Annotated in this window: 52 protein-coding genes and 3 pseudogenes (2 of these 55 only partly in view); 24 read left to right on the forward strand and 31 right to left on the reverse strand. The window is 63.6% G+C overall.

Annotated elements, in window-relative coordinates:
- Window positions 1-536, reverse strand: the 5' portion of a protein-coding gene (locus AC51GR_RS15700; RefSeq protein WP_496325566.1) for a TetR/AcrR family transcriptional regulator. Its footprint begins 91 nt before the window's first position; 536 of the gene's 627 nt are visible here — the first part of the coding sequence; it begins with the start codon at window positions 534-536; its stop codon lies off the left edge, out of view.
- Between the two features lie 181 nt (window positions 537-717).
- Here AC51GR_RS15700 and AC51GR_RS15705 point away from each other — a divergent pair, with 181 nt between their 5' ends.
- The 7 genes from AC51GR_RS15705 to malQ all read left to right on the forward strand — a co-directional run bounded on the left by AC51GR_RS15705 (window position 718) and on the right by malQ (window position 9,266).
- Window positions 718-1,137, forward strand: a complete 420-nt coding sequence (locus AC51GR_RS15705; protein ID WP_496325876.1) for a PaaI family thioesterase — start codon at window positions 718-720, stop codon at window positions 1,135-1,137.
- Window positions 1,138-1,186: 49 nt separating this feature from the next.
- Window positions 1,187-2,569 (forward strand): bifunctional phosphatase PAP2/diacylglycerol kinase family protein, encoded by a 1,383-nt coding sequence (locus tag AC51GR_RS15710; protein WP_496325567.1) that lies wholly within the window; start codon window positions 1,187-1,189, stop codon window positions 2,567-2,569.
- 76 nt (window positions 2,570-2,645) lie between these two features.
- Complete coding sequence (locus AC51GR_RS15715) at window positions 2,646-3,221, forward strand: (2Fe-2S)-binding protein (RefSeq protein WP_496325568.1); 576 nt, start codon at window positions 2,646-2,648, stop codon at window positions 3,219-3,221.
- Entirely contained in the window at window positions 3,218-4,216 is a 999-nt protein-coding gene (locus AC51GR_RS15720) for an FAD binding domain-containing protein (protein ID WP_496325569.1), read from the forward strand. The genes AC51GR_RS15715 and AC51GR_RS15720 overlap by 4 nt, the downstream gene beginning before the upstream one ends.
- Window positions 4,213-6,330 carry a xanthine dehydrogenase family protein molybdopterin-binding subunit gene (locus AC51GR_RS15725; protein ID WP_496325570.1) on the forward strand — a complete coding sequence of 706 codons (2,118 nt, stop codon included), beginning with the start codon at window positions 4,213-4,215 and terminating at the stop codon, window positions 6,328-6,330. Before AC51GR_RS15720 ends, AC51GR_RS15725 begins: the two co-directional genes overlap by 4 nt.
- A 367-nt stretch (window positions 6,331-6,697) precedes the next feature.
- Window positions 6,698-7,093: a VOC family protein gene (locus AC51GR_RS15730; protein ID WP_496325571.1), complete on the forward strand. Its 396-nt coding sequence runs from the start codon at window positions 6,698-6,700 to the stop codon at window positions 7,091-7,093.
- A 46-nt stretch (window positions 7,094-7,139) separates the two neighbouring features.
- A complete protein-coding gene (gene malQ, locus AC51GR_RS15735) occupies window positions 7,140-9,266 on the forward strand; it encodes a 4-alpha-glucanotransferase (protein WP_496325877.1) in 2,127 nt (708 codons plus the stop codon).
- Between the two features lie 8 nt (window positions 9,267-9,274).
- Here the strand turns inward: malQ and AC51GR_RS15740 are convergent, their stop codons facing one another.
- From AC51GR_RS15740 to AC51GR_RS15755, 4 genes are all read right to left on the reverse strand, one after another.
- Complete coding sequence (locus tag AC51GR_RS15740; RefSeq protein WP_496325572.1) at window positions 9,275-10,111, reverse strand: alpha/beta hydrolase; 837 nt, start codon at window positions 10,109-10,111, stop codon at window positions 9,275-9,277.
- A gap of 168 nt (window positions 10,112-10,279) precedes the next feature.
- Window positions 10,280-11,296, reverse strand: coding sequence for a magnesium and cobalt transport protein CorA (locus tag AC51GR_RS15745; protein WP_496325573.1), 1,017 nt, complete (start codon window positions 11,294-11,296; stop codon window positions 10,280-10,282).
- 41 nt (window positions 11,297-11,337) lie between these two features.
- Window positions 11,338-11,946 (reverse strand): DUF6611 family protein, encoded by a 609-nt coding sequence (locus AC51GR_RS15750; protein WP_496325574.1) that lies wholly within the window; start codon window positions 11,944-11,946, stop codon window positions 11,338-11,340.
- Window positions 11,947-12,131: 185 nt separating this feature from the next.
- Window positions 12,132-12,623, reverse strand: coding sequence for a hypothetical protein (locus tag AC51GR_RS15755; protein WP_496325575.1), 492 nt, complete (start codon window positions 12,621-12,623; stop codon window positions 12,132-12,134).
- Window positions 12,624-12,806: 183 nt separating this feature from the next.
- Between AC51GR_RS15755 and AC51GR_RS15760 the strand changes: the two genes are divergently transcribed.
- The 3 genes from AC51GR_RS15760 to AC51GR_RS15770 all read left to right on the forward strand — a co-directional run bounded on the left by AC51GR_RS15760 (window position 12,807) and on the right by AC51GR_RS15770 (window position 16,519).
- Entirely contained in the window at window positions 12,807-14,159 is a 1,353-nt protein-coding gene (locus AC51GR_RS15760; protein WP_496325576.1) for a hydroxysqualene dehydroxylase, read from the forward strand.
- A gap of 63 nt (window positions 14,160-14,222) precedes the next feature.
- Window positions 14,223-15,314, forward strand: coding sequence for a homogentisate 1,2-dioxygenase (locus AC51GR_RS15765; RefSeq protein ID WP_496325577.1), 1,092 nt, complete (start codon window positions 14,223-14,225; stop codon window positions 15,312-15,314).
- Window positions 15,311-16,519: an alpha/beta hydrolase family protein gene (locus tag AC51GR_RS15770; RefSeq protein ID WP_496325578.1), complete on the forward strand. Its 1,209-nt coding sequence runs from the start codon at window positions 15,311-15,313 to the stop codon at window positions 16,517-16,519. The genes AC51GR_RS15765 and AC51GR_RS15770 overlap by 4 nt, the downstream gene beginning before the upstream one ends.
- 34 nt (window positions 16,520-16,553) lie before the next feature.
- Here the strand turns inward: AC51GR_RS15770 and AC51GR_RS15775 are convergent, their stop codons facing one another.
- The 5 genes from AC51GR_RS15775 to AC51GR_RS15795 all read right to left on the reverse strand — a co-directional run bounded on the left by AC51GR_RS15775 (window position 16,554) and on the right by AC51GR_RS15795 (window position 21,335).
- Window positions 16,554-17,582: an oxygenase MpaB family protein gene (locus AC51GR_RS15775; protein WP_496325579.1), complete on the reverse strand. Its 1,029-nt coding sequence runs from the start codon at window positions 17,580-17,582 to the stop codon at window positions 16,554-16,556.
- A 33-nt stretch (window positions 17,583-17,615) separates the two neighbouring features.
- On the reverse strand, window positions 17,616-18,596 hold the full coding sequence (locus tag AC51GR_RS15780) for a helix-turn-helix transcriptional regulator (RefSeq protein ID WP_496325580.1): 981 nt from the start codon (window positions 18,594-18,596) through the stop codon (window positions 17,616-17,618).
- Complete coding sequence (locus AC51GR_RS15785) at window positions 18,593-19,555, reverse strand: helix-turn-helix domain-containing protein (RefSeq protein WP_496325581.1); 963 nt, start codon at window positions 19,553-19,555, stop codon at window positions 18,593-18,595. The genes AC51GR_RS15780 and AC51GR_RS15785 overlap by 4 nt, the downstream gene beginning before the upstream one ends.
- A 165-nt stretch (window positions 19,556-19,720) precedes the next feature.
- Window positions 19,721-20,524: an alpha/beta hydrolase gene (locus tag AC51GR_RS15790; RefSeq protein WP_496325582.1), complete on the reverse strand. Its 804-nt coding sequence runs from the start codon at window positions 20,522-20,524 to the stop codon at window positions 19,721-19,723.
- Window positions 20,525-20,549: 25 nt separating this feature from the next.
- The gene (locus AC51GR_RS15795) at window positions 20,550-21,335 is read right to left on the reverse strand and encodes an SDR family NAD(P)-dependent oxidoreductase (RefSeq protein ID WP_496325878.1); all 786 of its coding nucleotides are present in this window, start codon (window positions 21,333-21,335) and stop codon (window positions 20,550-20,552) included.
- Window positions 21,336-21,593: 258 nt separating this feature from the next.
- On the opposite strand from AC51GR_RS15795, the gene AC51GR_RS15800 reads away from it, so the two are divergent.
- Window positions 21,594-22,001, forward strand: a complete 408-nt coding sequence (locus AC51GR_RS15800; RefSeq protein WP_496325583.1) for a YciI family protein — start codon at window positions 21,594-21,596, stop codon at window positions 21,999-22,001.
- Window positions 21,998-23,143, forward strand: a complete 1,146-nt coding sequence (locus tag AC51GR_RS15805) for an RNA polymerase sigma factor (RefSeq protein WP_496325584.1) — start codon at window positions 21,998-22,000, stop codon at window positions 23,141-23,143. The genes AC51GR_RS15800 and AC51GR_RS15805 overlap by 4 nt, the downstream gene beginning before the upstream one ends.
- A gap of 51 nt (window positions 23,144-23,194) precedes the next feature.
- Here AC51GR_RS15805 and AC51GR_RS15810 read toward each other — a convergent pair whose 3' ends face one another.
- Both AC51GR_RS15810 and AC51GR_RS15815 read right to left on the reverse strand, forming a co-directional pair.
- Complete coding sequence (locus tag AC51GR_RS15810; protein WP_496325585.1) at window positions 23,195-23,782, reverse strand: phosphoribosyltransferase family protein; 588 nt, start codon at window positions 23,780-23,782, stop codon at window positions 23,195-23,197.
- Between the two features lie 37 nt (window positions 23,783-23,819).
- Entirely contained in the window at window positions 23,820-25,235 is a 1,416-nt protein-coding gene (locus AC51GR_RS15815) for a uracil-xanthine permease family protein (protein WP_496325586.1), read from the reverse strand.
- A gap of 93 nt (window positions 25,236-25,328) precedes the next feature.
- Here AC51GR_RS15815 and AC51GR_RS15820 point away from each other — a divergent pair, with 93 nt between their 5' ends.
- Window positions 25,329-26,336, forward strand: a complete 1,008-nt coding sequence (locus AC51GR_RS15820) for a LacI family DNA-binding transcriptional regulator (RefSeq protein WP_496325587.1) — start codon at window positions 25,329-25,331, stop codon at window positions 26,334-26,336.
- A gap of 34 nt (window positions 26,337-26,370) precedes the next feature.
- Here the strand turns inward: AC51GR_RS15820 and AC51GR_RS15825 are convergent, their stop codons facing one another.
- On the reverse strand, window positions 26,371-26,973 hold the full coding sequence (locus AC51GR_RS15825; protein ID WP_496325588.1) for a TetR/AcrR family transcriptional regulator: 603 nt from the start codon (window positions 26,971-26,973) through the stop codon (window positions 26,371-26,373).
- Window positions 26,974-27,086: 113 nt separating this feature from the next.
- Here AC51GR_RS15825 and AC51GR_RS15830 point away from each other — a divergent pair, with 113 nt between their 5' ends.
- Both AC51GR_RS15830 and AC51GR_RS15835 read left to right on the forward strand, forming a co-directional pair.
- A complete protein-coding gene (locus AC51GR_RS15830) occupies window positions 27,087-27,626 on the forward strand; it encodes a hypothetical protein (RefSeq protein WP_496325589.1) in 540 nt (179 codons plus the stop codon).
- Between the two features lie 241 nt (window positions 27,627-27,867).
- Window positions 27,868-29,211, forward strand: a complete 1,344-nt coding sequence (locus tag AC51GR_RS15835) for an ABC transporter substrate-binding protein (protein WP_496325879.1) — start codon at window positions 27,868-27,870, stop codon at window positions 29,209-29,211.
- A 52-nt stretch (window positions 29,212-29,263) separates the two neighbouring features.
- On the opposite strand, the gene AC51GR_RS15840 is transcribed toward AC51GR_RS15835, so the two are convergent.
- From AC51GR_RS15840 to AC51GR_RS15865, 6 genes and pseudogenes are all read right to left on the reverse strand, one after another.
- Window positions 29,264-29,725, reverse strand: coding sequence for a Fur family transcriptional regulator (locus AC51GR_RS15840; protein ID WP_496325590.1), 462 nt, complete (start codon window positions 29,723-29,725; stop codon window positions 29,264-29,266).
- Between the two features lie 91 nt (window positions 29,726-29,816).
- A complete protein-coding gene (locus tag AC51GR_RS15845; protein WP_496325591.1) occupies window positions 29,817-30,545 on the reverse strand; it encodes an energy-coupling factor ABC transporter ATP-binding protein in 729 nt (242 codons plus the stop codon).
- Window positions 30,542-31,300 (reverse strand): cobalt ECF transporter T component CbiQ, encoded by a 759-nt coding sequence (gene cbiQ / locus AC51GR_RS15850; RefSeq protein ID WP_496325592.1) that lies wholly within the window; start codon window positions 31,298-31,300, stop codon window positions 30,542-30,544. Before cbiQ ends, AC51GR_RS15845 begins: the two co-directional genes overlap by 4 nt.
- 2 nt (window positions 31,301-31,302) lie before the next feature.
- Entirely contained in the window at window positions 31,303-31,680 is a 378-nt protein-coding gene (locus AC51GR_RS15855) for a PDGLE domain-containing protein (RefSeq protein WP_496325880.1), read from the reverse strand.
- Window positions 31,681-31,710: 30 nt separating this feature from the next.
- Window positions 31,711-32,397 (reverse strand): annotated as a pseudogene (locus AC51GR_RS15860) (energy-coupling factor ABC transporter permease); the annotation flags it as partial.
- Between the two features lie 169 nt (window positions 32,398-32,566).
- A complete protein-coding gene (locus tag AC51GR_RS15865; RefSeq protein ID WP_496325593.1) occupies window positions 32,567-32,911 on the reverse strand; it encodes a hypothetical protein in 345 nt (114 codons plus the stop codon).
- Between the two features lie 153 nt (window positions 32,912-33,064).
- On the opposite strand from AC51GR_RS15865, the gene AC51GR_RS15870 reads away from it, so the two are divergent.
- The 3 genes and pseudogenes from AC51GR_RS15870 to AC51GR_RS15880 all read left to right on the forward strand — a co-directional run bounded on the left by AC51GR_RS15870 (window position 33,065) and on the right by AC51GR_RS15880 (window position 35,559).
- Window positions 33,065-34,639, forward strand: a complete 1,575-nt coding sequence (locus AC51GR_RS15870) for an FMN-binding glutamate synthase family protein (RefSeq protein ID WP_496325594.1) — start codon at window positions 33,065-33,067, stop codon at window positions 34,637-34,639.
- Between the two features lie 52 nt (window positions 34,640-34,691).
- A pseudogene (locus AC51GR_RS15875) lies at window positions 34,692-34,808 on the forward strand (TetR/AcrR family transcriptional regulator); the annotation flags it as partial.
- A 43-nt stretch (window positions 34,809-34,851) separates the two neighbouring features.
- Complete coding sequence (locus tag AC51GR_RS15880) at window positions 34,852-35,559, forward strand: DUF6319 family protein (RefSeq protein WP_496325595.1); 708 nt, start codon at window positions 34,852-34,854, stop codon at window positions 35,557-35,559.
- Window positions 35,560-36,324: 765 nt separating this feature from the next.
- Here AC51GR_RS15880 and AC51GR_RS15885 read toward each other — a convergent pair.
- Both AC51GR_RS15885 and AC51GR_RS15890 read right to left on the reverse strand, forming a co-directional pair.
- A complete protein-coding gene (locus AC51GR_RS15885; protein ID WP_496325596.1) occupies window positions 36,325-37,380 on the reverse strand; it encodes a tyrosine-type recombinase/integrase in 1,056 nt (351 codons plus the stop codon).
- 863 nt (window positions 37,381-38,243) lie between these two features.
- Window positions 38,244-38,846 (reverse strand): hypothetical protein, encoded by a 603-nt coding sequence (locus AC51GR_RS15890; RefSeq protein WP_496325597.1) that lies wholly within the window; start codon window positions 38,844-38,846, stop codon window positions 38,244-38,246.
- 409 nt (window positions 38,847-39,255) lie between these two features.
- Between AC51GR_RS15890 and AC51GR_RS15895 the strand changes: the two genes are divergently transcribed.
- Window positions 39,256-39,579: a VapC50 family PIN domain-containing toxin gene (locus AC51GR_RS15895; protein WP_496325881.1), complete on the forward strand. Its 324-nt coding sequence runs from the start codon at window positions 39,256-39,258 to the stop codon at window positions 39,577-39,579.
- Between the two features lie 536 nt (window positions 39,580-40,115).
- Window positions 40,116-40,907: a TolB family protein gene (locus AC51GR_RS15900; RefSeq protein WP_496325598.1), complete on the forward strand. Its 792-nt coding sequence runs from the start codon at window positions 40,116-40,118 to the stop codon at window positions 40,905-40,907.
- Between the two features lie 133 nt (window positions 40,908-41,040).
- Here AC51GR_RS15900 and AC51GR_RS15905 read toward each other — a convergent pair whose 3' ends face one another.
- Window positions 41,041-43,536, reverse strand: a complete 2,496-nt coding sequence (locus AC51GR_RS15905) for a polynucleotide kinase-phosphatase (protein ID WP_496325599.1) — start codon at window positions 43,534-43,536, stop codon at window positions 41,041-41,043.
- Window positions 43,533-44,945: a 3' terminal RNA ribose 2'-O-methyltransferase Hen1 gene (locus AC51GR_RS15910; RefSeq protein WP_496325600.1), complete on the reverse strand. Its 1,413-nt coding sequence runs from the start codon at window positions 44,943-44,945 to the stop codon at window positions 43,533-43,535. Before AC51GR_RS15910 ends, AC51GR_RS15905 begins: the two co-directional genes overlap by 4 nt.
- Before the next feature lie 310 nt (window positions 44,946-45,255).
- On the opposite strand from AC51GR_RS15910, the pseudogene AC51GR_RS15915 reads away from it, so the two are divergent.
- A pseudogene (locus AC51GR_RS15915) lies at window positions 45,256-46,049 on the forward strand (NRDE family protein).
- Between the two features lie 516 nt (window positions 46,050-46,565).
- On the opposite strand, the gene AC51GR_RS15920 reads toward AC51GR_RS15915, so the two are convergent.
- The 4 genes from AC51GR_RS15920 to AC51GR_RS15935 all read right to left on the reverse strand — a co-directional run bounded on the left by AC51GR_RS15920 (window position 46,566) and on the right by AC51GR_RS15935 (window position 49,489).
- Window positions 46,566-47,024, reverse strand: coding sequence for a cupin domain-containing protein (locus tag AC51GR_RS15920; RefSeq protein ID WP_496325601.1), 459 nt, complete (start codon window positions 47,022-47,024; stop codon window positions 46,566-46,568).
- 463 nt (window positions 47,025-47,487) lie between these two features.
- Window positions 47,488-48,141, reverse strand: coding sequence for a phosphatase PAP2 family protein (locus tag AC51GR_RS15925; RefSeq protein ID WP_496325602.1), 654 nt, complete (start codon window positions 48,139-48,141; stop codon window positions 47,488-47,490).
- A gap of 158 nt (window positions 48,142-48,299) precedes the next feature.
- Window positions 48,300-49,187 carry a DUF5996 family protein gene (locus AC51GR_RS15930; protein ID WP_496325882.1) on the reverse strand — a complete coding sequence of 296 codons (888 nt, stop codon included), beginning with the start codon at window positions 49,185-49,187 and terminating at the stop codon, window positions 48,300-48,302.
- 140 nt (window positions 49,188-49,327) lie between these two features.
- Window positions 49,328-49,489: a hypothetical protein gene (locus AC51GR_RS15935; protein ID WP_496325603.1), complete on the reverse strand. Its 162-nt coding sequence runs from the start codon at window positions 49,487-49,489 to the stop codon at window positions 49,328-49,330.
- 84 nt (window positions 49,490-49,573) lie between these two features.
- Between AC51GR_RS15935 and AC51GR_RS15940 the strand changes: the two genes are divergently transcribed.
- Together AC51GR_RS15940 and AC51GR_RS15945 are read left to right on the forward strand one after the other, a co-directional pair.
- A complete protein-coding gene (locus AC51GR_RS15940) occupies window positions 49,574-49,864 on the forward strand; it encodes a DUF1330 domain-containing protein (protein ID WP_496325604.1) in 291 nt (96 codons plus the stop codon).
- 101 nt (window positions 49,865-49,965) lie between these two features.
- Entirely contained in the window at window positions 49,966-50,829 is an 864-nt protein-coding gene (locus AC51GR_RS15945; RefSeq protein WP_496325605.1) for an alpha/beta fold hydrolase, read from the forward strand.
- A gap of 82 nt (window positions 50,830-50,911) precedes the next feature.
- On the opposite strand, the gene AC51GR_RS15950 is transcribed toward AC51GR_RS15945, so the two are convergent.
- From AC51GR_RS15950 to AC51GR_RS15960, 3 genes are read right to left on the reverse strand one after another with little or no spacing between them, the layout of a single operon-like run.
- Window positions 50,912-53,290: a PEP/pyruvate-binding domain-containing protein gene (locus tag AC51GR_RS15950; protein ID WP_496325606.1), complete on the reverse strand. Its 2,379-nt coding sequence runs from the start codon at window positions 53,288-53,290 to the stop codon at window positions 50,912-50,914.
- Entirely contained in the window at window positions 53,281-54,285 is a 1,005-nt protein-coding gene (locus tag AC51GR_RS15955) for a TIGR03617 family F420-dependent LLM class oxidoreductase (protein WP_496325607.1), read from the reverse strand. Before AC51GR_RS15955 ends, AC51GR_RS15950 begins: the two co-directional genes overlap by 10 nt.
- Window positions 54,286-54,295: 10 nt before the next feature.
- On the reverse strand, window positions 54,296-55,411 hold the full coding sequence (locus tag AC51GR_RS15960) for an Rv3169 family protein (protein ID WP_496325608.1): 1,116 nt from the start codon (window positions 55,409-55,411) through the stop codon (window positions 54,296-54,298).
- 49 nt (window positions 55,412-55,460) lie between these two features.
- Here AC51GR_RS15960 and AC51GR_RS15965 point away from each other — a divergent pair, with 49 nt between their 5' ends.
- Complete coding sequence (locus AC51GR_RS15965; protein ID WP_496325609.1) at window positions 55,461-56,060, forward strand: TetR/AcrR family transcriptional regulator; 600 nt, start codon at window positions 55,461-55,463, stop codon at window positions 56,058-56,060.
- 17 nt (window positions 56,061-56,077) lie between these two features.
- Here AC51GR_RS15965 and fadD5 read toward each other — a convergent pair whose 3' ends face one another.
- Window positions 56,078-57,183, reverse strand: the 3' portion of a protein-coding gene (fadD5, locus tag AC51GR_RS15970) for a fatty-acid--CoA ligase FadD5 (RefSeq protein WP_496325610.1). The gene runs 499 nt beyond the window's last position; 1,106 of the gene's 1,605 nt are visible here — the last part of the coding sequence; its start codon lies off the right edge, out of view — the gene reads right to left on this strand; its stop codon occupies window positions 56,078-56,080.

The following is a 57,183-nucleotide window of genomic DNA, read 5'->3' on the forward strand; positions in this document are numbered from 1 at the left end:
ACATCGCGCTGGCTGCGGCATTGCACAATCGATCCCTCGATCGCGTTCACCACAAAGAGTCCATAGTCCCGGGCAGCATTCGCGTCCACGCCGTCGGCGATCGCCGCCTGTGCCACCAGATCTCGCCACCTGTCGAACGCCACGTTGGCCGTGGCTGCGACCTGCGGCTCGTCGGGTGCAGACATGGCCGCGGCCAACACCGGACATCCGAGTGCGAACTCTGATCGGACCAATTCCCGCTTCCACCACTTGATCAAACCGTCGACGGCGTCGGTCGGCGTCCGGGTGGCGGCCAGATGTGCGATGAACGATGTCATCTCCTCGCCGGCCGAGGCGGTGGCGTTGGCGATGAGCTCCGACTTTCCTTCAGGGAAGTGCTGGTAGATGGAGTTGCGGGCGGAACCGCTGCGCTTGAGTAGGTCGGCGACACTCGTCGCGAAGACGCCTCGGCGGCGAACGAGATCGATCGCGGTATTCACCAGTCGCTCCCGTGGCCCGGCCGTGTCGTCGAAGTGCTGCATCGGATCGCCGCTCACGGGTTGCCTCGTACTTTCCTGTCAGAGTCGATGGACCGATCGGTCCACTACGGTGTTAGGCTCACACCCACGTGGACCGACTGGTCCACAATCTACAGGAGGATCGCCCATGACCGCCCAGACAGACAACCCGTCGTCAGTCCCTGCTTCTTCGGAGCCGGCGGCGCCGCGCATCGAGGAGATGAACGGACTCGAGGTCCTTCGCTTCCTGACCTCACTCCCGGACCAGCCACCGAACATCTCGCAACTGGTGGGCATGGAGATCGACAGCCTCGAAGAAGGTGTTGTGCAGTTCAGCCTGCGGGCCCGCCCGGATATGACCAACCCGATCGGATCGCTGCACGGAGGTATTTGTGCCACCCTCCTCGACTCCGTGATGGCGTGCGCGGTCCACACCACACTCGCACCGGGCATCGGATACGGAACCCTGGAACTCAAGGTCAACTACATCCGATCGGTTCCCACCGACGGTCGCCGAATCATCGGTCATGGCAAGGTGATCCACGCCGGGCGTCGCACCGCCACCGCGGAGGGACAGATCTTCGACGAAGCGGGCAAGCTGATCGCCCACGGCACGACCACCTGCATCATCCACAGCTGATCGGGGCGTGTTGCCGCCCCGGCCCGACCGCTGTCCCTAGACTGCACGGGTGAGCAGAAGCAGCAGATCCACCGCCCGGTTCGACGCCGGCCTGGTCGAACCGGCCATGCGACATCTGACGTTGTCGGCCAATCACGGCAAGCTGTGGTTCGGCGTCGCGGGCGTTCTGTCCTGTAGCGGAAAGCGTTATCGGCGTGCGGGTTTGCGAGGGATCGGGTCGTTGGCCGGAGCGAGCCTGCTCTCCAACGCGGTGCTCAAGCCGCTGTTCAGCCGAGGCCGACCACCAGTTGATCCACTGCTACCGCCTGCGCTTCGCAAAATGCCATGGACCTCTTCGTTCCCGAGTGGACACAGCGCCTCCGCGGCCGCCTTCGCCGTGGGTGCCGCACTGGAGCGTCCACGGACGTTGATCGTCGTGGCGCCCCTGGCCACCGCTGTTGCGTACTCGCGGGTCTATCTCGGTGTCCATTACCGCAGTGACGTTTTCGCGGGGGCCGCGGTCGGGGCGGGCGTGGCCCTGGCCGGGCATCGCCTGTGGCCGGCGGCACCGGCAGGTCCGGCCCGGACCGCTCCGGGTACGGCAGCGGCCCTACCCGGTGGAGAAGGCCTGACCGTGGTGATCAACTCCAGAGCCGGCAGTTCCGATGGTGCCGAGAACCGCATCCTCGGCGTACTCCCATCGGCTCACATCGTCCACTGGGATCCCGACAGCCCGTTGTCCGAACAGGTCCCGGCAGACGCCCGGGCACTGGGGGTGGCCGGGGGTGACGGCACGGCCGCGGCGGTTGCGCAGCTCGCCCTCGACCGTGGCCTGCCATTGGCCGTCTTCCCGGCCGGGACGCTCAACCACTTTGCTCGCACACTGGACCTGGAAACCTACGCCGAGACTGCGGCGGCTGTCGCCTCCGGATCTGCCGGAACAGTCGATGTCGGACGGGTCAACGGGGCGATCTTCCTCAACACCGCCGGTCTTGGCGGCTACCCCGGCATGGTCCGGCTCAGGGAGCGCCTGGAGCACAAGATCGGAAAGTGGCCGGCCGCGGCCTATTCGCTGTTCCGCGCGCTGAAGGGCACAAAACCGATCGTTCTCGAGATCAACGGTGCAGAACATCCGGTCTGGGCCGTGTTCGTAGGCAACGGCACCTACTGGCCTCGGGGACTGAATCCGGGGACGCGTTCCGATCTCGCCGACGGGATTCTCGATCTGCAGTACCTCCGCGCCGACAAGCGCTGGGGCCGAACCACCGCCGTGATCGCATCTCTCTTCGGCACCGTCGAGCGGAGTCGGGTGTTGGGATCGGTGCAGTCGGACCGGATCGAGATCCGATCGCGGTCAGGCCCCATCCTCATTGCCCATGACGGGGAGGTCGAGGATCCTGTGGACGACATCAGGATGGACGTCGAACCACGCGCGCTCACCGTCTACCACTGAGATATCGGCTCCATCTGGATGTGCGGGTGCCGGCAGCTGGGGTTTGCGCCGGTCCGGGCGCGGGTATGCCGGACACATGGCCGAGCAGCCCCCATCGAATCTCGTCTCCTCCGACCCGCCTGGTGTGAGCATCACCCTGACGATCAACGGAGCGGAAACCTCGATCGAGTGTGACCCGCGGACGACGCTGCTGGATGCGTTGCGCGATCGTGTCTGGTCACCCGGCACGAAGAAGGGTTGCGACCGCGGGCAGTGCGGTGCGTGCACCGTTTTGCTCGATGATCGTCGGGTGGTCAGTTGCCTGGTCTTCGCCGTCGCGGCGCAGGGCCACCGGGTCACCACGATCGAGGGCATGTCCGATTCCTCTGTCGGCGGTGAACTGCAGAAGGCGTTCGTCGATTGCGATGCCCTCCAGTGCGGATACTGCACGCCGGGCCAGATCTGCTCGGCAGTGGGTATGTTGGACGAGGTCAAGAAGGGCTGGCCCAGTGCGGCGACCGACGATCTCACCGCCAAGGATCTCGAACTCGAGGACAACGAGATACGAGAACGGCTCAGTGGCAATATCTGTCGCTGCGGCGCCTATGTGAACATCCTGGCCGCGGTACGCAGTGTTGCCGACGGGGTCCGCGAGCCGGGAACGGCGTCATGAGGACGTTCGAGTATGTGGTGCCCGACAGCGTGGATTCGGCGGTAGAACAACTCGGCGCCGATCCCGATGCGCGCCTGCTGGCCGGTGGCACCAATCTGGTCGATCTGATGAAGCTCGGGGTGAGCACGCCGGCGACGCTCATCGACGTGACAGCGTTACCGCTCGACGGTGTGGAACTCGACGATTCCGGCTTCTTACGGATCGGTGCCACATCCCGGAACAGTGAACTCGCCGCCCATCCGGTTGTTCGCGAGCGCTATCCGGTGTTGTCCAGGGCACTGCTCGCCGGCGCGTCGGGTCAGCTCCGGAATATGGCGACCACCGGCGGAAACCTGTTCCAGCGCACGCGATGTCCCTACTTCATGGATGCGCACAAAGCCTGCAACAAACGCGAACCCGGATCGGGGTGTTCGGCACTGCAGGGAGAGGGCCGAGAGATGGCCATCCTCGGTGCGTCCGACAAATGTGTGGCGACACATCCTTCCGACATGGCGGTCGCGATGGCCGTGCTCGATCCCCACCTCGATGTGGTCGGTCCCGGCGGACCCCGTTCGGTCGCGTTCGAAGACTTCTATCGGCTACCCGGCGAGCACCCCGAGAGGGACAACACGTTGGACCGCGACGACGTCGTGGTCTCGGTGCGCATACCCCCGTTACCCGCAGCGCGTAACTCGACCTACCGAAAAGTCCGTGACCGGGCCTCCTTTGCCTTCGCGCTGGTCTCCGTGGCCGCCGTCCTCGAAGTCGCAGATGGTCACGTCACCACCGCGCGTATCGCACTCGGCGGTGTTGCCCACAAGCCGTGGCGTGCTCACAGCGCCGAGCGGGCGCTGATCGGACGGCCGGCAGTGCGCTCGGAATACGCAGCGGCGATGGAAGCCGAGCTTGCGGGATCAGAACCCCTGACAGACAACGCATTCAAGGTATCGATGATCACTGCAGTGGCCACCCAGACACTCGTCGAACTGACTCCCACCGACCAGGTGTCGCAATGACCGCGTTGGGAGTGGGACACCACCGAGTAGACGGCGCCGACAAGGTGCGTGGTGCCGCGCTGTACACCGCGGACCGAATCAGCCCGGATGACACCGCGATTGCGCATTGTTGCCACGTCGGCGCGACGATCGGCCGGGGGCGGGTGATCGACGTGGACTCCGGCAGCGCACTGCGGCATCCCGGCGTGATCGACGTACTGTGGCACCAGAACGCACCGAGGCTGGGCAGTATCGAGGACGCCGAACTGCATGTCCTGCAGTCCGCCGATGTCCATTATCGTGGCCAGATCGTTGCCGCCGTGATCGCCACGTCGGCCGAGTCGGCCAACGCCGCCGCCGAAGCGCTGGTGATCGAGTACGACGAGGCCGGCGACTTCGACAACATCCTGCACGCCGAACACCCCGACCTCTATGTCCCGGAGGAGGCCAACGGAGGGTTTCCCGCGGAAGCGACCCGCGGCGACCCGGAGACCGCGCTCTCCGCCGCCGCACATGTGGTGGATCACTGGTACTCGACACCGGCGATGCACAACAATCCCATGGAACCGCATGCCAGCATCGCTCGATGGCAACAGACCGGAGACAAGGCAACACTGACGGTCTGGGACTCGACCCAGGCACCGTCGGGCGTGGCCGACGATCTGGCGACGCTCTTCGGAACCGATCCCGACAACGTCCGCGTGATCGCCGAGCATGTCGGCGGCGGCTTCGGGGGCAAGGGAAGCACCCGGCCGAACGCGGTGCTGGCCGCGATGGCCGCGTTGCATGTGCAGCGAACGGTACGGGTGGTGTTGCCCCGCTCGGCGACCTATCGGTTTGTCGGATACCGGACCCCGACGTTCTCCCGGGTGGCGTTGGCCGCTGAGGCCGACGGTCGACTCTCAGCGGTCTGTCACGACACAGTTCAGCAGACGTCACGAATTGTCGAGTTCGTCGAACAGACAGCCGAGGCGACCCGGCACATGTACGGATCCGAACACAGTCGCACCAGTCACCGGGTCGCCCCGTTGGATGTCTCGACCCCGCGATGGATGCGGGCACCGGGGGAGTGCCCCGGTGTACACGCCCTGGAATGTGCGATGGATGAGCTCGCGTACGAACTCGGCGTCGACCCGATCGAGCTGAGGATCAGAAACGAACCCGAGTCCGACCCGGCAACCGGCGTCCCGTTCAGCTCGCGCAGTGTCGTGCGGGCGCTGAGAGTCGGCGCCGACCGGTTCGGATGGGATCGACGGAATCCGGTGCCGGCGGCCACGTCGGTGGGACGCAAACTCGTCGGCAGCGGCGTCGCGCTTGCCTCCTATCCCGCACTGACCACGCCGAGTAGCGCTCGTGCCTGTGCCCGACCGGACGGGTCCTTCGACGTCTCGGTGGCCGCCTCCGACATCGGAACAGGCGCCCGTACGGTCCTCACACAGATCGCTGCCGACGCCCTGGAAGTGCCCTACGCCCGGGTGCGTCTGCACCTCGGCGACAGCGCACTTCCGACCGCGCCCGGCGCAGGTGGTTCATCGGGCACGTCATCGTGGGGATCTGCGGTCCACAAGGCGTGCACCGAGCTGCGCTACCGCCTGCACCAGGTGGGCTCCCCGCGCGAGTCGCTGGAGGTCATGGCCGACACCAGCGACGACGTCGAGGCCCGTGAGAAGATGCCGCGGGAGGCGTTCGGCGCTCAGTTCGCACGCGTGTCGGTCGACGTGGACACCGGTGAAGTTGCGGTGGACGCGATGCTCGGGGTGTTCGCGGTCGGCCGCGTACTGAATCCACAGCTGGCTCGTTCCCAATTCATCGGAGCCATGACCTTCGGCCTGGGTATGGCACTGATGGAGGAGGGCGTACCCGATGCCCGCTACGGCGGATTCCTGAACGACAGCATGGCGGATTACCACGTGCCATCGCACGCCGATGTCCGCGACATCAAGGCGATGTGGATCGAAGAGGACGACGACAACCTCAACCCCATGGGCAGTAAGGGGATCGGCGAGATCGGCAATGTCGGCTCGTCGGCCGCCATCGTCAACGCCGTCTTCCATGCGACCGGCGTCCGCATCAGAGACCTTCCGGTGCGGGCCGACAAACTGCAACAGCTCATCGACCCGTCATTGCGCAGGTGATGCCGGTGCACCGGCAACCGGGTGAGACCGTCAGATCACTTTCGGTCCCGGGACCGGGGTTGCCGGGTCGGGCCCGGGCGGGCTGGGTACCGGATCCGGTGACGGCACCGGCGGCTCGGGTTCGGGCAGCGGCGGCGTCGGAGGCTCGGTGCCCGGTTCGGGCCGGGGTGGTTCTGGTGCCGGTATCGGTTGTCCCACAGTCGAACTCCTAACAAAGTCGGCGCGTTGTGCGCCGTTCGGCGTCCATCGGATCCTCGGTGACGAGTTCCTGCATCACAGGAACCACATCTCCACAACTACCATCTGCTCGCCCGGTCGACGAGGATGCCCGCTCGGCGGGGATCGTGTCGTCCGGTAGACAAGACGTATGGACGTACTCAGTGGCCGAATCATCCTGCGCCCGGCCGACCCCGAGACCACGCTGGCGTTCTATCGGGATCAGCTGGGACTCGCCATCTCTCGTGAGTATCCGGGTGGCACCGTGTTCTTCGCAGGTGGCACGTTGATCGAGGTCGCCGCCCATCTGTCCGAGGGCGGCGCGGTGCCGAGCACCACCGTGCTGTGGCTTCAGGTGCGTGATCTCGCCGCAACGCAGGCCGAATTGGAAGAGCGCGGGGTTCAGATCAGGCGCGAGGCGCGGACCGAACCATGGGGCCTGATCGAAATGCACATCGCCGACCCGGACGGTACGACGATCATCGTGGTCCAGGTGCCTGCGGACCATCCTTTGCGTAAGGATCTGCGAACATCGGGTCAACCGTAGGTTGCTCGATCAGCGCGACCTTGCCGAACCTGGCAGCATCATGAATGTGGGCTATGTCGAGCAACTGAGAGATCTGGCCGAACGGTGCGGCGTCGCCACATCGTATGAGGGGTGGGACAAGACCCGCCGTGAGGTCTCCACCGAGACCTTGCAGCACATCCTCGATGCGCTCGGTGTCCGGGTGGGGTCGGTGGACGAGGTCGAGCGGTCGCTGACGGACCTCGAACTCGGTCCCTGGCGGCGGACGCTGCCACCGGCGATGGTGGTGACCGAAGGTTCCGACGCCACCGTCGGCGTCCATGTACCGCATGGTGACCCGGTGCGGGTGTGGGTGCAGACCGAGGACGGCGATCGGGTCGATGTCGCTCAACTCGACATCTGGGTCGATCCGAGAGACGTCGACGGGCAACTCGTCGGCCGGGCCACGTTCGCCATCCCATCCGGACTGCCGACCGGATGGCACACGCTGCATGCTGCGGTCGGCGCCGATCACGGCCCGCGTGAATCGGCGAACGCGCAGTGCACGCTCGCTGTGACACCGCGGCGACTGACCACCACCGACCGGTTCTCAGATGACCAGCTGTGGGGTCTGGCGACGCAACTCTATTCGGTACGCTCGCGCCGATCGTGGGGGATCGGTGATCTCTCCGACCTCGCCGACATCGCCCATATCGCCGGATCGGTCCACGGCGCCGACTACGTTCTCGTCAATCCACTGCATGCCGCCGAGCCGCAGCCGCCGTTGGAGAGGTCTCCGTACCTTCCGACCACCAGACGCTTCGTCAACCCCATCTACATTCGTGTCGAGGACATCCCGGAAGCCTCGCAGTTGCCGGATGACGCCCATCACGAGATGCGGTCCTTTGCCGCGAAGTTCGCGAAGCTGAACACGGACCCTCACCGGATCCGTCGGAATTCCGTCTACCGGGCCAAGTTGCGGATCCTCGAATCCGTGTTCCGGGTACCACTGAGCCCCCGTCGCCGCGGGCAATTCGACAAGTATCTCGCCGAGGAGGGTCGGGGCCTCCTCGAGTTCGCGACATGGTGTGCCCTGGTGGAGAAATACGGTGCGGCCGGCCCGAAATGGCGCAAGTCGCTTCGTGATCCCGAAGGCGTGGCACACCTCCGCATCAAGTTCGCCGACCGGATCGCCTTCTACAGCTGGCTGCAGTGGATTTGCGACGAGCAGTTGGCCACTGCCCAACAGGTCGCGCTCGACGCCGGTATGGAGATCGGCATCATCCACGATCTCGCAGTCGGTGTGCAGCAGGGTGGTGCAGACGCGTGGGCACTCGGTGATGCGCTCGCCGCCGGCGTATCGGTGGGCGCTCCGCCTGATGCCTTCAATCAACAAGGACAACTGTGGAATCAGCCACCGTGGCACCCCTGGCGTCTTGCCGACCAGGGTTACCGGCCCTATCGGGACATGCTCCGGACGGTCCTGAGGCGGGCCGGAGGGCTGCGGATCGATCACATCCTGGGGTTGTTCCGGCTCTGGTGGATCCCGGCAGGCGCATCGCCTGCGGCCGGCACCTATGTGCGGTTCGATCACGAGGCCTTGATCGGGATCCTGGTTCTCGAGGCACAACGCGCGGGGGCGGTGGTCATCGGTGAAGACCTCGGCGTCTTCGAACCTTTTGTGCAGGATTACCTCAGCGAACGTGGAATCCTGGGGACGTCGATCCTGTGGTTCGAACACGGCGAACACGCACCGATACCGCCAGAGTCATACCGCCGGTTGTGCCTGACCTCGGTCAATACCCACGACTTGCCACCGACCGCGGGATACCTTGCCGGAGAACATATCCGATTGCGCGCGGAGCTCGGACTCCTCGAACAGGACGAGGCGACCGAACGCGCGCTCGATGCCCGCGACCGGGACGCCATCATCGAAATGGCCCGGGCCAGGGGACTGATCGCCGACGACGCCGACACCGAGGCGGTGGTGGACGGCCTTTACGCCCTGATCGCCCGCAGCCCGTCCATGCTCCTCGGCGTCGCGCTGGTCGATGCCGTGGGAGAGGTCCGCATCCAGAATCAGCCCGGTACAGACGAAACCCAATACCCCAACTGGTCGATACCCCTGGCCGACGGGGATGGGAAACCGGTCCTGGTCGAGGACCTGGCCGACAACCCGCACGTCGTCCGGTTGGTGCGTGCGCTCGGCCGGTGATCCGGCTGCTATTCGGCCACCACCGGGGGAGCAGTCGCCTTCTCCAGTGCCCAGGTGAGGGCATGGTCGGCGACCGCTTCCCAGCCGGGCTCGGCACATGTCCAGTGTGAGCGGCCTGCGAACTCGTAGAAGTCCGTCACGGCCGACGACTTGTGGTAGTGCTTGGCATTCGATTTGTTCACCGAGGCGGGCATGATGTGGTCGGCCCCACCGGCGATGAACAGCAGCGGCGCGCGATCATCCTTGCCGTAGTCGACCCAGGTTTCCTGGTGTCCCGGCTTGAAGTTGGCGGTGAGGCCGTACGCCCATACCCAATTGCCCGGTGCGGCAATGTGATAGCGGTCGTAGACCGCCTGTGACTCCGCCACCGACAGGGTGTTGGTGAAGGCATAGTGGAACTGCTTCGGGGTGAAGCCGGCCGCCCGGTGCCGATTCGCCGGGTTCTTCAGGATGGGGAACAGGGATTTGATCTGGGACGGCGGGTTCACCCGGACCCCCTCTGTGGGTGCGGAGTCCACCACCACCGCCGCGGCTCCCAGGCCGCGGGCCACCAGTAGCTGAGTGAGCGTTCCGCCGAACGAATGGCCGATGAGTATCGGCGGCGTTTCGACCGACTCGATCACCGCGGCAAGGTGATCCACAGTCTCCGGCACGGTCAGCCCGGCGATCACATCGGGGTTTTCCCGGAGCGCCTCGACCTCGATCTCGAACCCCGGGTAGGCGGGCGTCAGAACCTTGTAGCCCTGGGCCTGATAGTGAGCGACCCAGCCTTCCCAGCTACGTGGGGTCATCCAGAGGCCATGGATCAACACGATGGTGTCGGGGGTTGCGGCAGGGCCGGTCATGGGTGGGTCCTTTCTCGCGAAGTCGACACACACGGCGCCGAGTCGGCCGTTGTGCCCGACCTGCCAGAAAGGTACGGTCCGGTTGAAGACGTCAACCGGCCGATCGTGCACGGTTTTGTTCCCAGAGCGCATAATTCATCGTTTCTGCAACGAAAAACCGCTCGGCTTTCACAGCCACTTCTGACGCCGGAAGACCACGTACAGCGCCACTGATGCAGCCACCATCAGCACCACTGCCAGGGGATAACCTCCTGCCCAGGCCAATTCGGGCATGACTTCGAAGTTCATGCCGTAGATCCCGGCGATGAGTGTCGGCGCGAACAAGATCGCGCCCCATGACGAGATGCGCTTGACCTGTTCGTTCTGCTCGATGCTGACCTGCGTCATGGCGCGGATCTCTTCGTTCTGTTGCTGTGTCACAAGGCTCCCGTGGACCGAGAGTGCGTTCTGCAGGGTCGCGCGAAAGGCTTCCGCACGGTCCGTGATGCGCAGTATGTGGTCGAGAACATCACGAAGCCTGCGGCGCAGTTCGATGTCGACGCCGGTTTCCTCCGTGCCTTCGCGAAGTGCCTCGATCATCGTCACCAGCGGAACGGTGGCCCGCTGGAATTCCATGACTTCCCGTGACAGGTCATAGATCCGGCGGGCGACCTCGGGTTGGCCGGTGAACAGCTGATCTTCGATCTCGTCGATGTCGGCCTGCAGTTCGGCGACAACCGGCTGGTATTCATCGACAACCTGATCGATGATTGCGTAGAGCACCGCCGCAGTACCCAGGCACAACAGCTCCGGCGTCGATTCCAGCCGCAACCGCACGCGGGCGAGATCCGGCGACTCGGCATGGCGGACGGTCACCACGAAGTCCGGGCCGATGAAGACGTGGACTTCACCGAATTCGACCCGCTCCGCGCGGCCGACGTATCGCGCCGGCCGGAGCACCACGAACAGTTGATCGCCGTAACCTTCGAGTTTTGGACGCTGATGTGCCGCGATGGCATCGTCCACCGCCAGGTGATGCAAATCGAATTCTGTTGCTACCAAGTCGATTTCGGCACGGCCCGGACGATACAAGCCGATCCATGACATCCCGTGACGGGCCTGCGTCACGTCATAGGTGATATCGAGGCTTTCGGGGTTGGTGGTTCTTTTTCCGTCGACGTAGACGGCGTTGTCAATGATCGCCACACCCAAACCCATTTCGTTCGTCTGCCCGGATCACCGGGCAGTCACTTCGCCAAGGCGCATTGCATCGAGCCGATCTCGTCGTATATGCGCTGCCAAACAAGTTCGTGCTCAACGGCGTCGATGACGCCGCCCTTCATCGCGCGATCTGCGTCGATCATAGTCGTGGCCATGGCGACGAGTTCGTCCCGCCGGTTCAGGACGGTTTTTGGTGTGCATCCCGCCATCGTCAGCACCACGACAGTCTTGATCCGATGACGTAGTGACCCCACATACCGCCTGCACACGAGCGCGGCCGCCACCGCGGCAACGATGGGTACCACGAGCGCCACAACAGCCGAGACCCCGGATGCCTGCAGCACGACCGAGCCCAGCAGCCACGCCGCGGCGCTCCACATCGCCGCGCCGCGCCAGACCCGGATACGCCGGCGATCCGCAGCTGATGCGCCGGGCGGATACACGGTGATCCGCACCCGCCATATCCCGTGGCGGAGGTAACTGTTCTCGCACGCACCCCACAGGTGGGAACCCTCCCACAATCGAGCCCACCAGTCCGGACCGGAACCCTGCGCCAGTCCCAGAACGTCCAGCGGCGAGGGATGGCCGACGCCGGATCGGTCGTGTGCGTTCGAACCCCGTGAATCTTCATTCATAACCACATCTGTACTCCTGCTGCAGGCTGCTGAGCTGCGATCCTGACGTAACTTTGACGATCAAACGGTAGATCTTGACGTGTTCCGCACGGAAGCGCCCGGACCGCTCGGTCACCAGTCGAATTTGGTTATCGCCCAAGGGTTTCGAACGATTCGGGTCCTGTCCCGGTCATCATCGAAGGTGTTCAGCCCGCAGAGTCACCCCTCCAGTCGTTGATCATCTCCGCAGCGCTGCTGGGTGTGACGGTGGCCGGGAGAAGTATCGAGGCAATGGAGGGCGCAGGCAGGTCATTGAGCGCGTGGTCGTACCAGATCCCCTTGGACAGGGAACTGACCCACTGATGAAACGGACGATCGGGGGTGATGCTGTCGCGTTTGAGGCTGGCCACGAGGACGCGTTCCACACCAAGCTCGATGGTCCATCGCATGACGGTGTTGACCACCGCGCGCTCGATCGACCCCGAGCCGCGGCGCGGCCAGTCGACGCCGAAGACAACTCTCGACGATGCAACCAGGTCCACGTCGACGACCACCACACCGGGTAAGCCGTGGTCAGGCCGGATTGAACCGGCCCGTGTCTGCGATGTCGACATGAAGCGTTGCGAAGCACGCTTGAGGCTGTCGTCGCGACCGAAATACGCAATCGGTCCGGAACTCACCTGACGAGAAGTGATCATGGTCAACGATTACGCCGCAGCTTCGGGCCCGTCACCGTACTGCAGCGAAAATTGACGAATTCCAAACGTGCGCGCAGCGGAACCGATATGCGATCTCGCCTGCCGCACTCCCGATTTCGGTCACGCGGAGCCGGAACATCTGAACGCACCTTTTCGGTCAACGGTGACGGTTACGCTCTCCCCATGCACTGCGTGGTCATAGGTGGGGGATTGGCCGGATTGGCATCGGCGATATGGCTTTCCGAGGCGGGTCATCGGGTCACCCTGTTGGAACGCCGGGGGTCGGTCGGTGGTCGAACGACAGCGATGCCGTTGCCGGTCGTCGACGACGTACCCGACAACGGGCAGCATGTCTTCGCCAGCGGATACGTGTATCTGATGCGGTACCTCGACAGCGTCGGTACCCGCGAGAAAGTCTGCTTCCCAGGGCATATGACCGTCCGGATGCCCGGCGGTGACAGTCGTCGGTCGGCATTCGGTGGCATCGCCGGATTGCGGACCGCGCTCGGCGACCTGCCGGGTGTCACCGGTGTGGACCGGCTGCGGACCGCACGTGCGCAGGTCACCTTGATCCGGCAGGCGCTACGACAGCCCGCATGGCTCGACGACATCACCGCCGACGAATGGTTCCGGCGGATCGGAATGCCACAGTCGGCACGCGCTGCACTGTGGGACGGGATCGTGATCGGACTGACCGGCGACAAGCCCGACATCTCGTCGGCGAAGGTACCCGCCGATCTGCTCGTCACCGGGATCCGGCAGGCACGTCAGACCAGGACACCCATCTCGATCGGGTACCCGACCGTCGACCTCGGCACCCTGTTCATCGATGGTGCTCACAAGGTCTTCGCCAACAACGGGGTCCAGGTGCGGAACCGGGCCATCGTCGCGTCCGTCGATGTCGTCGACGACACCGTTACCGGTGTCATCCTCAACGACGGTGAGCGAATTGCCGCCGACGCCGTGATCTGTGCGGTCCCGGTGTGGAATGTGAAGGGGCTCCTCGACCGGGTGCCTGGTCACGAGCAGATCTACGCCGCCACCGAGCACTTGACCCCGGTCCCGATCGTGAGCGTCAATCTGTACCTCGATCGTTCGATCGGAATGACCGACTGGGGCGAAATCCTCTATGGCGGAGAAGGAGTTCTCGAGCAGGTCTGGGATCGCCAGCGGATGCACGGCCGGGATCCGTCGCGCAACCACTTCTATTCCACGACCGTCTCGGCGGCATATGAGCTGAGGCACAGGTCCAATTCCGAGATCACCGAGATCCAGATGGAGATGCTGCGGCGGTACTACCCGGACGCCGCCGATGCGGAGGTGATTCACAGCCACGTTGTGCGGATGCCGAAATCCACGTTCGCGCAGCGGCCCGGTACCTCTGGCGTCCGGCCGGATCAACGGACCGCGGTGCGCGGATTGGCCCTGGCCGGCGACTGGACCCGCACCGACTGGACGACCACGATGGAGGGCGCCTGCCAGAGTGCGGCGCGCGCGGTCGAGGTCATTCTGGACTACGCGAACCACCCGGCCTGATCACGCCCATCGCGCCGTCATCCGACCGCGGCGTCTACGCGCAACTGCAAAGGAGTTCGGCAGATGGAGTCGTTTGTCCAGTTCCGCAAGGGAACGACACCCGATCATGTACATCGCGACCTCAACGGCCTCAAAGACGACGAACTCGGTCGATATGGTTTCGTGGGCCGGCAGGCCCAGCTGTATCGCCGCAACGACCCCACCCAGTACCGGGCAACGGGGACCATCGCGCCCACAGATGTCATGGTCGACGATCTCGAACCGACTGATCTCCGCGACGCCGAAGGCGCACCGCTGCTCCTGTTCTCGAACCCGGATGTCCGCTTCCTCCTGAGCCGGCGCACCACCCCGATGCCTTTCTTCACCCGCAACGTCGGTGGTGACGAGCTGATGTTCGTCCATCGGGGTACCGGTGTGTTCCAGACCGAGTTCGGTGAGATTCCCTACGAGCCCGGGGTCTGGGTGCTGTTACCCAAAGCGGTGACGTACCGGCAGGTGCCCGCCGCCGGTGAACACGCGATCCTCATCGTCGAATCGGTGGAGGAGTTCCGGGTCCCGGCTCCCGGGGTCCTGGGACGGCATCACCCGTTCGATCCGACGATGGCCTTTGTGCCCGAACCCGAGGTCCTGACCGACGGCGGACCCACCTGGCGCGTCCGGCTGGTCCGCCGGGACGCCACCGGAGAACTCGAATACGACCACAATCCTTGCGACGTGGAAGGTTGGAAGGGCGACTACTTCCCGTTCAAGTTCAACATCCGCCACTACAACCCGATCTTGTCCGAGAGCGTGCATCTACCGGCGACCGCGCAGATCTTCCTCGAGTCAGAGGGGGTGGCGGTTCTGAACTTCCTGCCACGTCCGGCCGAATCGCGTCCCGGAACAGAACGTCTCCCGTGGTATCACCGCAATGCCGACTATGACGAGGTGGCCCTCTTCCACAGTGGCGACCTGTTCGGAATCCCCATGCCGACCGGCCTCATTTCGCATGCGCCCCAGGGCATCCACCATGGCCCACCCGAGGTCGCCCGGGCACGGGCGCGCCGAAAGTCGGACGACTACGACCGGGTCAACTGGTCGATCATGTCCATCGACGTCCACCGGCCGCTCACCGTCAACGCCGATATCCGGACAGTCGGCGAGGAACGACGATGAGCTCGTACAGCCGCACCCCGTTTCTGGTCGTGTTTCCCGAAACGTCTATCACGCGGCACATCTACGGGGGGACCGGCGAGAACGTCGCACTGGAAAGCCACCTGCTCCGCGACGACACCGACGCCGACACCGTCCTGGTGTTCATGCACCCGATCGGTGGTGGCGCGTATCTGCCGATGATCAATGCTCTGGCCCGCGCCGGTCACCATGTCATCTACTGCAACAGCCGGTACCGGGGAAACGACACGGCGTTGCTGATGGAGAAGGTCACCGAAGATCTGGCCGCGTGTGTACGGCACTCGAAAGACGTTCTGGGTTATCGGAATGTCGTCCTGACCGGGTGGAGCGGGGGCGGATCGCTGTCGACGTTCTACCAGGCCCAGGCCGAACATCCCACGGTGGCCGCCTCCCCCTCAGGGGATGGACCCGATCTCACGTCACTGACGATGCCGCCGGCCGATGGCCTGATGCTGCTCGCCGCCCACGTGTCCCGTCACCAGACGCTGACCGAGTGGATCGACGCGTCCATCCTCGATGAGCACGATCCGTCGGTCCGAGATCCCGAACTCGACCTCTACAACCCGTCGAATCCGAATCAGCCGCCGTACAGTTCGGAGTTCCTGTCTCGTTACCGCGCGGCACAGGAGGCCAGGAATCGCCGAATCACCCAGTGGGTCAAGGCCAAGCTCTATCAATTGCGAGAAGCCGGCCGCGACGTCGACGAGTTCTCGTTCGTTGTCCACGGCACCATGGCCGACCCCCGCTGGCTCGACCCGACGGTCGACCCCAATGATCGCGAACCAGGGGTCTGCTACCTGGGCGATCCCCAGGTGGTGAACATGAGTCCTGTTGGCCTGGCCCGGTTCTGCACTTTACGGAGCTGGCTGTCGCAGTGGAGCCTCGACGACGCCCATGCCGACGCGGTCACCTCCGCGCCCGCGGTGACCGTGCCGGTTCTGGTCATCGGGAACACCGCCGATGATGCCTGCACCCCGAGTCACACCCGGCGCATCCACGAAGCATTCGTCAACACCGATGCCGAAATCTATGAGGTGAAAGGGGCTACGCACTACTACTCGGGACCGCACATGAAGGCGCACCTGGCCGACGCCGTCGGACGGATCACCACCTGGCTGACCGAGCACGGATGGGCAGACCACCTTTCCGGGGTAACCACCGGCACAGCACGGTCCGGACCTGCGTGATGACGCCGACCCGGGCGTACCCCGGTCCGGCCGATCAGTTCACGCGTAGGGGATAGGTCGCGCGTCGTGCGGCGTGAACCGGGCAGTAGTGCATGGGGTTGTCGCGTTCTGAGGCAGACGGCAAGTTGCGTTCGGGTGTCTCCACCAGCGGTGCGTCCTTCGCGACTCGGCCGTTGACCCGATCCCAGGCGTCGCGTGGACGCGGATGACGCCTGGGTCGCTGGGGAAGCAATCGGTGCATCACCAGATTCACCCCTTTGCCGAAGAGAGTGAAGAGCTTCTCGTCTCGCTCGGACCATGTCAGGCCGAGCATCTCGCGGATCGGCTCGTCGTAGAAGCCGGTGGTCATCCACATGAAGAATCGCTGATTGCCCGGGGAGATGAACCGCTCCCAGAAGGCGACCGGGATGAACCGGAGAAAGGGGGGTGGCGGCAGCTGTCCGATGTCGAGCACCGTCCGAACTGCCGGATGATCACGGAGTTCATTGCGGCACATGTGATCCCAATACTCGAGAAAGTCTTCGTACGTATCGGGGACGGGGCGCATCGAGACGCCGTACATCGCGTACCAGGCCTTGGATTCTTCAAAGAGCTGCCGCTTCTGGTCTTCTGTCAGCCACGGCCCGAAGCGCTCGCACAAACGGATGTTGCCGTACCAGAAGGTGGCGTGCGCCCAGTAGAAGACATCGGGATCGAGTGCGTGATAGCGGCCGCCATCATCCATGCGGCCCTTGATGTCTCGGTGATAGTCGCGAACTTCGCGTCCGGTCTGCGTTCCGCCGTCGAACACCACTCCGCTGATCGGGTAGAGCGAGCGCATCAAGCGCTGCCAGCGTTCGCCGAAGAAGTCGGAGTGTTCCCAGACCGCCGCGCCCAACTTGGGGTGCATGTTCTGCATCGAACCGGCCCACAGTCCGGTGAACATGCCCGTCCATGTGCCCCAGATCTGCCAGGTGAGCGAGTCCGGGCCGAGCGGCTCGTAGTCGTCGGCACGGAGAACCGTCGCGTCGACGCTGGTTGAATTATCAGCCTCGTCCGAAGGGGCGTTCGGCAGGTCTGTCATGAGACGAAAGTGTAGATTTGTCTCAATCGAGAGTCAAGGATCGCCCGCGCCGATACTGATCCTCGTCGGCAGCCCGAGTGGGGGGATCAGAGTTGCCCCGGACAGTGGCCGGTTGGCGCGTCGCCATCCGGACGGCGTGACTCCGTACGCCGCTCTGAACAGTTGGGCGAAGTGCGTGGCGTGGGTGAATCCGTGCTTCCGTGCGATCGCGGTGATGGTCAGATGCCGGTGGCTCAGCAGCGACGCCCGAGCTTGCTCCAGGCGGCGTGAGGCGATGTATCCGGCCAGGGTGCCGTGCGTCTGCGGCCAGTTCTTGTAGAGCTGACGCACAGAGATGTTGTGAGCGGCGGCGATGGCGTCGGCGCAGAGATCCCGGTGGTCGAGGTGTTCGTCGATATGACGCTCGATTCTGGTGATCAGGTCGTCGTCAGCACAGTTGGCTCGGACGAGGTCTGCTGCGCTGATCAGCAGGGACCGGACGATACCGACGGTGGAGTTGTTCAGTGTGCCGAGCAGATGCGGATCACTGGCCGCAACGGCTCCGAGTTGCCGGATGTGGTCCGACACGAGCGAATACAGCGGGACTCCGGAATGGAGGTTGTCGAGACCGCGTCGGACGGTCTCGATCGAGAGGGCCAACCGTGCATGGTTGATGTGAACCGCGATCGCCGCCCCCGGTCCTTGTCCGCGGAAGTCGAAGGCGCTCGACTGGTCGAGACCCACCAGTGTGGGTCGACCGGATCGCTGCTCGGAACCGGCCTGGTCTCTGGACAGGGTCCACCCACCGGGTTCGAGGACGGCCAAGGTGAGCACTCGGCTCAGTGGATCTGCGCGGTGCCGACGGGGACAGGACACCGAAAGCCCGGAAAAGCGGAGGTTCATCAACCAGACCCCGTCGCCCAGGACCCAACTCTGCACAGAGGTGTCGCCACGACCGTGATGAGTCCGGGTCACGACGAGGTGTGGCGCGGCACCACAACCGTCCGCGGTGACCGTATGCGGCGGGGGTGTCATCGGCTCTCGTCGTCACAGGCGGCGATGTCCCGCCACGCGCGTGGGGTGAGGCCGTACTTTTCCCGGAAGCGTCGGGTGAAATAGGACGGGTTGGTGAATCCCCAGCGTCGGGCCATGGTTGCAACAGGGACGTTGCGGGTTTCCGGACGCGCCAGTTCGTCATGGCTGCCCTCGAGACGGCTGGTGATGATCCACTGCTCGAGGCTGAAGTCGGCGTCTTCGCAGAGCCGGAACAGTTTTCGGGTGGAGATGTCGTGGGCCCGCGCGATCTTGTCCGGGCAGAGCGACGAGTCGGAGAGGTGTCGACGTACGTACCCGCGGATTCGCGGCAGCAGCACCTCGGCCATCATGCCGCGCGCGTAATCGGCGTTGTAGGCCGATGCCAGCATCGCGCGGGTCAGTTCGATGGTGGACTCGTCGACATCAGGTGCCGCCGCAGTGGCCGCCAGTGCGTCACCAACTGCGGCGAGTTCGGAGATGTGGGAGCCGACCAGTGCATACAGCGGGCTGGCGGGTAGGCGGGAGGCCGCCACCGAGGTCACCTCGTACGGAAGTCCGAGTTGGTCCACCGGAACGTACAGCGCCTGGGATGCACCGGGTCCGTCCCACCCGAATGAGTAGGGCGCGTTCATATCCATGAGCATCAACTCACCCGGATACACGTCCCGCTGAACACCGAACTGGTCGTGTCGACCAACGCTCCGCCGCTGTCGAGCCAGCGCCAGCACCTCCGAGGGTCCGGACCGGATCTGTTTTGGCTTGCGGCTCAAGGTGATTCCGGTGATGTGCGCCTGGAAGACACTGGTCTGTCCGATCTCGGCCATCTCGAGTACGGCATCGGCAGCGGCCGGATCGCCGATCACGAGATCCTGGGGCCAACTCTGATCCAGAAAGATCGACTTCAGGGCGTCGGCTCGCTCGTGCACAGGAAGCTCGGATGAGCGAAACATGACCGGCATGCCTCACCTCGTTCGGTCGACACAGTCGGGGACCACGGGCATCACCTCGCAGAACCGACGATTGGAAATCACCGTACGCCGATTGTGATCCTCCCGCGCTGTGAGGTCCCAGCTGTCCGAGCTCAGTGGCCATCCGTGACCGAGAATCACCGGACGACCCGGGCCTCAGAAACCTTTGTCGTTCAACCAGGCCAGTGTCGTGCCTGCGACTTCTTCCCAGCCATCGTCCATGGTCAGGCAGTGCCCGCGACCCTCGAACTCGTGGTACTCGGTGATCGAATCGCCACCGGCGTACAGCGCGAGCACTTCCCGGGTCACCTTCGCCGGGACGGTGTGGTCCGCGGTGCCCGAGATCAGGAGCAAGGGCCCCCGCACTGCTTTGTGGGTGTCCACTGCTGCCGGGGAGTGCCGTCGAAAGTTGGCGGTCGCGTCTTCGAACAGTGGCCGGCCGGGCCCGGGAATCGTCCACTTCTCGAACAGATCATCGGAAGCCTCTTGCGTCAATGTGTTGCCGAAACTGTACTTGAACTGTTTCGGCGTCAACGTCACCGTCTTCTTCTTGTTCGCCGGGTTCGACAGGACCGGGAATCCGGACCGCAGCTGCGAGAAGGGGAGTGCCTTGACCCCTTTGATCGGCGCCGGATCGATCGCGACGGCAGCGGCGGCGACGTCGGTCGCGAGGAGTTCTTGAGCGATCAGCCCGCCGAAAGAGTGTCCGATGACGATCGGTTTGGTGTCTAGCGCGGCGATCACGTCCACGTAATTCTGGTAGATGTCCTGTATGCCAACGTTGTTCATTTTCTCGGGCATCGTGCGGGTTTCCTGCACGGTGGCGCCGTCACCCGGCCAGCCCGGCGCACTGGTGGTGTAGCCGCGTTCGGCGAACAGGGTCATCCACGGTGTCCACGCGCTCGAATGAATCCACAAACCATGGATGAACACGACGGGATTGTTCTGCGGTGCAGCCATTGCGGTTCCGTTCGGTCGAGGGTGTTCACAGCGTCTGGATCAGGCCGCCGTCGATGGTGAAATCGGATCCGGTCACATTGCCAGATGCCGTTCCGGCCAGGAAGACCACCAGGTGGGCTACCTCGTCGGGTGTGGTGAACCGTCCGGTGACCGACTGCGCCGCTGCACTTTTGGCCACCTCATCGGCTTGTCCGCCGCCGGCCGCGGCGATCGTCTCCGCAACGCCACCCTCGCCGAGCCACAGGCCGGTGGACACCGGTCCGGGGCTGACCGTGTTGACGCGTATTCCCCGCGGACCGAGTTCTTTCGAGAGTGATTTACACACATTGGTCAGGGCCGCCTTGACCGCGCTGTAGTCCACCACTCCGGGATCGGGGAGAAAGGCGTTGACCGAGCTGACAGTCACGATCGCTCCTCCGCCACGTCGGAGCAGTTCAGGAATCGCAGCTCTCGTGGTCCGGACGGTTGACATGAGTCCCAGCGTCCAGGACTCGTACCACTGGTCGTCGGTCACGCTCACGAACCCGGCCGGCCTCGGGGTGACCGCCCCGGCATTGTTGACGAGGATGTCCACACCGCCAAGTCCTTTGGCCTGCTCGATCAACGCGACCGGACCTTCGGGTGTCGACAGATCCACCGGAACGAACGTCACGCGGCCCGCATCTTCCAGACCGGCGAGATCGGGACCCCGACTCCGTGAACCAGCGACTACGTGGGCGCCTTCCTCCGTCAGCGCGGTGGTCACCGCCAACCCGATACCTTTGCTGGCGCCGGTGACGACCGCCAACTTTCCTGAGAGACCCAGATCCATCCGCATCCGATCGTTGGCGCAGACACCGCAGGCAACCCGCTGGACCGTCAGCGGTGAGGCGTCAGGCGATCGACCGGGCACCCCGACCCATATCGGCACGACCACATCCACGTCGAATGGTAGACCCGATGACGTGCACGAGCAGCCCTTGATGGAAACAGATCATTTCGTGGCGGACGGATGTCGAGAATGGAGTGGTGGCTCCGTCCCAGGTATACGAGCGGCCAGGAGGTGCCGCGACGACGAAGGAGAAGCACCATGAAATATCTGCTGCTGAAGCACTACCGAGGCGGCCCGACTCCCGTCGGTGACCCGGTACCGATGGACCAGTGGACGCCGGATGAGGTCGACGCGCATATCAAGTTCATGCAGGATTTCGCAGACCGCCTGGAAGGATCTGGTGAGTATGTGGACGGACAGGCACTCGCGCCCGATGGTGCGTTCGTGCGGTCCGACGGCGAGGGGCGTCCACCGGTGACCGATGGTCCGTTCGCCGAGACCAAAGACCTCATCGCCGGCTGGATGATCATCGATGTTCCCTCCTGGGATCGCGCCGTGGAACTGGCCGGGGAACTGTCCGCGGCGCCCGGGGCCGGTGGCAAACCGATCCACGAGTGGCTCGAGGTCCGGCCGTTTCTGAGCCACCCGCCCACGGTGACCGAGTGAACGAATCCCTGCTGCGGGATCTGGTGCCCGCGGTGATCGGTGTCCTCGTCCGACGCGGGGCGGACTTCGCGTCGGCCGAGGATGCCGTGCAGGAAGCATTGATCCGGGCTCTGGAATCCTGGCCGGACGACCCGCCGCGCGACCCCAAGGCATGGCTGGTGGCCGTGGCGTGGCGCAGGTTTCTCGATGCTGCTCGCGCCGAGAGTTCGCGGCGGGGCCGGGAACTCGCCATCGAGATCGAGCCGGATCCCGGTCCGGCACCCGAAACGGACGAGACGCTGCAGCTGTACTTCCTGTGTGCGCACCCCTCGCTGTCGACGGCTGCGGCCGTCGCCCTGACGCTGCGAGCGGTCGGTGGGCTCACCACACGCCAGATCGCGTCGGCATACCTGGTGCCCGAAACGACCATGGCCCAACGGATCAGCAGGGCCAAGAAGCGGATCAGCGGTCTTCGGCTCGACCAGCACGGCGATCTCGGGACCGTCTTACGGGTGCTCTACCTCGTGTTCAACGAGGGCTACAGCGGCGACGTCGACCTTGCGACCGAAGCCATTCGCCTCACCCGACAGGTTGTTGCCCTGACCGACGAACCCGAGGTCACCGGGCTCCTTGCACTCATGCTGCTCCACCATGCTCGCCGCGTATCCCGGACCGGCCCCGGCGGCCGTCTGGTGCCTCTGACTGACCAGGACCGAAATCTTTGGGACACAACCATGATCACCGAGGGTGTCTGGATACTGCAGAAGACGCTCTCACGCGACCGACTCGGGGAATACCAGGCCCAGGCCGCGATCGCCGCGTTGCATGCCGATGCTCGAAGCACCGCCGAGACGGACTGGGTACAGATCGTCGAATGGTATGACGAACTGCTGCACATCAACGACAATCCGGTGGTCCGGCTCAACCGGGCCGTGGCGGTGGGGGAGTCCGATGGCCCCCAGGCCGGGTTTGCTGCACTCGCCGAGGTCGATCCAGGACTACCTCGCCACACTGCGGTATCGGCGTACCTGCACGAACGCGCAGGCGACCTCGAGGTTGCCGCGGAGTTGTATGCCGCGGCATCTCGTCACGCGACAAGCGCGCCGGAACGCGACCACCTGACCCGCGAGGCCGCGCGTGTTCGACAGTTGTTGCGAGCCTGATCAGTTCGGACACCGCCAGACGAGAAGCGGCCGACGTCCGATGACCTGCGCTCAGGTGGGGTTGGCCGGGCCGGAAAACGTCGGAATCGTGCCGAGTGCCCGCACCATGGTTGCCCGCGGGCCCAGAACCTCCCGCCATTGGTCGCCCTCGGTCAGCAGTGCGCCGATCGCAGCCACCTCGGCACCGGCCCTCTCCAGCAAGGTGATTGCTGCGTGGACCGAGGCGCCGGACGAGATGACGTCGTCGACGAATGCCACCCGGGCACCGTTGAGCTGACCGAGCCGCGCGGGGTCGAGAAGCAGGCGCTGGCGGCCGTCACTGGTGATCGACTTCAACGGTTCGCTGAGCGCTTCCCTCAGGTGGACCTTGTTCGATTTCTGAAGGATGAGGTAGTCGTCCAACCCGAGGGCACGGGTGACCTCGATCGCGACCGGAATCCCCAGTGTCGCAGCGGATGCAACCAGATCGACCTTGGCCTCGCGAAGCAGATCTGCCAGTTCACGGCCGGCCACCTCATTGAAGGCGACACCGTGATCGATCGTCATGAGCAGGGCGATGGTCAGCTCGTCGTTGATCTCGATGAGCGGCAGATCGACTGATTGACTACCGATCTGGGCGGGGTAGGACGTTGCGCTCATGCTGGATGACCCATTTCTGTCTGATTGATGGTTGTCGTCACCGGTTCGCCCCGACGTTCTGCGGGTCGAGGTCCGTTGTGTGCTCGATCGGCGCCCGTCGGCGTTCGAGGAAGCGTCGCAGTCCGACGTTGAGAAGGGGATGGACGGTCAGAAGCAAGATCGTGCTGACCATCATCGGGCTGGTCAGTACGCTCGAGGCCGCGTCCGGCAATTCGGCGACGAGATCTTCGGGCATGAACTGCAATCCGAGCGGAACGATGAAACACACCGCTCCGACAAGGATGTTCAGATCGTCCCACTCGACCGAGGCGAGTTGCTGGACTCCCGAGAACGCGATCACACCGAACAGGATGGTGGCCGCGGCGGACAGTGCGGGGCCGGGAAGGCCGGCGAGGAACATCGCGAACTTCGGGATACACGCCAGGACGATGCACAGGACGCCGGCTGCGGCGGTCACCATTCGGGACGCGATGCCGGTGATCCGCAGGACTCCGGCGTTCTCCGGATACGACGTGGTGCCGATACCACCGAACAGGCCACCGACGGCCGAACCGATGAACTCGGCGCTGAGGCCACGATTGGCGCGGTCGACGTCGATGGGCTTGCCACTCCATCGCCCGAGAAGTCCGTAGACACCCATGGATTCGGACGCTGCCTGCAAGAACCCGATCATCATCAGGAACACCCCGGCCCACGAGACAGAAAACCCGAAGGGCAGGAGCTCAGGGGCTCCGATGATCGACGACCCGGACACGTCGGGCACATCGGACACACCGGTGATCCAGGCGACCACCGTACCGACGGCGATACCCCAGACGACGGCGCCGCGTTTGATGATCGTCCCACCGCCGAGCGCCATACAGAGAATGACCGTGACGAGGCCGGCCAGCGCGACGAACACGCTCGGCCAGCCGTAGCTCGACGTACCCTGTTGACCGAACCAGCCGCCCACCCCGATCCCGGCCAGTTGTGCGCCGAGTACGAGGAACATGGTTCCGAACACAATCGGATTTGCCACGAATTTGGCTATGTGCCCGTAGATCCCGAGCCTCTTGAAGGGAATGGCCAACAACAATGAGAGCAGGCCGGCGACAAACATCGAGCCGAATGCGGTGTCCAGTCCGTCTGTCGCACCGATCGAGATGAGCGCGACCAAGATCGCGGCGGTGGGTCCTTGAACGATCGGGAGCTTCAGGATCCGCGACGACGACAGGGCCGTGACGAGTCCGGCCAGCAAGAAGCAACCCTGGATCACATACGCCACGTCCCGTTGCTCCAGCGCGAGCGCGGCACCCAGCGAAGCCGGGAACACCCACAGCCCGGTGAGCGCCAACAGGTGCTGCCCGCCGTAGAAGAACGCACGGTGCCACGGCACACGGTCGTCGAAACCAGCCTTGAACGGCACCTGCTCCATCGAACCCTCCAACGGGACGTTGATCAAACGATTTACCAATACGAAAGGGGAGGTTAGAGCGGTTCTGTTACGGCCTTGTTTCGCGCCTCGACGGGTGCCGTAAAGTGGCCTTCCGGACTGCAGGGGGTGTGAATGACGAGCGTTCGGCGATCACCCAAACGAGTCGGCATCCGTGAGGTCGCGGTGCATGTGGGCGTATCGGCGAGCACGGTGTCCCTGGCACTCAACGGCACCGGACGCATCAGCGAAGCGACGCGGACTCGCGTGAAGCAGGCCGCCGACGAACTCGGCTACCGGCCGGACCCGGGCGCAGCCAACCTACGATCGGGAAAGACCGGGCTGATCGCCGTGATCGATCGCGTCCCGCCGCAGAGCACCTGGCGGTGGGACGACCTCGAGTTCGTCGTCCGACTCGTCCATTCGGTCTGCAGTGCAGCCTGGGAGCACAACCGGTATCCGGTCCTGCTACCGAGCGACTCGATCGAATTACGTGTGGATGGAATGCCTTTCGACGGTGCGGTACTCATCGACCCCCTTCCGTCCGATCCGCTGCTCGCACGTCTCGACGACGGCGGGATCGCCGCGGTCACCATGGGACGCGATCTTGCGCACCCCGATCGCGGACGATGGGCCGACAACGACAAGACCGAGCAGTGCCGCCAGGTCGTCGAGTTGTTCACGCGAACGCGGTCGTATCGTCCGATGTTGTTATCCGCCAACACCGGTCAGTCCTACATGCATGACAATGCACAGGCGTTCCGGGCCCTGACAGCCGGTGCCGGACAGGTCCTGGAATTGCATCCGTCGACCACCTGGGACGAGTGTCATCGACTGGTGCGGCAGGCCTGCGAGGGGCCCGATCGGATTGATGCGCTGTACATCCTCGTCGAAGCGCTGGTGCAACCTGCGTTGCAGGCGATCAACGACGCAGGTCTGTCGATCCCGGCAGACATCCAGGTGGTCACCTCCAGCGACAGCAATGTCTCACGTACCGGTCCGATTCCGCTGACAACGTTCGACCTCGGCCCCGAACGACTGGGCCACGAATTGGTGGAGATGCTGGCCGCCGATCAACAGCCCGACGAGGCCGTAACACGCATTGTGCCTGCACAACTCGTCGAGCGAGCCTCCACCCGATGAAGACGCCGAGAGATTTGCCGAATACGTGCCTTGCCTAGGGCGACTCGGTGCGAACGAAAAGTCGCCCGGTGAGGTGCCGAAGCTCGGATCTGAGTATCTCGTCATCAAGATCCTTGACCAGCGGGTGAGCGAGGGCGCCGCCGATGGCCGCCGACAACATCGCCACGCGAACCCGCGACTCGGCATTTGTCTCGGCATCGTCATCGACCAATAGCCCGTACAAGCCCTCTATCAGGTGCCGAAACGGTTCATGTTCTGAGACGAATCGGGCCATCACGGGGTCTTGCTGGAGGATGGCCATCATGGCTCGGCGCTCGACAACGATATCGATCAGATCGTTGATCAGATACGTGCGCGCGAGTTCGCGACTCTCCTGACCCTGCGCGGCCTCGAGTCCGACTTCGAGCCGAGCCAGGCCGGTCTCGGCGACCGCGCGGACGATGTCGTCCCTGGACTTGAATTGGTGATAGACGGCCGCCTTGGTCACACCGATGGAATCGGCGATCATCTGCAATGACGTTCCGCCGACGCCCTGTTCGGCGAACAACGCCAGTGCAGCGGTGATGATCCGCGTCTGCGCCGCACTGCGCGGGATCGATCCGAGGTGCACCTCGGATGCGTGTTTCCTTGAAACCATCACGCCAGGATAGCCGATCGGCTACTTTCACTTTCAGCCGGAAGGTGACCCCCGTCACTGCGGAGGCTCTCGGCACATTGGTTGTCATCTGAGAATGAACGGAGCACACCCGAATGAATCTCGAAGAACGAATTGCTCATCACGGCCGGATGGCGGAGAGCTACAGCAACGCCTACCTTCGTCAGGGCGTGCAGGAAGGCGAAGAGTACACCGACGACGAGGGTCACGAGGCCTGGAAATTCGCACCCGAAGCGGTGTACACCTCACCGTATTTCACCGGGGATCAAGAGTTCCTGATGAGCGACTTTCCCTCGGACACAGCACAAGCCGCGACCATGGAGGCCAAGGCGTATTCGTTGACCTTCGCCGATTGGAAGCCGGCGAGCTTCAAGTACTGGCCGGCATCCGACGGGTTCGTGATGAAGACCAGGTGGCAGGGTCATACCGCCGACGGCACCGGAATGGGCTTCTATTCATACAGTTTCGTGAACACCAATGCCGATGGTGAGGTCACGCGATGGGAGACCCACGTCAACGATGAATACAGTCCATTCCTCCAGGTCGCGATCGGCGTGAGCGGTCCATTCCAGGGCACCTCGGACTACCTCGATGCCCTGCATCGCTGCCTCGACAAGGCAAACGTCACCATCTGAGCAGTGGCCAACGGCGTCGGCCGGTCGCCATGCCCCACTGTGGCGACCGGCCGGCGAATCCTCGACAACCCCGTTTCTGTTGTGGGACACCAGTTGTGATCCAGGTCCGACCATCCCTGCACGACAGGCCTATTTCGGATGCCGAAAAGACTGGACGCATCGCACGCCTCGGGCTGCCGATGTCCTTGAAAGAAGGAAGAGAATTGTGAAGCTACATCGTTTGCTCGTCGCTCTGATAGCGATGGTGGTGCTGCTTGCCGGCTGTGGTTCCCGAGGAGGTGATGGTGAGGATGGGGGAGACGAGGCGGGCTCGGCATCGTCGGAATCTGCCTCGAGTTCTTTCGGCGACCTGACCGATGTCTGCCAGTCGGGATCTGCGAAAGGTTCACCTACGCAGGGTGTTACCGACACCGAAATCCGGGTAGGGGTGTTCTCGGATGTGGGTTTCACCAAGAATGAAGAGTTTGTGAATGCGGCGAAGGTCTTCACCTCGTGGTGCAATGACCTCGGCGGTATCAATGGTCGCAAGATTGTCGCCAACACCCGCGACGCCAAGCTGATGGAATCCCGTCAGCAGATGATCGCGGCCTGCCGTGAGGACTTCGCCCTGGTCGGTGGCGGCAGTGGGTTGGACGGCCTGGGTGTCAAGGAACGCCTCGGTTGCACTTTGCCAGACTTCGTAGCGCAGTCGGTGCAACCGGCGGCGACCGGCTCTGACCTGCAGATCGCTGCTTCGCCGGCCACAACTGCCGGCTACGATCCGTTCTTCGCTTTCCGTAGCTGGCTGATGAACGAGGCATATCCGGAGTCGGTGAATGCAGTGGGGATCATCAACGGCGATTCGCCGCTGACGAAGTCGATCGGGCAACAGGCTGTCGAGTCCACCGAGGCCGCGGGCGGAACGTTTGTCTACAACGACCTGTATCCGGCGATGGGCATTTCGGACTGGACCCCTTACGCCCAGGCCATGAAGAACAAGGGCGTCAAGGGTCTGATCTTCTACGGTCAGTTCACGCAGTTGGCCAAGCTCGAGAGTGTCTTGACCGCCATGGAGTACAAGCTCGACTGGATCGACGCCAACAACAACGCGTACGGACAGCAGTTCATCGAACTGCTGGGTTCCTCGGCCGATTACCAGAACAACTACGTCGACCTCAGCGGGGTGAGCCCGTTCAACAGCACGGAACCGGCGATGAAGGAACTGCTCGCGCTCTACGCCAAATACGCTCCCGATGCGGAGCTCACGCTGCCGGCAATCCGGGCGATATCGTCCTGGTTGCTGTTCGCCAAGTCGGCGGCGAGTTGCGGTGACGAGCTGACCCGGACGTGTCTCTACAACGCCGGTAAGTCCGAGACTGCCTGGACGGGCGGCGGATTGACGGCGCCGCAGAATCTTGCCGAACCCACGCCGCCGTCCCCGTGTTTCAACGCACAAAAGGCGACATCGTCGGGTTGGGAGACCCCCGACTTCCAGCCTGACAACGGTCAATACCGATGCGATACTCCGCCGTACAAGTACACGCAGGACTATGGGGTGCCGATGACCCTTGCCGACGTCGGGAAGACCATGGCCGACGTGAAATAGGCTCCCCAAGAAGGGTATTCGGTGTCGATGCCAACTCGTCGACACCGAATACCTATTTCGCTTTGTCCTGGCAGGTCGGGCACAGTCCGTGCAGGGTCAGCCCCGCGGTGGCCGGCAGTACGAATTGGCTGCCGTCGCTGGCACGGGCAAGGGCCTCGGAGAGGTTCTCGGCGGGCACTTCGATCACGGCGTCGCATCGGGTACAGACCGCGTGGTGGTGGGGTTGTTCGGCCAGTCCGTAGGTGGTGACGCGGTCACCGACGGTGAGGGCGTGCAGGATCCCGACCTCGACCATGGTGGTGAGCGTGCGGTAGACCGTCGTCAGGTCGACGAGGTCGCCTTGGTCGGTGAGGCGCTCAACGATCTGCTGTGCGCTCAGATGCCCGACCGCGGGTTCGGCCGCAAGTATTCTCATCACGGCCACGCGGGGAGCAGTACACCGCAATCTGTGGTGTTGCAGGATCGCACGCGCCTGGGCGACCGCGACGTCGCTGGTCATATCGGCACCGGGCATACGTCCAGTGTCGCGCCGAATACCCGCATTGCCAACCATCCATGTCCAGGCAACCGACCGGCGGGTGCTCACCAGATGGTGCGGGAACAGTTCAGGCAAGGCGGTGCCGTTCGAGAAGGTCCGGGTCGCCGAGGATATCGGCAATGTCGCCATCGGCGACAATCCGACCGCCGTCGAGGATCAGGGCTCGTGTGCAGATCCGCTGTGCGTACGGCAGGTCATGGGTGACCATCACAATCGTGGTCGGCAGACGGGTCAGAACCTCGGCCAGCTCTCTGCGGGCGACGGGATCAAGGTTGGCCGCCGGCTCGTCGAGTACCAGAACATCGGGGTGACAGGCCAGCGTGGTGGCCAGGGCGGCGCGTCGGCGCTCGCCGACCGACAGATGCGCGGGCGACCGGTCGGCGCGGTCGGACATTCCCACCGCGGCGAGCGCTTCAGCGACACGATCATCGAGTTCGGCACCCCGGACCCCGAAGTTCGCGGGCCCGAAGGCGACGTCCTGGGCGACGGTCGGCATGAACAGCTGATCGTCGGGATCCTGGAAAACGAGCCCAACCCGTCGCCGGACCTCGCGCACGGTGTCCGGCCCCAGCCGGATGTCACCGATGTGAACCTCACCGGAATCCGCGGTCAGCACGCCGTTGAGCTGCAGCATGAGAGTCGATTTTCCGGCGCCGTTGGGACCGAGGACAGCGACCCGCTCACCCGCGGGCAGGTGGATGCTCACATCATGCAGCGCGCCGGTTCCGTCCGGATAGGCGAAACTGAGGTTCACCACCCGCACGGTCCCCGCCGCGACCGCCGACAACGCTGTCATTGCCACCACCAGGCGCAGACGCTGACAGCCACCGCAGCCGTGGTCGGGATCAGGGCCACCACCCAGGTCGACGCGGTCGCCGGGATCGCCCCGTAGTGGGGGACCGTTCCGCTGAATCCCCGCGAGAGCATGGCGAGGTGGACGCGTTCTCCGCGTTCATAGGAGCGTAGGAACAAGGCCCCGGCGCCACGCGCGGTGGCCCCGGCCTGGCGCAGGGTGCGCGGATCGTCGCCCCGCGAGATCCGAGCCATCCGCATCCGCATGGCCTCTGCGACAAGCAGATCCACGTACCGCAGCATCAGCACGACAATGGTGACGATGATTCCGGGTACCCGTAGCCGGGTCAGCCCGGCAGGCAGATCGCGGACGTCGGTGGTGGCAGCCAGGGTCAGCGAAACCCCGACACCGAGCGTCCCTTTGGCCACGATGCCCCATGCTGCATAGAGCCCCTGCGTCGACAGTGACACACCGAGAACCTCGGTTTGTGGTCCGCCGTCAGCGAAGGGGAGCAGCACGGCAAGGATCACGAAAGGCAGTTCGATCACCATCCGCGGCAGGATCCAGCGCAACGGGATATGCGCCCACCACCAGACTCCGAGGAGAATCGCGGCGTAACATCCGAACGGCCAGAACAACTCTCGCGGCGTGGCGACGACGGCGAACACCGCGATGACCGCGGCAACGATCTTCACCTCGGCGGCGGCGCGGTGCGCCGGTGAGTTGCCTGGGAGGTAGAGCGAGTTACCCGCGCTCACTGCTATGGTGCCTGGCTGCGAGTGTCGGAGGTGTCGGCAGGCGCAACGAATGCCGGGTGTGGTCTACCCACCCGGATCAGCCGGACAACCGCGACCAGAAGCGCGAAGACCGCAATCACGCCCACGATTCCCGCTGCACCGGTGAGTGTCTCGCTGCCGTTGATGGTGTAGTCGGCGAGGAAAGATTCGGAGCGATGGTGTTCACCGGCGCTCTGTGCAATGCAGTGACCGTCGAGTTGTTCGGTGCCGTCGACCTCGACCACGGTGCACCCCCGCTGCGTCGTTGCGTCGAGACCGTCGGGCTGTGAACTGGCGACGTAAGACAAGAGGCCGGCGACCAGAAATGCTGCCGCGGCGAAAACCAGCAAGAATCTGGTCATCTTTCGGCCGGTATGGGCCGAAGTACTTCGCGCGCTGTCTGTTCGGCGCACGGCGCGCAACAGATACACCAGATCCGGCCGCGCTTTGGCCACCGCCACAACGGTGATCGCGGTGATGATGCCCTCGCCGACCCCGATCAGGAGATGGGTGGCCAACATGTAACCGAACACCTCACCGACGGTGGAGCCCGACGCTCCGCCGATCGCGTATTCGAGCACGAAACCCATCGCCGCAGCGACGGTACCGACCAAGGCCGCAACGAATCCGATGCCGGCCATTCCCGCATCACCACGGGAAACCAATGGGGGAGCGAGCAGTCGCGCAAGGACATAACCGACAGCTACACCGATCAACGCCATATTCGTGATGTTGGTACCCAGTGCGGTGAGACCACCGTCAGCGAAAAGCAATGCCTGCACCACGAGCACGATTGCCACACACAGCGCCCCGACGTACGGCCCGACCAGGATCGCGGCCAACGCGCCACCGAGGAGGTGGCCGCTCACGCCCGGCAGGATGGGAAAGTTGACCATCTGAACCGCGAAGATGAAGGCGGCGACCAGCCCCGCCATCGGCGCGGTTCGCTCGTCGAGCTCTGATCGCGCCCGCCAGACCGCGAATACAAGACCACACACTGCAATCCCGGCAAAGAGCAGCGACGTCGGCGCATCGACTATGCCGTCGCTCATATGCATCGCAGTGGTGGTACTGCTCATTCACCGGACGCTACGCGTGATGCAAGTCACTGGCAAGACCGTCCGGGCCGCTTTCCAGTCCTACGACCGATTCGTCCCTTTCGGTGACCGTTTTGGCGACCACACGGGAGAGTGCTTGTCGCCCTTGTGAACTCACACGCAACATCGTCCATGAGTTCCTGGACCGAGATCATCCAGTCGACTTCGCCGCCATCATGATTCGTGCAATCAGCACGATGAGTATCGCGGTGACCGCAAAGCCGACGCGAGACGTCCAGAGCAGGGCGTCAGACACGACCACTGTTGAATCGGAATCGAACCCGAAGAACACCACCAGTCGATCACCCATTCCCCAGTGTTTGCTCTCGTACCCCTTGTACGGCGCGGTCCCGGGAGTGCGGTGGCTCGTCACATTTCCCGACCAATCCACCGCCTGCACGAGCGCCCAGAAGGACCCTGCGAGGGTGAACGCAGACAGGGCCCCAAGGAAATTCGCGGCGGGCGGTGTCGTTGTCTTTCCGGGTTTCCGCTTCACGCCGAGAGCCTAGCGGAAGCATATGGTCGCCCATCCATCCACGTCGGCGACTTCCAATCGAGAACCCGGCGAGACGAGTTGCTCCAGGGTCGATCAGGTATCAAGATGACGACACGGGGACATCTGGCGATGAGATCGGTTTACGCTGACGTCATGAAGCGGGCTTCTTCTGTCGTGACAGCAGCTGCTGCTTCGGCGGCAGCCGCTGTGGTCGTACGCGATCTCTTCCAGCGAAAGCACGCCTTGTTGCGCAGCTTTCCCCTCGTCGGACACGCCCGATACCTCATCGAAGCCATCGGGCCGGAGATGCGGCAGTACCTCGTCGCGGCGAACAACGAGGAGCGTCCATTCACCCGCGACCAGCGTCGATGGGTGTACGCCTCGTCGAAAAAGGAGAACAATTATTTCGGCTTCGGCACCGACAACGATATGGAGTACACCGCCGGCTATCCGGTGATCAAGCACCGCACCTTCGGTCGCGCCGTCCCGCCGTCGGCACCGGCTGCAGCGCACGAGATCGAGGTGCCCTGCGCAAAGGTGATCGGTGCGGCACGACACCGACGTGCCGCATTTCGCCCCGCGTCGGTTGTCAATATCTCGGCGATGAGCTTCGGGTCGCTCTCCGGCAACGCAGTGGAGTCCCTGAACCGGGGTGCTGCACTGGCCGGCTGCCTGCAGAATACCGGGGAAGGCGGCATCTCCCGTTATCACCGCCATGGCGGTGATCTGATCTTTCAGATCGGCACCGCCTATTTCGGCTGCCGCGACGACGACGGCCGCTTCGATCTGGACAAATTGAAGGACGTGGTCAGCGGCGCGCCGGTACGTGCGTTGGAGATCAAGCTCAGCCAGGGCGCCAAACCCAGTCTGGGTGGCGTACTCCCGGCCCCCAAGGTGACGGCCGAGATCGCGGCCGCGCGCGGCGTTACGCAGGGGCGTGACTGCATCAGTCCTTCCCGGCACGCGGAGTTCTCCGACACCGACAGCCTGCTCGACTGGGTCGAACTACTCGCCACCGAAACCGGACTGCCGGTGGGCATCAAGGCGGCAGTCGGTGATCTCGATTTCTGGTATCAACTCGCCGACTTGATGAATCAGACCGGGAGGGGAGTGGACTTCGTGACCATCGATGGCGGGGAGGGCGGAACGGGAGCTGCACCGTTGATCTTCACCGACAGTGTGTCGCTCCCGTTCCAGCTCGGCTTCGCCCAGGTGTACCGCATTTTCGCCGAACGTGGACTCCATGAGGACGTGACGTTCATCGGCGGCGGCAAGCTCGGTCTGCCCGACAACGCGATCGTCGGGTTCGCGCTCGGCTGCGACATGGTCAACATTGCCCGCGAAGCGATGCTCGCGATCGGATGCATCCAGGCCCAAAAGTGCCACACCGACACCTGTCCCACCGGTGTGGCCACCCAGAACAGCTGGTTGGCCCGCGGCTTGGTGCCGGAGGTCAAAGCCGAACGGGCAGCGAACTACATCAAAACGCTACGCCGCGATTTGGTCAAAGTCGCCGAGGCGTGTGGCGTCGAGCATCCCGGGCTCATCGACACGACGTCCGTCGACATCATCGAGGGCCGTACCGGTTCAACACCTTTGGACAAGGTCTACGGGTACACGCCGAATATGGGCGTTCCTTCCCTCGCGGACCGCGAGGAGATCATCCGGTTGATGACGTCGTCCTCTCAGGGCGGTTCGGCGCCGCCATCGCCGTCCGCCACGGGTTGAACACCAGGCCGTCGTAACAGGTTGCCGGATCGGCGGCGGCGGCGCGGCGGCGATGCTCGACGAGATGCCCGTGGCCGAGGTGAGCCTCAACGAGCTCAGTCGGCGGGTGGGCCTGGCCAAGTCGAACGTCCTACGGTATTTCGAGTCGCGCGAGACAGTCTTGCTCGAACACCAGTCAACCGATCACACTTCTTTCGCACGCATGTGCGAATATGGTTGGCGTGAACGCGCGCAGAAACAGCGGATTGACCACCGACGACCTGGAAACGATGTCCACGGCACTCGCCGCAGGTAAGCGGGTCACCGTCTACCTCCGTGATCCGATGCCGTCGCTCGACCTCGCCGCCGGAGCATCGGCGCGAGTGATCTCCGTCGACGGGTCAACGGTGATGGTCAGCCCGAAGGGCGTCAACGATCAGTTGCCGTTCGAGGCCGACGAACTGCAGAAGACCCGTACGCCCGCAACTTCCACGACCCCGGTGCGTCAGCGGCCGGTCAAGGCGTCGACGCCCGCACCCGCAAGCCCCCCGAAACCACCCAGAACCGTTGCACCGGAACCCAAGATGCAACCCGAACCTGTGAAGGCCAGACCAGTGGAACAGAAATCCGCCCCGCCGAAAGCGCCCCGACGCGCCAAGCCTGCCACCGCGGTCAGCGTCACCCTCACGTCGGTGGGCGAGAGCACGTGGACGGTGTTGGTGTCGCACGGCACCAAGAAAGGCAAGCCCACCGAGGTGACCTCGGACCGGGTGGCGCGAGCGATGCACATGCTCGGCGACGATGCCGCGATCACGGCAGTCGACACGATGATCGAATCGGCGCGCGCGGCGGCCCAGAAGAGAATCGACGAGCTCAGCCATGAACTCGAAGCGGCGCGAGCAGTGCTGGCCCACCTCGACGTGCAGGGCACAGACAGCTGACAGCTGACAGCGAATCCAGGCCGTGTTCTAGAAGGTTTCAAGCAGCTCCATGTCGATGCCATCGATCGCAAGTTGGGCGGCGGCGACGTCGGTGCAAGTCGGCCATCGCGGCGACAGTCTTCGATCGCAGTGTCGTCGCTGCGCTGGTGAAGGAATAGATGTAGTCAGTGGGGGAGTCACCGAGCCAACCAAAGGCGCCGTCGCGCTGAACCTTTCGACTTAGACCGCCGCGCTTCTCGCCCGTGCCACAACGGAGTCCAAGAACCGGCCCCTCCGCATTATCGTCACGGTGACGCTAATGGGTGGGTAAGTGTTTCAAGGGGAGCGCGGTAACAAGCGATGACCAATCGCCGATTGGCAGATCACATGACAACCTCAACGATAGGTGCGCGATGAAAAACAGCAGAAGGATCGCGACTGGAGCGTTCGCGCTTGCGCTCATGGCAGGAGCGGGTGCAGTTACTGCGGGACAAGCAAATGCCGCGCCCGCGGGTTGCTCAATCTACGACTACCGCCATGGGGTGTCTGCCAACTGTTCATCCGGGGCTCGTTACGTCGTGGAGCTCGACTGTTTTGGCCTCGGGCTCAATACCGGCGAGTCCGCGGGTGTGCGAATCTTTTACCACCGCAACAGTAGGCCGGCCGACCAGACAGGCTTCACGTCCGTCGATTGCGGTCAGGGGAGCTACATTGGGATCGGGCTCGTGACGGGCGCATGGATCCGATACCTGTAGGCGACACGACATTCTTTGCTCGTGATCGGACTCAAAATGGTTTCGTTTCGCCCTCATCTGCCAGGTGATACAGCGGGTTCTGCGCCGCGGCTTTTCGGGTCTCCGTTCCCGCGGCCGTCACGTACCGCTGAGACGTGGCCATCGACTCGTGACCGAGGAGCTTCATCAGTGTGTAGACGCTGACGTCAGATTTCGCGAGCTCCGTCGCATATGTGTGGCGGAGGCTGTGCAGCAAGGCGCCTGGAACCCGTTGCGCGTCCGGGCCGGCCAAGTTGAAAGCACGCCGCAATCGCGACTGCAAAGTGCCTCTGGTGATTCGTTCTCCATCGCGACCAACGAACAGGGGGAGGGATCGCTTCCAACCGGCAAGTGGGTCCGCCGCCGCCTTGCGCGCGACTGATCTGGCCGAGTCCGGAAATCGCACGCGCCGGCTTTCCAGATACTTCCTGATGACATCGAGCAGACCCGCCTCAATTGGTACCGCCCGTTCCATGTTTCCTTTTCCTTGGACGTGTAGCACGGCGCTCCCATCTGAGATTGTCCGAATATCCTTCACGTCCAGCAGCCTTAATTCCTCGGAGCGAAGACCAGCAAGTACCGCCGTCAAGATTATTGCCGTGTCTCGTTCGTTCCAATCAGTCTTTCGAGGCGAAACCTTCTGATTACCAACGTTTTTTACCAACGCCTCAACACTCGACGGCGGAAGTGCCTTCGGTAACGATTTCGCGAGTTTCGGTCGACCTATCAGCGGCATAGGATTCGCATTGATCAGCTCTGAAGTAAACAGAAACGTACACAGCACGTTCCAAGTGGACCAACATCGCCGGATCGACGCAGCCTCGTGATCAACGGCGTAGGTTGCGAATGCCACACGCATTCCCGATTTCTCTATGTCGCTGACCAACATCTCGGATGGAACCGGCACCAGGCGCGATGCGATCGCCAGAAAGTCTTGACGGTAGGCCTTAATCGTATGCGGCGATAGCTTGAGGGTTTGCCGGTCATCTATGAACTCCAAGAACCAGATTGGGTAGGCCGAATGGTGATCCGCGGAGGAGCTGTCGTCATCAATCGCGCCAAAGGCCATGGCAGAATCCTAGCATTTGATGGATAATGTTGATTATCCATCAAATTCCAGAGTGCAACGATCTGACCAGTATACATCCGGAACCAACCGCGCATGCCGACGTGTTGTCACGGCCATTTGGCCGATTCCTCCCATGGCCAGCCGCACCCAGAAGTATTGTCACAGTGACGTTTTGAGCAGATAAGGCGGCCACTCGGCACCTTCGCTCATTATCGGATCAAGGGCGCAGATACCATCACAAACAGCCTCTGTATTTTGACGCCTTCAATTATGCGTAGACATCACGCAAGGCGCGCCCAGGAACCCGGCCGACCCGTCGAACGTGAGCGAGAGCTCCGGTGGCAGAAATACTGATAGCCGAATTGCTCGCACGTTTGTCGACGTGGAATCTGCGCGACGTCGGACAACGCCCAGGCCTTTCTTGAAGTACTGCGAGCCGACTTTGGATCCAGCAGGTCTCAGCCGGGTTTACCTCCGATCACCCCTCCTGATCTCACGATCCTTGCGCGCCGATAAGAAACATTATGTCAAGTAGTAGGTTGGTTATTCGCGTGACGCGCGAATAACTCGACACCGTGTAAACGAGATCGGCGGCGGGACACAAGCATCCGCTGCCACGGCGCACATCTCGTTCTGGCTACCGGCAGATGCGATCGCAGGTGGCCTGCTCGAATTGCGACGTAACCCATTTGCAATCGACGTCTATGAAGGCGCCGACCGCCGAACCGCGACGACCAACCGAACACTGGTGCAAACCATTTCCGTGACTTGACCAGGCAACCGTCAGACCCGCTACCGCTACCGGGATTGATCCAATAGACGGCGGTACAGATGCGTTAGTCGCTCACGAGATGACGGACTGGCTACCAACTCATCGAGAAAGATATCCGTTCGTGGGGTTCAACGACGGGGCCGACGAACTGAAACCGAGATGCGGGCAGCTCATCGTGCTCGACGAGGTCACTCACTTCCAGGGACATGTCGTGGTCATCGCTCGCGACGCGCACGACAATGCCTGTACGGTCGTCGAACACCAGCTCGGTCACTGTCCCAACTGGAGTGGCGGTCATAACCGACCACGAAAGGCGGCCGCCAACATTGACTTCCTGCGGACACTTGATCGCCCGCAGTCCCCGACCGCGTTCCACCAGCACCGATCGCGGACCAAACAAGCTCCGCGGACCGAAAACGCGGCCGATTACTATTGAGCCGGTTGTCCGTTGGTACACCATCTGACCACCGACCATCCGTGCGACGGGCACCTCTTCATCGGGTGTCGATGAAGCGAATACGACCTCGCCGGGACGCTCGATCCACCACTTGCCACCGCGGCCGTGCCAAAACAAGAACACATCGTCGACGCGGCCTGTGTCCGTCGGACCAGCCGCCCGCATCGACCCCGACATATTAAGTTCTGTAGCAGCGGCGTTACGCGCTCTCAGTCCATCCCAGGTTGCTCCAGCCATTGCAAAAACCTACACCCGAGTGGCGACACGCCCAGCGGATCAGTCGTGGGTGCTCCAGGCTGGAGCTCGTTCGAGATGAGGTGGAGTACAGACCCACTCGCAGCCGATCCTGGATCGCCCGATTCGATCCCCAACGCGCGAGTAATTTCGCGCACCGATCCGCCAACTAGCTCTACCCAATCAAAGTGCACCTCTTAGCTGTGCACGGGCTGCCGAATCAACGGCGTTTGCCGAACGCAATCGCTCGCGTTCGGCAATGGATCACCTTGCAAGCCCACACAAACAAAACAGCCGCCGACTGGGCTCGCACTAAGTGGTGAATAAATCAAAGCGTGATAACAGCCTTATCCAGTGGGATCAGTATCCTTGCATCGGATGCACCGCTCAGATCCAGGTGATCAAACCTGCTGTGTTTGTTGCTGACACGGTTGCGGTGTCGCCCGATGCTGCGGTTCGCGCGCTGCGGACAATGGTCGGCCGACGCACCAATCCTCCGGAAACTTTCGAGCACATACTCGAAGCACTGAAACGGCGATACGGACCTCAGCCGAGGGATCGATGCAGCGGCGCTGGCTGGACTCCTCGTCTACAGCCGCCAGATTATGAACATCCACGCTGCACGATCTTCGAACGAAAGCTCGGAGATGTTTCAGAAACTTTACGGAATAGACTGCAGTACATGCGATTACGATTCGATTGCGTCGATAGTGGACGTTCATTCAAGTCCGCTTAACGGACCATGTGTGGAGCCACAACAGGCCGGCCCCAATCAGCGGAACCACCCACACGACGAGTATCCAAGTCAACCGCGGTCGTGATGCGGGATCCGGCGCGTTGAGGATGCTGTATGTAGCTACCATTGAGGCTGCAACCGAAGCCGAAAGTGCCAGAAAACCAACAAGAATGAATGCCACGGAGGCTGCTGAAGGACCTCCGCAAATACCTGCGTGGGTGCACTCTGACAGGCCAGACTCTGCCAACACGTCTCCCATCCGGTCACCGTACAGGCCGTCGTTGGCCCGGCCGGCCGTCTGCAACCAATAACTCGCCGAACTTCCGGCGGCGCTACCGCTTCGCCGTGCCGGTACCGCAGTGCCTATCCCCGACCAGACAAGATCAACGACGTCTTGACTTCGCCCCGCGCGGGTGCTCTGCGTCTGCCATCATCACTCGATGCTGTTCACCCGGATAGTGTCCGTTGTCGTCGCCGCTCTCGTGGTCCTGACAGCATGCTCAGATGACGCTCGGCCAGCCCCGACGCCGATTCTCGTGGCCTTCGACGACGGGTGGGGTCAGGTCTTTGTGGTCGGTGCGGACGGCGGTGGCCTGCGCCAGGTCACCCCGACCCTGAGCGATGACACGTCCGACATGAGATATGCGAACTTCCCCGCGCTGTCTCCCTCCGGCGAACAACTCGCGTACACCCGGGGCGGCACGCTCATCGAACTGGTCGACCTCGAGTCAGGCGAGTCGAAGACGATTCGCGACGGCGGCTATCAGCCGGTCTTCTCGCCGGACGGTTCCATCATCGCTTTCGTGAGCAACGGCTCCATTCTCATCATGAACAGCGACGGTTCCGATGTGCGTGTCATCGCGCAGAACCAAGCGGCCTCCGAACCGACGTTTTCTCCGGACGGCTCCCGCGTGATCTTCAATGTCTCCGGGTACCTCGTCGAGGCACCCACCGCAGGCGGAGAATCGAAGGTCCTCTTGCGTGACCAGTTCTGGAACGCAGATCCCGCCTACTCCCCCGACGGATCGACCCTCGTCTTCTCCAGCAACCGCGGCGGGAACAATGGATCGGAGACCTATTCGATGCCTGCCGCAGGTGGTGAGATCACCCGGCTCACTGACACATACGCAGTACATCCCGCATTCACGCCTGACGGATCGCGCATCGTCTACACCAGGGCAACCACGGAATCCGGTGAGCTTGTCACCGACACCGCCACTTCGAGCCGCGCCGAGCTCGCTTCGATGAACCCCGACGGGTCCGATCAGAAGCGGCTGACGCCGCAATCCATCACGGCTCAGCGGCCAAGTGTCGCGGGCGGACAGTGAAAGAGACCTGAGGTCTGGTATTGCCGACGATCCGCGCAGATAGGCATCCAGTGCGGGCCACGGACACCACCGCGATCATCAGATGGTCGGTGGCGGCACGGACGTCACCGCCACCTGGCTGCATCGGTGCAATTCACAGTCGCGGGTCCACGGGCTCCGACTCCATCGCGAGGACACCGAACACGCACTGGTGGATGCGCCACACCGGCTCGCCTGCAACGGCTCGGCGGATGGCCTCGAGGCCGAGTGCGTACTCCCGCAATGCCATCGACCGCTTCTGTCCGAGATTGCGCTGCTTGAGTCGGGCCAGTGTCGACGGGTTGGTGTAGTCGGCGCCGTAGATGATTCGCAGGTATTCGCGGCCGCGAACCTTCAGACCCGGTTGCACCAAGCCCTTCGGGCCTCGGACGAGATTGTCGAACGGCTTGACGACCATGCCTTCGCCGCCGCCCGCGGTGAGGTCCTCCCACCACGCCGTGCCTGCGGTACACGACGATTCGTCGGTGGTCTCGACGACAAGGCGGCGGGTGGGTCGGAACAGTTCCGGGTCGGCGGTGACCAGGCGATCAGCGATGCCGAGATGCCAGTGGTGATCACGGGTCTCGTACACGGCTGTGTCCCCCGCGAGGATCTGAAAGGGTGCCACCTCGATCCCCAACTGGTTGTCAATCGGTTGCACATAGTGGCGGTACGAATCGACGAAGAGCTCGGCGTTGGCGGCTCGCGTTTGCGTCCTGCGGAGTAGATCGGCGACGTCAGCCCCTCGCGCTGCGGCGGCCGACAGCACGTCGATCGTCGCCGGCAGCGCGGTCGTCGCGGCGGCGCCCACCTTGGCGTATTGACTGCGCACCATCGACTCGGCCTTCGCAGTCCACGGCAGTATCTCCGTATCCAGGAGTAGCCAAGTCGCGTCGAGGTCTGCCCAGACTCCTGCCGTGGCGATGGCGTCGGCGATTCGCGACAGAACCGCCGCCTGCTGGTCGTCGGAGAAGAACGCGCGTCCGGTGCGGGAATAGATGACGCCGGATCCGTCGCGCGTCACGCGCACGATGGCGCGGGATCCCATGTGCTTCTCTTCGCAGATCACCCGGTCGATGGATCGTTTCGCGTAATGAGCGAACGCCTCGTCGGGGTGCTCGAGCAGGCCCTCACGCGACGAGCTGTCGACGGGTGACATGGTCGGTGGCAGGTAGAGCAGCTCGGCCGGCGGGATGGCGAATCTGCTCATCACTTCCAGCGCACCGGCCGCGTTCTCCTCCCGCAACGAAACCCGTCCCATGTGTTCGGTGTCGATGACGCGGTGCCCGAGGACGTCGGTCAGCGTCAACACCTCGGGGTCGCGCGGCGGCGGGGCCAACGGCCGGACGGGTTCGTAGTACGTCGCCCGTGCCGGCACCGACACCACCTCGCGCTCGGGGTATCGAAGCGCGGTCAGGCTGCCGCCGAAGACGCACCCGGTGTCCAGGCACATGGTGTTGTTGACCCACTCGGTCTCGGGCACCGGGGTGTGCCCGTACAAGACTGTTGCTGAGCCCCGATAATCATCGGCCCACGGGTACCGGACCGGCAACCCGAACTCGTCGGTCTCGCCACTGGTGTCCCCGTACAGAGCGAACGCCCGGACCCGGCCTGATGCCCGCCCCTGGTACTTCTCCTTCAAGCCTGCGTGCGCGACAACGAGGTTGCCTTCGTCGAGTACGCAGTGGGCGACAAGGCCGTCGCAGAACTGACGCACCTCGGCGACGAACGAATCGTCCTCGGCTGCCAGCTGATCCAGTGTCTCCTGCAGACCGTGGGAGGGTTTGACATCCTTACGGCCCAGCGCACGAACAAGTTTCGCCTCGTGGTTGCCCGACACACACAGTGCATTGCCGCTCGCAACCATCCCCATGACCAGGCGGAGCACCCCTGGGGAGTCCGGACCACGATCAACCAGGTCGCCGACGAACACAGCCTGGCGGTCATCCGGATGCGCGGCATCTACGCAACGCCCTGCATCGTCCCGGCTGATCACATATCCCAGGCGTTCGAGCAACATCTCGAGCTCCTCGCGGCAACCGTGCACGTCGCCGATCACGTCGAATGGACCGTGCTCGTGCCGGCGGTCGTTGAACAGGCGGGTCCGCACGATCGACGCCTCGGTGATGGCCTCCACCGAGTCCAAGACATGGATCGTGCGGAAACCCTCGCGTTTGAGACTGCGCAGCGAACGGTGCAACTGGTCGTGTTGGCGTTTGACCACATGGGCGCCGAAGTCCCGGTCCGGCCGAGAAGCATTGCGCTCCAACGCCAGTGCGACCGGAAGATCCAGGACAATCGCCACCGGGAGCACATCGTGGTCCTTGGCCAGGGCGAGCAGCGACTTGCGCGACGACGCCTGCACGTTGGTCGCGTCGATCACCGTCAGCCGACCACGATCGAGTCGCTTGCCGGCGATGTACTCCAGCAGGGCGAAGGCGTCCGTCGTCGCAGCCTGATCGTTCGGGTCATCGGAGATCATGGTCCGGCAGTCATCGCTGGATACGACCTCGGTCGGAAGGAAGTGGGTCGCGGCGAAGGTCGACTTTCCGGAACCGCTTGTCCCGACAAGGATGACCAAAGACAGTTCGGGAATGCTCAGCTCGCTCATGCGCTTTCCCCTCTCGTTGTCCGCTGGGCGAACACTGCCATTTGCGTCGGCGACCCGACCTCGTCGTCACGATCGCCCACCGACTCCAGCTCGACGTCGTAGCCGTAGGTCTGGCCCACCGAGCCGGCCCAGTTCGCGAACTCCCCACGCGACCACTCGAAACGGTGGTCGGGGTGACGGAACCGGCCGGCGGGCAGCGACGGGTACCTGACGTTGTACTCGCTGTTGGGTGTGGTGACCACGACGTGGCGGGGCCGCATGGTCCCGAACACATTGGCCACGACCGCCGGTAGTCGTGCTGGGTCGATGTGTTCGATGACCTCCATGAGGATTGCGAGATCGAGACCTTGGAGCCGATCGTCCTCGTACTGCAACGACGACAGCAGCAACGTCAGGCGTTCGGATTGACGCTCGGTCATCCGGTCGACGTGCAGCCGCTTGGCAGCTTTGGACAGCGACGAGTCGGAAACTTCCGTGCCGACAACCCTTGCCACACCCTGCAGTTCGAGCAACGACCCGAGCAGGGCGCCGGGCCCACATCCGAGGTCGACGATCGATGCCGGCCGGAGCCCTCGTACGACGTCCAGCACCGCGTCGTGGCGCAACCGGACCAGCGGGCGCGATGCATCGGGTTCGGCATCGTCCGCAGCGTCCTCGATCGGGCGGTCGTCCAGCTCGACGAGCCGTTGGGTAGCAGCGTCTTTCAATCCACGCTGGTGGGCCAGGTAGCGGTGAGTGATCAGCTCCCGGTCCGGATGAGTCGCCAACCATCCCGATCCGGCCCTGACCAGCTTCTCCACCTCGTCGTCGCCGACCCAATAGTGCTTGGCGTCGTCGAGCACCGGCAGCAGGACGTACAGGTGACTCAGTGCATCGGTCAAGCGCATCGACCCCTTGAGGGTCAGGGACACCAGCAGTGCATTACCCCACTCAGGTTTGGTGGTATCCAACACAATCGGCGACGCGGTGACGTCCCATCCCATCGGCTCGAACAGACCCCGCACCAGCGCGGGATCGCCCGGGACCGCGGGGAGAGTGATCGTCAGATCCAACGCCGAACCCACCAGGTCTCCCCTATTCGCGCATCGCCCGTTCAGTGCCGACCGGAACACTTTCCCCATCGCCACCGACAGCAACGACGACGCGACGTACGGCCGGTCATTCACGTACTGGCCCAGCGCGAACCCGTCATTCGCACCAGATCGTCCCCGCACCAACGCAACCGGATCGACCTCGAGCACCATCGCGACCGTGCAACGGTCATCGCTGACCTCAGGGTAGAAGACGTGCGCCGTCCCGCCGTACACGTCGAACGGCTGAACCCTCTCCGGATGCTTGTGCAACAGGTAGCCGAAATTGCTCGGGACCTCGAGAGTCGGTGAACGTTCGGCGGAGATGGTCAACAACATCAGGACAGTCTGACGTACATCCGGTTTGCGTCCAGTCAATTACTTCGACCTGTAGGGTTCCAGGCACTTCTGCACCTCGTTGTTTGCTGCGTGGTGCAAGGCACAAGGGGTTTTAGTGAAATCTATGGACCGGGCTGGATCGAGTGAGCCTGTCCTGCTGCTGCACGCTCACTGAAGCCGTCACCGCGCGTTCCTCAAATCGGCGAGGCTCGACTACGGCAGCATGGTCGGCGGATTGGCGACTGGCTTAGCGAGACGACCTCGCAGTACGGTGTGCGCATGAGTGATGGTGTGAAGGGGGGCTTCTTCTGTGTGCCTAGCTTTTCTCGCTATACAGACGCATCCCTTTCATAGTGTTGTACTGGTCTCGAACCGAGACGAGTTTTTTTGGCGGCGTTCACTTCCCGCCAGGTCTGGCCGACAGCGCCTCGCCTTGCTGGAGGAAGGGATCAGGCCGGCGGCGGCAGTTGGCTTGCTGTCGACGAGTCCGGGCGCTATGCCCTGGTCACCAATGTGAGGACGGGATTATCGCGCCGGACGAAGGCCGCAGACGGAAACGAACGTTCCCGCGGCTTACTCATCACCGACTATCTGACTTCGACCAACAGTGCTGTGGAACGCGCTTCGGTTGCTCTGGCGACCGCAGCTCAGTATCGGCCGTTCAATCTTATCCTCGGAGACAGTAGCGAGTGTCTCTACATCACCAACTGGCCCACGCCCAGGTCAGTGACCCTCGAATCCACAACTACGCATGGCTTGTCGAATGGGAGGATCGACGAACCATGGCCGAAAGTGGTTCGAGGACACGACCGTTTCCTATCGGCACTAGCGGAAGATACAGCTGGGAGTTCGGCCGAGCCGTACTTTTCGCTCCTCTCGGATACAAAGTGCGCAGACCATGCCGGCTTGCCAGAGACCGGTGTTGGCCGACGCTTGGAAAAGCGCCTGTCCAGCACTTTCGTGCGGCTGGGTGTCTACGGAACCCGGTGCAGCACGCTGCTTCGGATCTCGCCCGCCCGCACCGAACTTGTTGAACGCCGTTTCAACTGGCGCTCAAGGCTCATCGGCGAGAGCATCGTCCGCTTCCCGAGCGACGCCACCTGATACAGCCGGGCTATTATTCCCGTCCCCATCCAGGCGCCTCATACGCCAAGAATTGGTCACATCTCGGCGTCGTAGAACCGGCATCATTGCATCGGATGCACGGTTCCCTGCCAGGGTCGCCGAAAGACGCTACCCACGTGCAAAGCTGGGCTGGTCGCAGCAGTCCTGGCCCGCACCATGTGGAGTAAGTCGGACCTGTACACCCGATCGAGGATGGACTACGACCCCCGCACCATCGCCCGCTGACCTGCTCGCAGCAGACCCGCGGCAAGCCCTCGACGGAGCCAGCACCGGCCGAGTGGTCCCAGATGACCGCCCGGCAATTCACCTGCGCCGAGCACGAAACGAACCTGCCCAAAGACGCCTGGCGCGGCGGCCACGCCTACCTGCGCACGCTGGCAGACGGGCGACGGCGCTTCCTTCAGTTCCTCACCGAGGCATTCGGATACACCCTCTCTGAGGTGGGGACCACTGCGCAGCGCGATATCTCAACGGCGCGCACGGGTTACAGCGAGGTCACCCGGCGCAAGGATTCGCCGCATCCAGCAGGTCCGGAGCCCCGGGCCGAACGGTGTAGGTAACGGTCGCCCACGCGAACGCCGGGGACATATTCACCACCTCGTGGACGAGGTCCGAAGGAAGGGTCATGAATCCACCCAGTGCAAAGGGGATGCCCTGGCAATTCCGGGAGGTCCGCAGCACCAAGTTGCCGCCCGAGGTGATGGAGTACTCCGGGCCCGGATGTGTGTGCCAGCCGGTACTCGCACCCGGAGGGATGACGAGTTGCTGCACGATCACCGTGCTCGGACCGTCGTAGCCAGGCGTGATCCCCCACGGGATATCGAACCGCACGACTTCCTGGCGAACTATCCCGCCTTGTGGCGGTGTGGCCTGAGCTGGCGCCACGAGCGCCGATCCGGCCAGCGCGCAGGCCACAGTGCACATCGCCACGCGGGCGAAACGTCGGCTCCGCATGATTCACCCCAATCTGCCGGACGATTCGAACGGATCGAACTACCCACCAAAATCGTCGACCGATCGCCGCGAGCCCTCCGAGGAACGGCCCGATAGTTGCAGAATCGTCACATTGCAGCGTGGATGCCGCTCGACACCGTTAAGGATTCGTGCCGCTCCACAGCGACTGCCACACAATTCTGTCGTTAGTTGCTACGCAGGCGTGCACGATAATTGCGTCACCCCGAGTGATCGTTAACGGGTTGACGTAACCGTGTCAGCGGCGGGAGTGTTGGCGTAAATGTTGGGCTGCGGGACATGCTCACCGGTCACAGGAATTCGGCCGGCACCGGCGCGGATGGTGTTCCGGCGGGTTAGGACGCTATGTGAACACCAACTGCGCCGAGCGGCTGTCGGGATGTTGCCAGAGGACTCCTAGGCGGCCGGCACCGCCAAAACTTACGCGATACTCGCAGATCGGTTGTCATTCAGGCGGACACCTCGTCGCCAACGCTGCAGGCAGCCGACGTACGGCTGGTTGGAGGGCGACCGTGGCCAGAGCCACGACCGCGGTTCCCAAGGCGAGTCCGCTGGCGACATCGTGGACGTAGTGAACGCCGGCAGCCACCCGAGCGAACGCGATGAGCATAGCCACCGGGGCGGCGAACCAGCCCGTGGGCGGCAGCGCGATAATGCAGGCGGTCGCGAACGCGGCCGCGATGACCGAATGGTTGGATGGCCAGGACCAGTCGCCGGCTTCGGGGCATGCCAAGACCGTGTCGACGACCAGGGCGCGGCACGGTCGCTCCTCGGTCCCCATCAGCTTGATCACTTCGCTAAGCAGGTAGGCTCCCACTACTCCGATTCCTGCAGCGGCGAGCCGCCAGAACGCGGCCCGATCCCGCAGCCAGGACCACACCGCCACCGTGACGGCAAGGGCCACGAGGAGCAGCAATCCCCGAGACCCAACAGCGCCGGCCAATTCCCCAAGCGCGCTCGAGTCCGCCGATGGTACGGCGATGGCGAGGTACAGACCCTCACGCACCGCAACAGCAGCGAGAGCAAACAAAGCGAGCGCGGCGGCCGCCATCAACAGCCGCCGTATCAGTGAAGTCGACAGAGAAGGTTCTGAAGTCATGTCTGGCAACGCTATGAGCTGGTGAATGCGTGCACATCCGCCCGGAGGCCCCACTCGTCTACGACCCAAGTCGTACATGCTAGAGCTCCTTGCGGCATTGGGTCACTAGGCTCGGCTGACTTCGCCGCAGGAGCGCTGAGCGCCTGAACGCGTACGGGCTAGCCCCAGCCCGCCGTCTCCACCGCTGCGCGATGGGTCTGTTCGAGGAACTTCAGAAGCATGGCGACCGGATCGGATGCTTGCCGTACGAGGTGGTACGGCAGCACATACTCCCCCAGCGCAGTGTCCCAATGAGCGGGGGCTTCGACCGCCGGATGAGTGTCGTACCCGTCGGGCTGAGGATACGCATACGCGTAGAAGACGCCTTCCTCGGCGCCACCGGGCCAATAACCTGCGCTCGAAACCTCGTCGCTGTAAGCCTCATGCATGACCCAGTCGGGGCAGTTCGGAACACCACCGGGATGCCGGGGTGCAGACCGTCCCGAGAAGCGCGTGACGGCCAAATCGAATGCACCCCAAAAGAAATGAACAGGTGAGGATTTTCCTCGAAACTCACCACGGAACTTCGAAAAGACTCCATGCGCAGAGACGAGCGACCGCCAGAACCGACTTACGGCGTCCGCGTCGTACGAGGAATGGGCGGTGTCTTCGGCAAACGGAGTCGCAATGGGCAGTTCGACCGGGGTTCCGACCATCGCGATATCGAATCCGAGATCGGTTAGGTGGCCGGTGTACTCGGCGTAGAAGTCGGCGACGGTCCGCGGTTCAAGCTTCATGTGACGAGTGCTGCCGTCGGTGACGAGGAAAAGTAGATCGTGCGCCAAAAAGTCGAAGCGAATCTCAAGGCCGCGGTTTCCGGCGACCATCAGGGAGGTGGTGAGTCCCCGTGCGTCCACGTACAGCGGAACTCCCCACCAGTGGTTGATCTCCGGCCCAAGAGCCATGCGCGTCTTGCCGACGATCTGAGTCCATAGCTGAAGCGTGTCCCTGGTGTCGATCCACGAATCCAACGGCAGTGCAGGCCAGGCGTTGTGTTGCGCTTCCATGAGCCCATGGTCCCCCACGTCCACACGACGGCGGGCACTAAAGATCAAATGTCCACAGAGACAGCGCTTGGTGGCTCGGCGACGCCGTCATGACCACACAATTCGTTGACCAGGACCCAGCGTGGTTTGCGTGCTCTCGGTCAGTCGGTGTCTGTGGCGGGACCGTCCTGGGTTGCGCCGCCTTCTCCGGACCAGTCGCCGGACGTCTCGCCTTCGGCTGGATCGGACTGCACGTCGGAGTTCGCGCCCTCCGGTCCGGTGCCGGCGTCTTCGGTGTGTGGGTCAGGCTTCTTGTCAGTCATGAAAGCCCTGTACCCGAAACGGCCGTGTTCAACCCGCCCGGACGCGTACTTGCACCCGCGGAGACGGCGGCGAAGGATCGTGAGATGACCGCGTACTGGGTAAACACATTCCGCTCTGTCTCCGACGCCGAGGCCCTCGAACGCTACGCAGCGCTCGCGGGCCCGGCAATGTTGGCGGGAGGAGGCACGTTCCTCGCTCGCGGAATGCCCGCCGCTGCATTCGAACACGGCATCGTTGAACGCACGACGATTATCGAATTCCCCAGCGTCGCCGCGGCTGTTGCAGCCTATGAGTCCGAGCAGTATCAGCGCGCTCTTGCCGTGCTCGGCGATGGCGCCGAGCGCGACATCCGGATCGTGCCCGCCGCACCCTAGAGTTCGCCTCGATCCGCGACCAGGGTCGGGACATCACCGACGATGACTTCCGGGTGAATCCGTGGTCAATCTCTGCGTATACAGACAGAAAGAGTTCAGCCATGACGAGACCGATTCGATCTGGCGTGACCTCGGTACGGGCGAACGATGTTGACCTCGGCATCGAAGCGTTTGGCCGCGACCACGATCCGATGGTCCTGCTGGTCGGCGGCACAACGATGTTGTCCTGGCCCGACGCGCTGTGCGAGCGGCTCGCGTCGGGCGGGCGGCACGTCGTCCGCTACGACCTTCGTGACTCCGGCGCATCGACAACCCTCGACCCGGAGAATCCGGCGTACGACCTGCGGGACCTCGCTGCCGACGCGGCCGCGCTGGCCGGGGTGCTCGGCACAGGAACGGCCCATCTCGGTGGGGTCGGCGTCGGTGGGATGGTTGCTCAAGTCGCCGCACTGGACCGCCCGGACGTGTTCTCCGCACTGACCCTCGTCGGCACCCGGCCGGTGGCGCCGGGCCCGGTCGACGAGGACCTGCCGGACCACGACCCTGCGGTCATGGGTGCACTGTTCTCCCGCCCGCAGCCGGACTGGACCGACCGGGACGCTGTCGCAGCGTTCGCCGCCGAGAGTGCCGAGCTGATGGGTGACGATCCGGAGGAGGCGCGGGCGAAGTCGGCCCGAATCTGGGACCGGACGCCGTCGAGTAATCCCGCGGTGCACCAGGCGAACCAACTCGGGATGGTGTTCTCCCGGATCGACTGCTCCCCACGATGGCGGGAGCGGCTCGGTGAGCTCGACGTGTCCACGCTCGTGGTGCACGGTCGTGCCGACCCGTTCTTCCCGGTCGGCAACGGCGAGGTGCTCGCCGCCGAGATCCCCACGGCGCGACTGCTCGTCCTCGACGACATGGGTACCGCCCTGCCGCACGCAGCGGCAGACCAGGTCGCCGCCGCCATGCTCACCCTATGACCGCCCCGATGCAACAACATTCGTGACGCCGCATGTCCTGTTCTATTGGCGTTCTCCAGGCAGTCCTCGCTCAGCGTAGGAGTCAGGACTGGTCGAGACGGGTGACCATGCCTCGATCTCCATCGACGCGCACTCGATCACCGGTCTTGAGCGCCTGGGTGGCCACCAAGGTGTTGACGACACAGGGCAAACCGTATTCGCGCGCCACCACAGCGCCGTGGGAAACCGAGCTGCCAATATCGGTGACGAGCGCAGCGATGACGGTGAAGTACGGCGTCCACCCTACATCGGTGACCGGCGTCACCAAGATTTCTCCCCGCTGCAGCTCACGCGCATCGACGATCGATTTCGCGACGCGCACAACGCCTTCCACGATTCCACGACTTGCGGGTCGGCCGATGATCTCATCGCCGGTGACACCTGGCGCAGGCCGGGCGATGAGCGGGGTCGGTCGGCCGACAGACACGTCCTCGAACTCGAGGGAGTTCTGGAACGCCAGCGCTTCTCGACGCTTCACCGCGCTCTGCACGAGACCGGTGACGTCTTCCGAACCCACGACGTGGTTCAATTCCGCACGGTCGAAGAAGAACACCAGATCTGAGTCAGGCAGTCGACCGATTTTGACCAGCACCTCACCGAGGTGGCGATAGCCCAGCTTGAGCGCGTGCGCCATCAGCGCCATCTTTGATTTCGTCTCCTCGCGCCCACGTGCGCCGCCCTGCGCCAACCGGGCAAGAAACCTGATGGTGGAAGAGCTGGGCACTTCAACGCGGGCGCTTGCCGGCCCCCGACCAGTCGGATCGAGCGCCGAGCGCACCATCACCTGCATCATCGCGCCCAGCCCTTCCGGATCCTCCGCCCAGGAGGGGTCACGCATGCACAGCTCGCGGTATCCACGATGACCGTGACGCGTCAAGAACTCCTTCAACGCCGTACCGCCGGCGCTACGCGTGGCCCGCAGCTCGTTGACCGCGGCGTCCGGCTCCCCCGCCAAGAACTGTTCGGCCGCCGCATCATCAGCAGCGATCGCGCGTACCACCGTGTCGAGCTCCTCGAGCATGAGCGCGCTCTCGACATCGGTGGCACCGGCCATGAGCCGGGTTGCTTCGGCACGACCCTCGTCCTCACTACGTCCGTTTTTGACGGCTCGTCTCATCAGGACACTTTCGAGAATGTTGGCCGCAACCGCCGCGCGCGATGATGACCGAACATGTGTCAGCGTGATCTCGCAGTACTGCTGCACACCAGAGTCCAACTGGCGCAACACGAGTCGTGGGTCGTCGCTGGTCGGGATCTGGAACTCGGTGATCTGGCCTTCCAGACGCCTGATCGCGGGGCCGGCGGACAACGCGTACGTGGTGAGCCGAACCGTGTTGATCAGCTTGCTAACAAATGGTTTTGGTGGTTTTGGCTTCAGTTCGTCGACCACCCGACCGCAGATCGAGGTGGAGAACTGCTCCAGCGAATTGCCCAGGAGTCCAGAGCTCAGACCTGTCCCCTCGGTCAGGTTCAAGAACATATGGCCCTGGAAGTAGCCGACTTGTAGCCACGGCTTCTCGTAGCTCTGCTGTGCCCGCGCGACCACCTGTGTCATCTGCATCGCGTAGTCGATGGCAAAGCCGGAGACCGATGCGGTCAGCGGGCAGAATGCTCCCGGCATCATCTCGCCGATGTTGCAACGCGTGTAGACGTGGTCTGCGCCCGCGAGAGGCGTATCCATCTCGGCCAGATCACCGGGCAAGGTGGTGATCGGTCGGGCCTGCAGCCACCACAGTTTGCCGGATTGGTCGATCGCCCACTCCAGATCCATTGGTCTGCCCCAATGCTGCGCAGCGCGCAGGGCGTCGGACCTGATATCCGCGACCTCGTCCGGCGACAAGACCGGCACCTCACCGACCTCGCGAACGGCGGGGTTGCCGTGAGAATCCAGGACGATGTGATCTGAGGACACCGTACCGTCGACCAGCGCATCGCCGAGCCCGGCGATGGCGTCGATCACTGTGAGATCGCGCCGGCCGGTTGCCGGATCCGCGGTGAACACAACGCCGGCGGCGCGCGCATCCACCATGTGCTGCACCACCAGATGCATTGTGGCCGTGGGTTGCCCGCTGTAGGCCGAGGCTCGCCGCGAATGCACTGAGGCAGCGCACCTCTGCACGGCCGCGGCGAAGTCATCGACGGAGTCCACGCCCAGCACGGTGTCGTATTGCCCGGCGAATGACTGGTCGTCGCCGTCTTCCCCGACTGCCGAGGACCTGACGGCCACCGGGATCGCGCCGACTGCGGCCATGCGGGAGAACCATTCCCCCACATCATCGACGGTGACCCGCTCGGCAGCATCAGCAAGGACGAATCCCACGGGTACCGAAAGTCCGAGGCGGCGCAACTGCGCGAGTCCGGCCGCTTTGCCGCCGTAACGGTCGTCGGTGACCTGGTCGAATACGACCGCCGTCAGGGGCATGAGGATCCTCCCAATGCGTCGACGATTTCGGCGAGCGCCTCGACCTCGATGGGACCCGGCTGATACAGGCAGATCCGGTCCGACACACCGTCGACGCGATCACTGATGTGCGCGGCCACCTCGGCCGGGGTACCGCACGCGGCGATGGTGTGCAGCATGTCGTCGTCGATCAATGAGGCCATCTCCTGCCAGCGGCCCTGCTTGGACATCGCGTTGAGTTCGGGTTGCAGATCGCCCCAGCCGTGGGCGTCCAGCACCGGCCGGTATGCCGGGGTGGAACCGTAGAACGCCAGCAGCATCCGAGTCGAGGCATGGTCGTCGTCTCGTCCGGTGCCCACCGACACGATGATCTCAGTCACCACCTCGAAGTCGTCCTCGTTGCGGCCGGCTGCAGCCAGTCCGTCGCGAACGGCCGGCAGCGTCGTCTCGTGAAGGAACCGCTTCGACCCGAAAGGCATCACCAACAGACCGTCGGCCACTTCTGCGGTGGCCTTGGTCAGCCGAGGCCCGAGCGCTCCGAGATAGATCGGCGGCGGACCGAACGGGTTCGGTCCGGGCACGAAGGTCGGTGTCATCAAGGTGTGGCGGTAGTACTCACCGCGGAAGTCCAGCGGCTCACCCTCATTCCACGTCGTGAAGATCGCGCGCAACGCCCCCACCATTTCCTTCATCCGCGCGACCGGATGATCGAACTGCGTGCCGTAGCGCTTCTCGATCTGCGCCCTCACCTGTGTCCCCAGACCCAGGATGAAGCGCCCCTCGCTGAGCAGTTGCAGATCGTTGGCCTGGTGGGCAAGTTGAATCGGATTGCGGGGGAACGCAATCGCGACGTTCGACATCACATCGAGACCCTTGACCGACGATGCCAGCACCAGAGGCGTGAACACGTCGAACGGTCCTTCGAAGGTGAATACGCCGGACGCACCGGCCTCCTTGAGCACTTGTGCGCGTTCGACCGCATCAGTGGGCCCGAACAGCGCTGTCACGATTTTCATTGAATGGCGCCTAGTCCGCTACGTCTGTCCAGTCGGAGAAGCCCGACGGGTGGTGCGGGCCGATCACGCCGTGCTCGAACAGGCCCGCACCCTCGCGGATCGTCCCGTCGGCCTCAGTGCACACAGCTTTGCCGACGTGGTCGATGAGGCTGAAGGGCGCTCGGGCCATCACCTCCGGGTCCGTGAGGTCAAAGCTGACGCGTTCGGCGAAGGGACCGCCCTTCCAGCTGCCGTGTGCCCACGAGGAGTCGCCTCCGTAGCCCGACCCGAAAGCAATGGGAGCGAACAGTTTCGATTCGACATCTAGTTGTATGCGGTCCCCTGCCCGGTTCATGAACTCGACATGGACACCCCGGGGAATCCTGGTTCCGGTCTTGTAGTCGATGGTGGCACGCACTCCGTCGAGTTGTTCGACGCGGCCGTCTCGCCAGCGGCGAGTGCAGTCGTAGAGGCTGCGGTGGCCATCGGAATCCTCTTGCAGGATCAAGAACAGTTGGTAGTCGTCGAAGGCCAGGGGTAGGTAGAGCCACCACATTCCGCGAAACGAAGCGTCTGGCCGACCGGCCGACTCGGCCTCACCGACAGGTCTGATCCCCCACGATCGGTCGCGGCTCGCCACGCTGGTCTCATGACTGACTTCGAGCCGTTCGCCGTCGACATCGATCCACCCGTCCCAGGATCCGACCTGGGCGAAGCGGCACGCCTGCAACGTCACTCGCCGCTCGGTGAGCATCTCGTGCGGCTTCTCCAGAGCAGCAGGGAACAGCCCACGCCAGGTGAGGTCTGCGGAAATGCCCTCGGTCTGAGCCAGTGTCAGGTGCAACTCCCGCAGTGGCTCGATGACTTCGAGACAGTAGCCGTTGACGTTCTGGTGAAGGCGGTCGTCGTCGATGGCATCGCTGAGGTGTAGCGCGGTCTGCATGTCCCCGCGGCGGACGACGAAGTAGGCGTCTTTCACGCCGAGGCGCGGGTAGTAGCCGATTCCGGTGAGCGCCATGAAGCGGCCGTCCCGATCGAGCACGTTGAAGTACGACCGATCGTAGAAGTTTCGATCAGACGTGGTCGGCCACGTCAACGGCACAGGCGCCTGATGAATCGGATACTCATCGAGCGGGCTCAAGTTCACAAGCACTCCTCAAATACGATGCAGACCGTATTGGAATTATGATGAGGTCATGACAGCAGAAAGCCCAAAGGATGGCAAGAGGTCTGCGCAGTCGGCGCCGGGACGGCCGCGCGACAGCAGGATTGATGCCTCGATCATTGCCGCGACCCGCGAATTGATTCTCGAGACGGGCTATTCCGCGTTGTCATTGTCGGCGATCGCCGTTCGCGCCGGGACCACCACGGCTGCCATCTACCGGCGATGGTCGGGCAAGGCGCAACTTGTCCACGAGGCAGTGCTTTCTGCCGAAACGATTCCCACACCGGACCATTCGGGAGATATCCGCAATGAAATCAGGGTTCTGGTCGAGACGATCCGCGTCATCTTCGACCGGCCTGAGGTGCGATCGGCATTGCCGGGTCTGATCGCCGACACTGTTGCCGACCCGGAATTGCACAACATGATGATCGCCCGATTGTCTGGGAATCTTGCCGCTTTCGAGTCTCGCTTCGGTCAGGAACGCCGCGACGATGACCAATTGCCCATGCTCGTCGAGGTGGTCGCGGGGACCGCGATTTTCCGCATCCTCATTCGCCAGGACGCCGCCCTCGACGACACCTGGGTGAACGAGATGACCGAGATGATCACTGGCCGCTGGCCCTCCTCGTGACAGCACTGCTCGCCGTATCAGTGAATCAATCCCGCATCCTTACTGCCGTACGCTGCGCGGAGTTTGGGTTTGACGACCTTGCCACCGGGATTGCGTGGTAGTTCATCGACCACTATCAGATCTTTGGGGTGTTTGAAGCGTGCCAAGTTCTCGTCGAGATGAGGTCCGAGATCGTCGAGGGTGAGCGAGTCAGCACCGTCGATCACGACCACAACTGCGACCGGCACCTCACCCCACTTCGGGTCTGCCCGACCGATGATCGCAGCCTCGGCGATGGCGGGATGACTGTAGAGCACGTTCTCGACCTCGGCGCAGTAGATGTTCTCGCCACCGGAGATGATCATGTCTTTGGCGCGGTCGACGACATAGAGAAAACCCTCGTCGTCTTGCCGGACCAGATCTCCCGAGTGGAACCACCCACCCCGGAACGCTTCTGCGGTCGCCTCCGGATTTCGCCAGTAGCCTTGCATCAAATTAGGGCCACGATAGACGATTTCCCCCACCTCCCCCGGTTTGACGTCCTCCATCAGAGGGTCGACGATGCGCGCAGTCACCGCCGGCACCACTTTGCCGATCGACCCGATCTTCCGGATGGCGTCTTGACCTTGGAGAAGGCAGGTGACCGGCGACATCTCGGTCTGCCCGAACGCAGTCATGTTGAGTGCATCCGGGAACAACTCGTTCATGGCGCGGAGCACGGTATCGGGGGCGGGGGCCGCTCCCCAACTGATCGTCCGCAGTTTGAGGTGGCGAGGTTTGGCTCGTTGCGCCGCGCACACCGCCTGCCACTGGGCCGGCACCATGAAGACCGACGTCGTGCCTTCACGCTCCAAGGTGTCGAGCATGGCGTCGGGATCAAACGCGCCGAGCGGATGAATGACCGCCTGGATGCCGCGATAGAAGACCGGGGCGAAAGCCGCGATACCGGCGATATGGAAGATCGGCGGAACCACGGAGCCGATGTCGCCCGGTTGACCATCGGTCGCATTGATCGTGGTCATCGCCTGCGATTGCAGGTTGGCGTGGGTCAACATGGCGCCCTTGGGTTTTCCAGTGGTCCCCGAGGTGTACATGATGAGGGCGACGGTGTCTTCGGGGATGTCGACCTCTGCCAAATCCGCAG

The organism is Williamsia sp. z71, from assembly GCF_059553375.1.

Excerpts from the sequence above, each read along its gene's own strand:
- AC51GR_RS15945 (WP_496325605.1), top strand. The coding sequence starts at position 49,966 with ATGACGAGACCGATTCGATCTGGCGTGACCTCGGTACGGGCGAACGAT.
- AC51GR_RS15720 (WP_496325569.1), top strand. The coding sequence starts at position 3,218 with ATGAGGACGTTCGAGTATGTGGTGCCCGACAGCGTGGATTCGGCGGTA.
- AC51GR_RS15770 (WP_496325578.1), top strand. The coding sequence starts at position 15,311 with ATGAGCTCGTACAGCCGCACCCCGTTTCTGGTCGTGTTTCCCGAAACG.
- AC51GR_RS15725 (WP_496325570.1), top strand. The coding sequence starts at position 4,213 with ATGACCGCGTTGGGAGTGGGACACCACCGAGTAGACGGCGCCGACAAG.
- AC51GR_RS15920 (WP_496325601.1), bottom strand. The coding sequence starts at position 47,024 with ATGCGGAGCCGACGTTTCGCCCGCGTGGCGATGTGCACTGTGGCCTGC.
- AC51GR_RS15760 (WP_496325576.1), top strand. The coding sequence starts at position 12,807 with ATGCACTGCGTGGTCATAGGTGGGGGATTGGCCGGATTGGCATCGGCG.
- AC51GR_RS15840 (WP_496325590.1), bottom strand. The coding sequence starts at position 29,725 with ATGCCCGGTGCCGATATGACCAGCGACGTCGCGGTCGCCCAGGCGCGT.
- AC51GR_RS15930 (WP_496325882.1), bottom strand. The coding sequence starts at position 49,187 with ATGGAAGCGCAACACAACGCCTGGCCTGCACTGCCGTTGGATTCGTGG.
- AC51GR_RS15885 (WP_496325596.1), bottom strand. The coding sequence starts at position 37,380 with ATGGCCTTTGGCGCGATTGATGACGACAGCTCCTCCGCGGATCACCAT.
- AC51GR_RS15795 (WP_496325878.1), bottom strand. The coding sequence starts at position 21,335 with ATGGATCTGGGTCTCTCAGGAAAGTTGGCGGTCGTCACCGGCGCCAGC.
- AC51GR_RS15765 (WP_496325577.1), top strand. The coding sequence starts at position 14,223 with ATGGAGTCGTTTGTCCAGTTCCGCAAGGGAACGACACCCGATCATGTA.
- AC51GR_RS15925 (WP_496325602.1), bottom strand. The coding sequence starts at position 48,141 with ATGACTTCAGAACCTTCTCTGTCGACTTCACTGATACGGCGGCTGTTG.
- AC51GR_RS15870 (WP_496325594.1), top strand. The coding sequence starts at position 33,065 with ATGAAGCGGGCTTCTTCTGTCGTGACAGCAGCTGCTGCTTCGGCGGCA.
- AC51GR_RS15715 (WP_496325568.1), top strand. The coding sequence starts at position 2,646 with ATGGCCGAGCAGCCCCCATCGAATCTCGTCTCCTCCGACCCGCCTGGT.
- AC51GR_RS15755 (WP_496325575.1), bottom strand. The coding sequence starts at position 12,623 with ATGATCACTTCTCGTCAGGTGAGTTCCGGACCGATTGCGTATTTCGGT.
- AC51GR_RS15705 (WP_496325876.1), top strand. The coding sequence starts at position 718 with ATGAACGGACTCGAGGTCCTTCGCTTCCTGACCTCACTCCCGGACCAG.
- AC51GR_RS15935 (WP_496325603.1), bottom strand. The coding sequence starts at position 49,489 with ATGACTGACAAGAAGCCTGACCCACACACCGAAGACGCCGGCACCGGA.
- AC51GR_RS15855 (WP_496325880.1), bottom strand. The coding sequence starts at position 31,680 with ATGACCAGATTCTTGCTGGTTTTCGCCGCGGCAGCATTTCTGGTCGCC.
- AC51GR_RS15955 (WP_496325607.1), bottom strand. The coding sequence starts at position 54,285 with ATGAAAATCGTGACAGCGCTGTTCGGGCCCACTGATGCGGTCGAACGC.
- AC51GR_RS15880 (WP_496325595.1), top strand. The coding sequence starts at position 34,852 with ATGGTTGGCGTGAACGCGCGCAGAAACAGCGGATTGACCACCGACGAC.
- AC51GR_RS15810 (WP_496325585.1), bottom strand. The coding sequence starts at position 23,782 with ATGAGCGCAACGTCCTACCCCGCCCAGATCGGTAGTCAATCAGTCGAT.
- AC51GR_RS15780 (WP_496325580.1), bottom strand. The coding sequence starts at position 18,596 with ATGACACCCCCGCCGCATACGGTCACCGCGGACGGTTGTGGTGCCGCG.
- AC51GR_RS15785 (WP_496325581.1), bottom strand. The coding sequence starts at position 19,555 with ATGCCGGTCATGTTTCGCTCATCCGAGCTTCCTGTGCACGAGCGAGCC.
- AC51GR_RS15905 (WP_496325599.1), bottom strand. The coding sequence starts at position 43,536 with ATGAGCGAGCTGAGCATTCCCGAACTGTCTTTGGTCATCCTTGTCGGG.
- AC51GR_RS15750 (WP_496325574.1), bottom strand. The coding sequence starts at position 11,946 with ATGAATGAAGATTCACGGGGTTCGAACGCACACGACCGATCCGGCGTC.
- AC51GR_RS15825 (WP_496325588.1), bottom strand. The coding sequence starts at position 26,973 with ATGGTTTCAAGGAAACACGCATCCGAGGTGCACCTCGGATCGATCCCG.
- AC51GR_RS15820 (WP_496325587.1), top strand. The coding sequence starts at position 25,329 with ATGACGAGCGTTCGGCGATCACCCAAACGAGTCGGCATCCGTGAGGTC.
- AC51GR_RS15730 (WP_496325571.1), top strand. The coding sequence starts at position 6,698 with ATGGACGTACTCAGTGGCCGAATCATCCTGCGCCCGGCCGACCCCGAG.
- AC51GR_RS15950 (WP_496325606.1), bottom strand. The coding sequence starts at position 53,290 with ATGCCCCTGACGGCGGTCGTATTCGACCAGGTCACCGACGACCGTTAC.
- AC51GR_RS15830 (WP_496325589.1), top strand. The coding sequence starts at position 27,087 with ATGAATCTCGAAGAACGAATTGCTCATCACGGCCGGATGGCGGAGAGC.
- AC51GR_RS15790 (WP_496325582.1), bottom strand. The coding sequence starts at position 20,524 with ATGGCTGCACCGCAGAACAATCCCGTCGTGTTCATCCATGGTTTGTGG.
- AC51GR_RS15800 (WP_496325583.1), top strand. The coding sequence starts at position 21,594 with ATGAAATATCTGCTGCTGAAGCACTACCGAGGCGGCCCGACTCCCGTC.
- AC51GR_RS15775 (WP_496325579.1), bottom strand. The coding sequence starts at position 17,582 with ATGACAGACCTGCCGAACGCCCCTTCGGACGAGGCTGATAATTCAACC.
- AC51GR_RS15740 (WP_496325572.1), bottom strand. The coding sequence starts at position 10,111 with ATGACCGGCCCTGCCGCAACCCCCGACACCATCGTGTTGATCCATGGC.
- AC51GR_RS15845 (WP_496325591.1), bottom strand. The coding sequence starts at position 30,545 with ATGACAGCGTTGTCGGCGGTCGCGGCGGGGACCGTGCGGGTGGTGAAC.
- AC51GR_RS15965 (WP_496325609.1), top strand. The coding sequence starts at position 55,461 with ATGACAGCAGAAAGCCCAAAGGATGGCAAGAGGTCTGCGCAGTCGGCG.
- AC51GR_RS15940 (WP_496325604.1), top strand. The coding sequence starts at position 49,574 with ATGACCGCGTACTGGGTAAACACATTCCGCTCTGTCTCCGACGCCGAG.
- AC51GR_RS15910 (WP_496325600.1), bottom strand. The coding sequence starts at position 44,945 with ATGTTGTTGACCATCTCCGCCGAACGTTCACCGACTCTCGAGGTCCCG.
- AC51GR_RS15835 (WP_496325879.1), top strand. The coding sequence starts at position 27,868 with ATGGTGGTGCTGCTTGCCGGCTGTGGTTCCCGAGGAGGTGATGGTGAG.
- AC51GR_RS15890 (WP_496325597.1), bottom strand. The coding sequence starts at position 38,846 with ATGGCTGGAGCAACCTGGGATGGACTGAGAGCGCGTAACGCCGCTGCT.